Origin of the sequence: Shewanella sp. ULN5, assembly GCF_030731885.1 — a bacterium.
GTDB lineage: Bacteria > Pseudomonadota > Gammaproteobacteria > Enterobacterales > Shewanellaceae > Shewanella > Shewanella holmiensis.
This window is the reverse complement of the sequence record NZ_JAPJEE010000002.1, coordinates 1-57,671: the sequence shown is the minus strand read 5'-3', so window position 1 is coordinate 57,671 and position 57,671 is coordinate 1. Positions and strand designations below refer to the sequence as shown.

The window sequence follows — 57,671 nt, the reverse complement described above, 5'->3', positions numbered from 1 at the left end:
TCAAATCTTAGTTGAAAGCTACCTGTTTGCTTATGGAGCATATTTTGAAGGTTATCTGAGACGGTTGGGCTAATTATATCAGCGCGGATCTTCTATGATCCGCGCTGATATTATGATGGTTAAATATCGCTTTTGTTGAGTGTATCAGCAATGATTTCAAACTCTGGTAAGAATACCCATTGTCCGTCTGAAAACTCGCCCATGCTGCCATTCCCGATAAATGCGGATAACTGGCCGTTGTAGAGATTAAACGATAAGTTCGGTAATGCTGGGGTAATATATGAGTTTTCGCTCATTTCGTTTACAAAATCGACAACTTTAAGTGCTGCTTGGTCTGCCACATCAAGCGCTTTTTCAACCTCGAAAGACAAGAAAGATTGAGTTATTTGATTTGCTTCATATCTTGAGACAGCAGATGCAATTGAGTCTGCAACAAATGAGTCGTAGATAACCTGTTCAGCATCTTCAATGGCCTTGGCTACATCTTCAATTGCAGCAACAGATTTTTCTTTGTCAATGGTGCTTAGCAAACGGTTACTTTTGCTATAAATGGTGTTAACCATTTCAAGCTCGGTAAAAATACCACCATCACGCATTACAGATTCGATTTGCTTTGCGCCTGTGAGCAATGCGTTACCTGATGTATTTTCAACAGATAGGTTGAGTGTTACGCTAACTTGTTCTTCATCCCCACTAATTGTCACTTGAACAGTATCTACATTAGTGAATTTAGAAACGTCCCTTGCGTTAAACACCACTATTAAGTTATCGCCGCTAAAGCTATGACTAATTGATCCAAGGCTTGTTGCTGTTGTTCTAACCACTAAATTTTCGTCAGCGTCTGTGATTTTAAAAGATAGAGGGGCACTACTATCATTTTCATTAACGTTAACCATTGCTGTTACTGGCGAAATCGTCATAGGTTCATCAATTGGAGGCGGCTCAACTGGAGGCGGCTCAACCGGAGGTGGCTCAACTGGAGGTGGCTCAACTGGAGGTGGCTCAACTGGTGGTGGCTCAACTGGTGGTGGGTTTACTACAGGTGGCGGTTCTACCACTGGTTTGTCGCCTGAATCTCCCCCGCCACATCCATAAAGTAAACTCATTAGGGCAATCGCTAATCCCATTTTAATTTTGCTGGTAAACTTGTCCATCATTTATAAATACCTTGTTTTGGTAATTGTTATTTTTATTTGAAATCGATTGGTGCTTGGTGCCTAGTTGTGCTGTATGTTAGCTACACTTTTCTGGTAACTCTGTGCTAAGTGTAATTGGCATCTTGTTTGTGCAATCAATGGCATCACAGTATTCATAGCTATAGTCAAAGCTAGTTAAATCATCCTGTGTTATTTCGTGTATAACACTAGGTTGAGTTGAAGTCAGTACAGGCTCTGTTGTGTCTGTACCTTGTGAGCCTTTGGCGGTTTTATACAGCTTGTAGCTGGCATGCTTTAGTTCAATCGCCTGATTATTAAATGTAATTTCACGTAATGAGCAAACGTCTACTTCTGGCGCTAAATGCTTGATGAAAATGGATTGATCTTCTTCACTTTCATCAATAATAGCGTGCTTGATTGTGCTTAATTCGCCTGATTTAAACTCTCTCGCAGCCGCTAATAAACGACCTGCGTCAATGACACCGCTACCGCAGTATGTGTTTTTACAAAAAGTCTCGCCCCACAAATTCTCGTCGGCAAAGTTTGTGCCTGTTGAGTGAACTAAGTACCCTAAGTCTTGGGCGTTGATGCGTCCCACTTCTGAGATTACCGTAGCAATCGCACCTGCCACAAGTGGAGAGCTTAATGATGTGCCCGACACTAATACTGGTGTATTTTCCTCGATTCCATAGGCTGAAACACCACTGCCATGTGTAAAGGTGTCAATTCTGCCGTAACTAGAGAGGACACTTTTGTCGTGTGTTGTTTCTACACCACCAACAGATATCATTCGCCCTCTGCCACAAAGAACGGCGGAGTTGGGTTTTTTGTCGTCCTCGATGTTCGAGTTTCCGTTACCCGCACTTTGCACTAAGATGATATTTTTTTGCTCTAAAAATTGAAGCATATCTTCGATTTGTGCGGGGCATTGGTCTATAGTCGTTTCCCCGTAGTACATGTGGTAGCTTAAATTCACAACGTCAACGGGAGTTGAGATATCTTCGATCCCTCGGTCACTAAATGAAACGCCGCCTAACCAATAAACAGCGTTAATAAGATTGCCTGATGGGTAATTCCCTTCACAGTTTTTTGTTCTGACTGGGATAATTTCAACATTATCACTTGCTGTGCCTGCAATACCGATACCACTATTTGTTTTTGCGCCAGCAACAGAGGCCACTATGTCGCCATGATCATAGTCGTCATAACATGGGGTGTTAAATTGTATGAATGGATCATTATTGCCGTATGCAAAATTAGCCCCCTCATTACCCCAATTTACATCACTGTGCTTGCGAAAAACATCATCAGGAATGCCAAGTCGCACCTTACTACCGTTCCCCGACAAATTGTTTAGTAAACCAATAAAGTTACTTCCTGAGTAGTTATCAAGCCCATCGGCGAAGTATGCCTGTAATGGTTGAAAGTATTTGTATTGATTTGCAAGGTATTCAGGGTCATTAGGTGTTTCGTCACTGTATGCACCAAATTGGATGTAAGAGGTTGGCATTTCCTCTACTTTGACATCGGGCGTTTTAAATTCCACTCGCTCTTCTACGAATAAGAAGTTTTCATTTTTAAGTAATGAAATAGCTTGCTCTGCTGAGTCGGCCTCTACTGTGATATCTGTGTAATAACCAATTGGGGTAAATGTGTGATTGATAATTGTCACACCATTGTGTTGTAATTCATCAACCATGATGCTCTTGGCGAAGTCACGAGACATACTTGTGTCGATGTCATGTTTCACAACGAGGTTGTAGGTTTCTGCTGCGGCCATAGGAGAAATCAAAGAAGCCATAACTAGCATGTGTAATTTATTTAATTTGTTCATTATTTGCCTAATTTTTATTAGCGTTATTGTTAATATCTGCAAAGTGCGACTTTGAAACCTCCTCCCTCTTTAGTGTCATCTCCATGGGGTACATGAAGGTCCGGGTATTTTCAATGATGTGCTCAATAATACGAAGTACCTCCAACTTCGTGACAAAAAGCACAATTAATCCCAGTTCTAAACGTTTAATTATGGTCTGAGGCCCAGACATATAAAGTCATCACCAAACAACAGTAATAGAGCAAAATAATGCTTTTAGTCAATGAGTTAACGTATTTTGCGTGCGTAGATTATGACGAATATCACCATTGCTACATCATAGTTACATTACTTTGCGCTGTGGCTAATCTGCTTTACATGGTGGTTACATATTTTGCGCCTTGGTTACACCCTTTCGCATCAGGGCGACACATTCTTTTACATTTGGAATTGGCGCTGATTAGTCGCTCTATCTCAAACCATGGATTGGAACACACTTAAGATAATCGGGATAACCGCTTAAATCCATAAGTGACTAAATTAATTGAAATTATAAGTGGATTATGCGTTGGTACACTTTAGAATGAGCCCCTAAGTGGCTATTGAAGAATTAACTACCGATATAAAATTTTCAAATAATCATTTCTGTCCAGAAATGGCTTAGGAAATAACTGATTTTAAGTGATGGGTACCATGATTTATTTCGTATTTGCTTAGGATTGATTTAACTCAGACAGTCTCTTTTTAAAAAACTTGCCAAAAAATAAATTTAAAAATATACTTTTGAATCAATAGTTTATTGTAAAATAGTTGTTGATCGCATTTCATTTAGGTGTATTATTGTCCTTAAGAATTAAGCTGGCTAAATAAAAGCAGCAGAAAAGGGGATAATGCATCAAACCGTCAATCATTTTTTAGAAACTTACCTTTCATATAGAGAAATCACATCAGCGCCTTCTACATTTCGCTCTGAACGAAGCAAAGCGACTAAACTGTCCAAGCTCGTTGGTGAGCGCGCTATTAGCTCTGTCACTTACAGTGATATTTTGCAGCTCATTCAAAAGCTCCACACCCAATATGCCAATAAAACCATCAATGAGTTTTTAATCATTTTACGTGCAATCTTTAAGTACGCACAAAATGATGGGGTTATTCCGAATAACCCGATGGAAGAAATTAGCAATCTGAAGATACATCACGAAGAACCTGAGCCGTTTACGCTCAGTGAGCTTGTGGCGATGAATAAGGTTCCAGCTGGATGTGAAAGTGGTAAAAATTTGTTTCAGCTTGGGGTACTAACTGGACTGCGTATTAGTGAGTTATTGGCATTATCATGGGAGATGGTCGACTTTGATAGGTCGCAACTGCATGTCAAGATAGCGTTAGTTGATAATATTTATAAGACACCCAAAACAGAGGACTCACTCCGAGTAGTTGAGTTATGTCAGCCTGCTCTTGAGATATTACAACAGCAACATTCGATAACCGGTCACAAAAAAGCAGTGAGTATCTCCGTGATGCAATCTGACAATAAAACCCAAAAAACGCAGTCGTTATCGATGGTTTTTTATAACAGTAAAACTAATCGCCCTTTTTTACATGCCAAGCAATTCAACAAAACCTATTTTACGCCCTTGCTAAAATCAGCCGGTGTTAAGCATCGTGGTGTAGGACAATTACGGCATACCTTTGCAAGCCAATCTCTCACTGCGGGCATATCAAAAGAGTGGATAGCTCGCCAGATGGGGCAAAACTCGACGGCTATGATAGATATTCATTACGGTCGTTGGATGAGCCAAGACGCACCGAATAATATCGCCGCTGTCGCAGAGCAATTTTCAAGTGTTTTTGGGCGAGTGAGTACTGCCAAGCAAGTGGTTACACCCTCGCCAGTCAGTACTGATTTGTTGAGACCAATCCAAACTGTAATGCCTGGGGTTTCCTCAGAAAGCGAAAGTCAAATTGCATTTACGCCAGAACAAATCAAAACATTGCTACATCAGCATCCACAACTGTTGATGCAATGTATTACTAACCTTCTCGCTCAGTCGTCTAGCGGAGGTAGTGATGCGAAAAATTAGGGTGTTCTATTCGTTTTTGAATTACAGACTTAATGAAAATGGAAGAAAAAAGGGTAAATCATCGCTTATTCATTCACTGCGGCTTTCTTACCCAAGTATGTCGGGATTAAAGTATCTTGGAAAAATGAGTAAGTTGATGAGAACTCGCAATGAGTTGGCTGTTGAATGGGATGCAGCTTTATCAGGCGCAAACTTGATTGATACAGCCGAGGGCATTGTCCCCCTAGATTCATTTTCACAAGAGCAGCGTGTGCAAATATTGTTTGATGTGCTGGGAGGGGACACAAAAAAAGGAGACTTGTATGCTGAAATAAAATCAAAATCGCTTTATAAAATTAAAAAATGGATAGAGGCTGAAAATGCGTCCGGACAGTTTGCTGTCTTGATGAAAACTTATATTGAGTCTAAAAAAATTATCGACATCAATGAGGCTAAAGACAGTTTAAATTTGATTGATATACAAAGAAAAAATCAAAAAATTGAACAGATAATGAAATATATCAACGCTCATAACGCCTTAGTGAATAAGCCGAAAACGCTCAACTCGACCAATTTCGAAGAGATTTTATTTAAAATCCCCATCAAACATGGCGTCGGCACAGACATCATTAGTCATACTGAAATGATGAGTACAATGAAGGCATTTTTACACACATTTTACCCTGCATATCCGATTAAATTGATGGTATTACATGATGATGAGCGATTACCTGATGAAAATACGGGTGGGCATGTTCATGCATTTATCTCAGGCCAAAATAGCCTGACGGGGGAATATGACTTACGGTTGTCGCAAATAAAACGTGTGAATGAGTTTTTGATAAAACGCGGTGATGCAGGTGAGTGTTTAGATGAAACTGGTTGTTTAGATTACTTAGACGCGAGTGCTGTCACCAGTTATATGCAGCAAATGTTTTATGAATTTATTAACGAAAAATTGTTTAACAAAAAAAACTTGGTTGTCGAGTTTTCACCTGCGTCAGAGCGTAATTCTGAATTGCGAAAACAAATGAGTGAGGAGGCCCGATTACCCAAACATCAGCGTCCATATAATTTCCAAACACGCAAAATGGAAGTGCTACAGCAGCAGGTCGCCTTGCTGGATGAGGAATATCAGTCGATTACATACAACATCTCAAGTGGTGAACAAATGCTCGAAAAGTTACACCTTGAAAACAGTCAGTTACAGAAGAAAAAAGACGAGTTGCAACAAAAAACATCCCAATTGCAGATTGATTGCAGTGAATTGCTCGAAAAAAGAAATAATATAAAAGAGATTATTGAGCATGCACAGCAATTTATTCATGAACAGGCGAACGTGCGTGACCAACTAGATGTTGAAATCAATAATAAACATGATGTGATTAATCAACTTACTCAAGCGGTGGATGCTAAGCATCATCAAGTTTCAGCGTTGGAGGATGAAATCTCTGAAAAAAGTGAATTACTAGTGCGTTTAAAGGCGTTGACAAGTTCGACTCTGAAACCCATCGAGCAAATGATATCGAAAATTTTTATGCGCTTCAAAATGGCAAAAGAACCTAGTGGAAAAAGATTTCTAAACATGGTTATAGAGGCTTTTAATAACAATCTTTCGCCTGTCTTTCGAGAAATTTCGATAGATATTGCAAAACTGACACAGGATAGTGAACTTCAGTCTGCATTAAACAAAAAAAATCAAAAACTGTCTAAAAATGAACCCGAATCAGGTTTGTAAGATTTTAGGCGAAAATAATCTCCGGTTGTGTTCAAAAATCTGTGTTAATCAGAACAAACCTCACTTGACCAATATGGCCTTATGTTAGCTTTTAACCAAAGGAGTTAAGTATTAGAGGCTTAACCTAAATTAGCTGACCTATCATCTCCCTAATTTACTCCCAGAAACGACTACGCATCTCTCAAAAGAGCCCTGCAAATCTTTAGTTTATAACTCCGTAATATTTTCACAACTAGGACGCTCTTGCCTAGCGCTGGCATTTGCAATGGCGTTACGCATTCAGTAATTGATAAGACTTTTTCGTGAAGGAACAATAAAGTACATATCTTTGGGGTGATTTGTTCGTCCCTTTATTGTCTCTACACATTTTTAAGTGAGGTCTATGTTAAGGGGGGCGAATTTTATGGTGTCACCATAGTATAGTTGGTGATGTTTCTGGCAGTGATGCTGGCAAATATGGCAATGCTAATGTCACGGCTGGCAATCTTGATGTCAAATGCGGCAGTGCTAATGTCACAGCTGGCAATGTCAGTGTCAAATGCGGCAGTGCTAATGTCACAGCTGGCAATGTTAGTGTCAAATGTGGCAGTGCTAATGTCACAGATGGCAATGTTAGTGTCAATTGTGGCAATGCTAATGTCACGGCTGGCAATGTTGGTGTCAAATGTGGCAATGCTAATGTCACAGCTGGCAATGTTAGTGTCAATTGTGGCAATGCTAATGTCACGGCTGGCAATCTTGCTGTCAAATGTGGCAGTGCTAATGTCACAGCTGGCAATCTTGCTGTCAAATGTGGCAATGCTAATGTCACCGCTGGCAATGTTAGTGTCAAATGTGGCACTAATCGGCTCTAAATCCGTGGCTTATTGCATTTAAAACCGCACTCAGCGAGTGCGAAAAACGCTTATCACCGCAGACAATACTGCGAAACAAAAGCAGCCCACAATTATGTGGGACTAGTGCGTAACCCGGTACGTTTATCTCCCACTTTTTGTTCCAAAAAGATGGGAGATAAACTCGGGCAAGGGGAATACCCCTTTGAACCCAAATACCACATGCTGCGCATGTTAAAAAATCAAAAGCGTGAAAGATAAAATCAATAGGCACACGTGTAATAGTGTTTCATCGATACAACTAAAAGACGATTTAAAATCGTTTTTTAGTTGTATCGTATTATGAAACAAAATATTAATTACCAAATATTGATAATTTTAATTTTTTTGACAGTGAGCACAAGGTCTATTTTTCGCGCAAGCTCGGTTTGTTATTTGTTTGGCACAATTAATTGCTTTACTTGAATAAGATAGCAAATGTAGGATGGTATTAATCAATAACTGAAGCAGCCGACTTTAAATTTACCTGGTCGAACAAAAAGCTGTTAATGTTTTTCAGAAAATAATAACTGCTTAGTGTGAATTAACTGCACTGAGCATGAATGTAGTAAACGGTATCAAGGAAAGTGCCGCATCCATATCGCAGTTCCTTCCTTTGTAAAATTCAAGTCCCATGGGGTAATCTCGTGTGAAATTCTTGCAGGTAAAAACAAATCTAGTAATAAAAATATGTGTATTTAAATTAACTCTAAAAAAGGAAAATAGATATGTGGGGTAAGATCTTAGCAGGTGTAGCTGTTGGTGTTGGCGCGGTTGCTGCCGCACCATTTACAGGTGGTGGCTCCTTATTCGGCGGGGCAACTTTGCTCACCTCACTCACAGGTGCAGGAACTATCGCGGCCGCAGTTGGGGCTGGTACCGCAGGGGCGGTTGTTGGTGCAGCCTTGGATGACCGTGATGAAGAGCAGAAGAAAAAGGCAAAAGAGGAAGGAAGAGCTGAGGAGCGGGCTGAAAATGCTGTGCAGATAGAAAAGCTTTCTAACAAGCTTTCTCAAGCACTAGAGAAGCTCAAATCACATGATGAACATTTCAAAGCTATTATTGCAATGGAAGCAGTTGGGATTGCTTGCGCTGCATGTGATGGTGACTTCTCTGATAATGAAAGGAAAGAAATCGGAGAGTTTGTCAAAGGAATGATTGCTCAGAGCATTCCAAAGGATGTAAAAGAAAAAATCCAAAGTATTTATGACAATCCACCTACTGTTAAAGAAGCGTTCTTGTTGGCAAAAGACTCAGGTATGTCTCTAGATGTTTATGAGGATTTAATTAGGTTTGTCATGGAAATCGATGGCATAAAGCCAGAAGAAGAGGCGTTTGTTCACGCTTGGAATCAGCTTAAAGCAGTATAATACATGGAGTAATAAATAATGAGCGGCAGAATTGATCGTTTTAAAAAAAGGAAAGAATTAATAAAGAAAAATCAGTCTCTGCCGTTCGTTCGTGGCGTTACTGATCAAGAACTGGTCGACAAGCTTCTTCGTCAAGGTATTGATAGCGATCGTGTGACAACCCTTGGTTATTCAACTGATCTTAACGTTTCTGTGGAGGTAAATGCCGAAGGGGTCGAGACTTTGCTTTCCGAACTTAGGGCTTCATTCCACAAAGAACGATTGGAGCAGCTTATAGATGAAACGAAGCGCGGCGTCACATTATCGATCGCAGGTCCATTTGGGCTTGGAAAAATAATAAGTGCTTATGACAAAGAGGGCGGAAATGTAACAACAATAAACAACGCAAATAATGGCTTTTATGCTAAAAAAGAAGATCTTTATAGAAGAGAGGATTATACACATAGCAAGAATAGTGAAGGCAAGCAGTTTGCCAATGCAGGAAAAAACAGCTCTGGTGCTATCTACACTCGTTCTCAAATGGATGAGAACCATATGGTGCAAGATGCTTATACTGGGAAAATGACAAAAGCAGATACTACCAGCCCAGATCATATAGAGTCGTTATCTCAACACCATAAAAATGGCGGTTTCATGCAGAAGTCAGAACAAAAATCTGATTTTGCGACGGATGAAGATAACCTTGCGCTAACAGACCGATCAATCAATCAATCAATGAGGGATTTTGATAAAGAAGAGTGGATGTCAAAGAAGAGTAAATCTGGAGTTGAAAATAAAGATAGATTTGATATCGATGAACAAAAACTAAAGAATGAAATCCAGCAAGGTAAAGAAACTTCGGCAAGACATTTGCCATCTGATACAGATAAAGTAAAACACTATCTTAAAAATTCTACGACCACAGGCATAAGCGAAGGTGCGAAAATGGGTGCGCAACAAGCATTTGGCTATCTTTTGGTTGAGTTTTTTTCAAGTGCAATTGTTGAAATTAAAGATGTATACAATAATGGTCTTGAAGGCGAGAGTTTATATAAGGACATCAAGGTTCGCTTGATTCGAATTGGACAAAACATTGCTGATAAATGGAAAGGAGTTGTAGAGGGTTTCTCTGCGGGATTTATATCAGGTTTTATATCAAACCTAATTACAACTTTGATAAATATGTTTGTAACTACCGCTAAACGATTTGTTAGGATGATCAGAGAAGGTGTGTTTTCCTTGTTAAAAGCTTTGAAGCTCATCCTTTTTCCTCCAGCTGATATGAGTTTTACCGAGATAACGCATGAGGCCATGAAGCTAATTGCAGCAGGAGGAGTTGTTATTGCTGGCGTAGCACTCGAAGACGTTATTGAGAAACTTATTATGAGCGTGACATTTCTAGTGCCATTTGCACCTGTTGTAACAGCGGTTATTGTTGGTTCATTAACCGCGATCACAATGTCTTTGGTCACTTATTTAATAGATAAAATGGATATTCTCGACATTATTAAAGCTCAGGAAACCAAATTCATATTAGAACATCTTGATAAAGATATCGAGGATAAGTTAAATCGATGCGAGCGCATTTCCGAAGAAGTGGATGGGTTTCTTATTCAAAGCTCTTACTTATTGCCGCAAAGTTGCTAATCAGGTAGCCGGAGGTATCTAACCTCCGGCACTTCGAACAGGCGGTTCATGTAGAGTGCCACTACAAATAAGCTGTCTAATCAAGTCGATGTAGCTTTCACTAAAAACATAAATATCTTCGTTATAGCGCCATGAATAGAAGTAATTAAAATTGACATTTTTCCATTAAAAACCTATAGTCAATCTTAATCATCAATTGGCGTAGTAATTTGATTGTTTCACCCCTAACCAATTGAACTAAAACGACTATTTTTTATATTAAAAGAAGGCCTTGGGTTCAAATCCCTATCCCTCCGCCATATTAAATATGAAAAGGCCTTATCGAAAGATAAGGCCTTTTTGTTTGGTAAATGTTAAGGATTCAAACCTAGGGTTCCTGTTTATAACAAGCAGGCTATCCTTCCACTATATTTATCGAGAAAGCCTCATCAGAAATGATGGGGGCTTTTTTGTGTCAGTATCTATAGTGTTTGAGCCTAGGGAACCTGTTTATTAGGATACAATTCCTTCGCCATAGTAAATATGGAAAAGCCTTTTATTATCAACGATTTTTTTGTTTAACGTTAGGGTGGTTTTCCAGGGGAATTGACTCAGACAATGTTGGCAGATTGTCTGAGACTACGCTTAAGCTTATTAGTATCCGTATGACTAAGGATGTTTGTCATCAATGACATTAAATGTTCTGAATGATTTCCCTGAAAATAAATTATCGCTCATAAAATCCATTGCCCAACATTCATTGGCCTTTGCAGGTAACGCGAGAGGTTCTGGCTCTCGAGAGGGTAAGCGCTTTTTGCCTTTTCGTCGTAAGTTAAGCTTTAAACCACAATAAACGCGATACACAGGTTTATGATTCCATTTATGACCAAGTAAACGTAGCCGTTTAAATATCTTCCGAAACCCATAAGCTCTGTGCTTTTCAGCAATGTCTGATACTGCCTCAATAATATCCTCATCATCGATGCGTTTGCATTAATAATAAAATGTGCAACGACTGATAGTCATCGTATCACAAGCCAACACAACACCTAGGCCATATTCATGAATGGCATAGTGGGCTTATACCTTTCGCTCTGCTGGCTTTATAGCTTTTTTCAACAATGTCTTTTAACGCTATGTTTTACAAACTGACATCCGCAAACATCTTTTAAAAGGGGAGTAAAATAAGCCAAAAACACAGTTCATGCTTTATGGATGGTGTGTAACAGACACTATGTAACTGCAATTTAGCTAAGATGCTTCACTATTCTTGTCTATAAATCGTACTTCAAAATTAGCTCCCTATCAGATATTTACCTATTTTCTATCTAATTTTTATCTTTTTTTGACTAATGTTATCTTTTTGTTATCAGATCGTGTGATGTGCGTCTCAAATCATTTGTTCTACGATTAACTTATTTAATGATCCGACGATATAGTCTATGAGAATAAGATTTTTAAAAAATCAGAGAAAATACTCAAAAATGGTTCAAATTCAATGGGCAAGTTTCATTCTCTACATCTACAATTACTACTAGACCAAGCCTACCTTAAATTAAAATGAAACTAGAAGATTAATAGGGACATATGAAATCAAATACGCCTATAACCAAAAAAGAAAGGACATTTTCTCCTAACACAAAGCTAATTTCCGTCACCGATACTCAGGGGAATATTCTTGATTGTAACGATGCCTTTGTTAGTGTTAGTGGGTTTCAAAAGAGCGAATTAGTTGGTCAGCCACATAATATTGTTCGTCATCCAGAGATGCCCGCAGCAGCATTTGGCATAATGTGGTCACATCTAAAAGCGGGTAAACCTTGGATGGGCTTAGTAAAGAATCGTTGTAAAAATGGTGATTTCTACTGGGTTGATGCCTATGTCACACCGATGACAGACAAAGGTAAAGTGATTGGTTATGAATCTGTTCGCTCGTGTCCTAAACGCGAAGATGTCGCAAGAGCGGAAGTGTTATATGCCCAGATTAATAACGGCAAAAATACATCAAAATCTCTGCATATTGCATCCGAATATTTATTACTTCTTGTAACCCTTATAGCCTCCGGATTATTTTTTATGTCCGGTCAGCAAGGTGTTTCTGAAATTGTTCTTTTCATTGGGGTTATTATTTTTGCTGCGATGGTATATTTAAAAAGTAAATCAATAATAAATGCTTTGAATAATATGCTTAAAACGAGTTTTTCTCATGAGCTAGCAGCAAAAACCTATTCAAAGTCACATGGTGAGCTAGGCTTACTCGAAGTCGCTATTTTAAGTTCAAATGCACATTTAGGGACTATTCTTACTCGTATTGAAAATGCGGCAATGCATGTTAACAAAGGTGCTGAGCTGGGCTATAACTTGACCGTAAAAAATTGTGGTGAAATACAAAAACAGCAAGAAGAGACTTTTCAAGTTGCCACCGCAATGAATGAGATGACCACTGCGATTGCTGAAGTCTCACAACACGTGTCTGATACTGCTAACCATGCAGAAATAGCTCATAGTTTGTCGATTAAAGGAACTAAGGTTGCAGAAGTCACCCGCCAATCGATACAAAGGTTAAGAGATACTGTTTTAGATATTAGCGCCTCAGTGAGTGAGGTTTCAACCCAAACTACTTGTATTGCACAAGCAGCACAAATCATTGAACAAATAGCAGACCAAACAAATCTACTTGCTCTTAATGCGGCGATAGAGGCGGCTAGAGCAGGCGAACAAGGTAGAGGTTTTGCCGTTGTAGCAGATGAGGTTCGTACCTTAGCAAAGCGTACACAAGAATCAACACAAGATATTTATCAGATTGTGCGCGAATTGACCTCAAAAGCACAGAATGCGGTAGATACTGCCAACCTTGGGACAAAAGCTGCTGATGATGGGCTTGATAAGGTTGTTGAAAGTGCTCAAATGCTTGACGGAATATCTGAAGCGGTTGAGCAAATTGCTCAAATGTCAACACAGATGGCGACTGCTGTAGAGGAGCAAGCCCATGTGGCAGAGGATATTAATCGTCAAATTGTTAATATTTCTGATTTAGCAAATGATAGCGCTGCCAGTGCAAATCTCACATCTGACTCAATAACTCAACTTAAAAAGACAGCAGATGAGTTAGAAGAACTTGTTGTACGCTTTAAGCAATAAATACTTTAGCATTTATTTATCAGGTATAGGCATAATGTTTAAATATCAAAAAGTATTTAATGAAGTTTCATTTCGACACATTGTGGAGTCGCAAGAGACTGTTTTGGTTAAACATCTTCAAGAATTAAATATTGATTTAAACGCTGATATTTTGTTTTTAGGGGTAAGGAATGGAAAAACAGCTTCAACTATCATTACGATAAGAGAACAAAATAGGGTAAATAACTTAACCTATAGCTTAGAGGGCTCTCCCTGTGAACAAGTATTAAATGACGGAGTTTGTTGCTTCCCTAAAGACACGGCTAAGTTATTTCCTGATGATAAAACCCTGTTAGATTTGAAGGTTGAAGGCTATATTGGTTCATCGATAAAAAATGAAGCTGGCGATCCTATTGGGATTTTAGTTGCGTTATTCTTTAAGCCAAAATCTGAATTACCAATAAAATTAAAAATATTTGATATCTTTTCTAATTTTATATGCACTTACATTCAAAAATGCCATCTTGATTATCAAACTAACTCACATTTATCTTTATTTAAAGAAGTAGAAGTGATTTCAAAAACTGGTGCGTGGGAATATCATATTGAAACTAAACAAGTCTTTTGGACGGATGAGGTATATTCAATATGTCAATTTTCAAAAGATAGTAAATTAACGACAAAGCAAGTTAAATGTTTTTTCGCAGAACACGAACGTAAAAGAGTAAATGATGTTGTTAAAAGCGTATTAACAAATGGTAAATGTTTCGAAGACGATTTTGAGTTTATTGATGCCAAAGGCATAGAGAAATGGCTAAAAGTTACTTGTAAACCCTTAATGAATGATAAAGGTCGTATTACGAGCGTCTATGGTGCTTTTGAAGATATTACTAAAGAAAAAACACTATTATTACAAGAAAGTGAGCGTTCACAAAAACTAGATAATATTTTAAATAATATCAATGAAGCAGTTATTACGATTTGTCGCTCCGGGGTTATCCAGCACGTCAACCAAGCTGCTCTGAGTATATTTCAATATTCAGCTAACGAGCTTATAGGCCAAGATATATCAAAATTAATGCCTGAACCTTATGCCTTCCAACATCATCATTATATGCAGTCATATGAAAATACTGGTGTGCCAAAAATCATTGGTGTTGGTCGTCAATTAACCGCTAAACGTAAGAATGGCGATATCTTTCAGATCGAATTGGCCATAACTAAATCATTTTCACTTGGTGAAGTTCAATACATAGGCGTTATTCGAGATATATCTGAACGAATATTAGCTCAAGATACCATTTATAATATCGCTTATACGGACAAATTGACTCAGTTAAAGAACAATCAATGGTTTGAAAAAGAATGTAAAGATTTATTGCTTCTTGCCTCAATTAAAAGTCAGTGTATTTATGCTCTAATGTTAAATATAGATAAAATGTCACAGTTTAATTTGCAGTTTGGTTTTGAACAAGGTGATAGAGTCTTAAAGCAAATAGCTGTAAACCTTGGTATCGCAATTGGTAACGATTTCAATATTTATAGATACGGCGGTGATTCATTTGTCATTTTATATAATAAGGTTTTTACAAAAGATGATTTTCTTAAATTAAATCTAAATTTCATTAAGACTACTTTACTTGATCCCCAAAATTATATCTTAAATGTAGGTGATAATGATATTGTACTCACTGCGTCTTTAGGTGCGGCAACTTTTGAGCCGGATAGGCAATCCTATGAAAGCATCAACCATATTCTTGGTCATGCGCTGCGAAGTGCAAAAAAGCACGCTCCATTTGGTTTCCATCACATCTTAGAAGAAGGAGTTGAAGAGTTTGATCGTTTTGTTCAGCTGCATAAACTTTTAAAAAGCATTACTGAAAGTGAAGAGTTATCTTTGGCATTTCAACCTCAGTATACCAATACCGGTAAAATCAATTCATTTGAAACACTTATTAGATGGAATTCCTCCGTTTATGGATGGGTCAGCCCTGCTGAATTCATCCCATTAGCTGAAGAGACCGATGCCATCATAAAAATTGGAGATTGGGTATTAGAAAATGCCTGTATGGCTATTCAAGAATTAATGCACTTAGGATTAAAAACGAGTATCTCTGTTAATATCAGTGCTAAGCAAATAGTAGACCCCAATTTTTCTGATAAGTTAATAGACCTAGTCACTGCTTTGAGAATATCAGCAGATATGTTAATTCTTGAACTCACTGAAACGGCATTAATTGTTGACATTGCATTAGTGAAAAAAGTGATGAATAAACTAAGTCAATATGGTTTTCGTTTTTCTATAGATGATTTTGGCACAGGCTATTCAAGTCTTGCTTATTTAAAAGAACTGCCTATTTCTGAATTAAAAATAGACAAATATTTTATAAATGATATTGAAGACAGTGAAAAGCATTATGTTATTGTTGATACCATTATTCATATGGCACATGCATTAGGCGTTAATTGTGTTGCTGAAGGTGTCGAAACTAAAGAGCAATATGAATACTTGAAGAAAAATCACTGTAGCATTTATCAAGGGTACTATTTTTCAAAACCCGTTGATATTCAAACTTGGCGAGAGATGATAGCAATTGAAAGTAATAGCCATAAAAATAGACCTGATTTTAGCTGAACTAGTCAATATGATTTTAAAGCTTAAAAAAAGTTGATTTAGATCAACTTACCCACTGAATTAACTCAACTTATCCTGTATTGAGTCGATGTTTTATATCAGTGGGTCTATCTTAAATTGAGTACTCATAATTAGTTAGCATCAAAAATAACAAAGTATAAAGAGAAGATATTATGTCAACTTTGGAACCGTCATTAGCGCAAGGTAAGCTCGATAATACAACTAAAACAGGTGGTTTTTTTGACAGGTTCAAATCAGTGAGAGTTCAGCTCAAATTGAACATTTCCCTGATAATTGTGGCTTTTGCATTTTTAGGTTACGAAGGCATTACTGGCATGCAGGATTCAGGAGCGTCTATCGGGGATCTTTATAAGCAAGGAATGCAGCACAGTATTCGGGCAGGTAAAATACTTAACGAACTAGAAAAAGCGCGTAGTGGTTTACTGTTAGGGTTTCAACACAATCCAACTAATGAATTCTTCGAGATGCATAGTCATCCCTTGTCGGTACATATTGAAGCATCTCAGCAGTCAATCGCGTTACTGCATAACATTGTTGATAATGAGATTATAAGCTCAGATCTTGATGACTCTGAACGCCAGCAGATCAATGAATTAGTCAAGTTACTCGACAATGTGACTAACAAAGGATTTGAGCCTGCTATAGCGGCATTAAGTGAAGGCGATTATACAAACTCTAACCTCATCTTACTCACGCAAATTAATCCCTTGTTTAAAGATATCAGTGCGATAGCTCAGTCATTTTTGGATATACAAATTAATGAAGGCAAAATGAGCTTTGAAGCATCGCAAGCCAATACAGCCGTTTACATATGGTTAGTAGCGATTTTTTCTGGACTGAGCATGTTGATTATCGTATCGAGTTCAAGCTTCATTATTAAGCGCGTTAATCAGGCGGTTACTCAGCTAGAAAGCACTGCTGTTGAAATTGCATCGGGTAATTTGACTAAACGTATCAACCTAGGTGGAAATGATGAGTTTTCTCATATTGCTGAATATGTCAATCGTATCGCATCCGATTTTCAACGTGCAGTGATTAACACGCATCAGTCAACATCACGGCTTGCCAGTTCTGCGGAAGAAAATGCCGTTGTCGCGACGCAAACTCAACGTAATGTATTGGAACAACAGCAACAAACACAGTTAATTGCTACCGCTATTCATCAGTTTACAGCCACTGTTCGTGAAGTAGCTCAAAGTGCTGCTGGTGCGGCAACTGTATCTGAAGAAGCTAATTCTGCTGCACATGGAGCACAGGCGATTGTAAATGAGAGTATTTCTGTGATCGATGCTCTTGCGACTGATTTAGTTAGAGCCAGCGAATCAATGACCCTGCTCGCTCAACATTCAGATGAAATTGGCAGTGTGGTTGATGTTATTCAAGGGATATCAGAGCAAACAAATTTACTGGCACTTAATGCCGCTATTGAAGCCGCGCGAGCAGGTGAACAAGGCAGAGGTTTTGCAGTAGTAGCTGATGAGGTGCGTTCGCTTGCCAAACGTACACAAGACTCTACTGAAGAAATCATGAAAATGATCCAGCGATTACAGCAAGGTTCACAAGAATCGATGCAGCTAATGAAAAGTGGCACCGAGCAAGTGAAATTAAGTGTTGAGCAATCGATGTTAGTAAAAGATGCCCTGCAACGTATTTTGAGTAGTATAGAAGAAATCAATGGCTTGAATGCTCAAATTGCGACCGCTTCAGAACAGCAAAGTTCAGTGACAGAAGAGATCAATATTAATATCACTAACATCAGTGACATTTCAGACCAAACCGCAGAGGGAGCAAAACAAAGTAGCGCGGCTACCGAAGATTTAGCCCGATTAGCTGAGTCAATGGAGTCGGATATAGCGCACTATAAGGTATAAGCAATTGGGGGTAGAAATAGTGTTTATTGAACTCACCTTTCTCACTCCCTTGATGTATTTTTAAATTCGGATACACCTAGTGTTGATCTAACAAAAATATATTTTTAAATGTTCTGCAGTAACGAAGACTCTCTTCAACTATATTAGATTAACGTGATGTTTTGTTTGCTATTCAAAGGATAAAAAATGATATATCGAACTAAATTGATACTAAGCATTTTACTATTCGTGTTTTCTATTGCTGTATATGCAAATGACATCCAGCCAACTAAGGAACCCGTATTAATTGGTTTGGATGGCGAGTTTGGATACCTAGGCAGCACTTCGGCTGAAGCGATCAGTAGTGGCATCCAGATTGCCATCAATGAGATCAATCTTGCAGGAGGGGTGCTTGATGGACGACCATTAAAACTTGTGGAAAAAGCAAATCATTCCGTACCAGCTCGAAGCATCCATAATATAAAAAAGTTTGCAGAGTATACTGATCTAGTGGCCATTTTTTGTGGACGCTTCAGCCCGACAGTTTTAGAGGCATTGCCGACATTAAAAACAGCAAAAATTCCACTATTAAATCCTTGGGCAGCTGCAGATGCTATTGTTGATAATGGCTCCACGCCTAATTATGCCTTTAGACTTTCACTAAGTGATGGATGGGCCATGCCCACTATGATTCGTTACGCCGAATCTAAGGGGGCTAAACGATTGGGTATGCTTCTGCTCAATACCAGCTGGGGACGTGGAAATCTTCTCACGGCTGAACGCTATGTTGAAAATAACCCAACACTAAAAATTGTCCATAAACACTGGTTTAATTGGGATGATAAAAGTTTATTAGACAAATATGAAGCGTTATTACAAGCTGGTGCAGAAGCCGTATTGCTGGTTTCAAATGCTGATGAAGCTGCTATTTTAATTAAGGAGATGGTAAGTTTACCGCCAGAAAAACAACTGCCTATAGTTGCACATTGGGGCGTGACTGGTGGCGTATTGCCAGAAATGGCTGGTTCAGCATTGCATAAGGTCGATTTCTCTGTGGTGCAAACATACAGTTTTATCAATGCAGCAAGACCAAAATCAAAGACTGTAGTTGCCGCAGCGCAGGATATTTTTAATGTATCAGGTGCACGTGAATTGCCATCCCCGACAGGCATTGCTCATGCCTATGATTTAACCCATATTCTAGCGCTAGCAATTAACCTAGCAGGAAGCACTGAACGCCTAGCAATTCGAGACGCGCTTGAGCAAGTTATCAATTACGATGGGTTAATAAAGTTTTATAAACAGCCTTTCAGTCCTGAAAATCATGACGCCTTGAGTCCGGAGGATGTCTTTATGGCTAAGTATGATAATAAAGATAATGCTATTGTACGTATTTGGCCATTAATAAAATAGAATAAAATATGACGCTATTTCCAAATTTTTTGCGCCATTGGTTATTAATAAGTATCGCACATAAAATTCAGTTTTTTTCGCTGATATTTACCTCGATAGTTATTCTTATTATTGGTTCTGTTTCATACACTTTGTTGCATAAAAGTATTAGTGAAAATGTTCGCGAGCATATTGACCATGAAGCCAACTTAACTGGCAACAAACTACAGTTTTTATTTAAATCAGTTACGGAGAATATTAATAAATTATCACTTAACGCTTTGGTGATGAATAGTCTTGTAGACTCATCGGGAAGAGAGTCATATTTGTTACCCTTTTTGCGAAGTGAGCAAGACTTTTTTAATATCCCGGTTAATATCGTCTTGACTGACTTTCAGGGTGCGGTTATTGCTGCAAATAGCATCAAGAATAAAGCAGGCTATACAGTAAGGCCTGAGATTGAGCAAGCTATTAGCACTGGTTTACCTGTCTCTTCAATTTATAATGATCCAACAGGCACAATGTTGCTGTTAGTTAAACCCATTATATTCCCTCCAACTCGCCAAACAGAAGGTTTTTTAGTCGTTTGGCTTAAACTTGATGATATATTTGATCAGAGTGTACAGAACTTACAAGAGCATTTTCATGCAGAACTAACTACCTCAAACTATTCTTTAAAACATGGTTTTACAGGTGATACAGAATTAAGCTCAATTAATTACGAGATGTTTACCGATTTCTCTGGTGAGTTTCCTGCATTTAAATTCAGTCTTAAGGTTGGCCAAGATGAAGCAAAGGCTTTTTCTTATCTCAATAATCTCACCTATATTATTATAATAATTACACCTCTTTTACTCTTATTGGTGTTTTTTATCACAGGCAAAATCTCAAAAAAAATAGCTGGGCCAATTATTTTTTTAAACAAATTGACCGGAAATATTGCACGTGAGGGTAATTTTACTGGTGCGTTATCTGTTCCCAAAAGTGACTCTTTTGATGAGGTCGGACAGCTGACTAATGCATTTAACTTGATGCTCAATCAACTTAAATTCAGCTATGAGAGCCTTGAGAAAAAGGTTTTAAACCGCACATTTGATTTGCAACAAAGTGAATTACGTTTTCGGGCGATGGCAGATAACTCTCCGGCCATGATTTGGACTTCGAATGCTGAACTATCTGTAGATTTTTATAATCAACAGATAGTTGACTTTAGCGGACGTGGAATGAGTGAGCTCCAAACCTTAGGCTTTTTTGATTTAGTGCACCCTGAAGATGAAAAAATAGTTACAAGTGAGCGTGCTGCAGCTTTCGAACAGAAAAAGCCATTTAAACTAGAATACAGGCTAAAAAATTGCCAAGGTGAATATAGGTTTATCCTGGAGAATTGTGTAACCAAAACTTCCTCATCAGGTGATTTTGATGGCTATATAGGATTGTGTATCGATATTACAAGTCGGATTTTTATGGAGGAGCAACTGCGTTTAGCGGCCGCAGTTTTTGAGAAAAGTTCTCAGGGCATTATTATTTGTGATGTAAAGAATCGGATAGTCTCAGTCAATAAAGGTTTTACCAAATTAATGGGTTATGAACCAGGTGACCTTTTGTCTAAAAATCCAAACATTTTTAGTTCTGGTCAGCATCAGGAAAGTTTTTATTCATTAATGTGGGATAAGATAAAAAAAGAGGGAGCTTGGCAAGGAGAAGTCTGGAATAAACATAGAAATGGTAAAGTGTTACCCGAGTGGTTAACTATTAATGTGATCAAAGATGATAGCGACAATATTACTCATTATATCGGTATGTACTACGATATATCCGAGCGAAAAGAAAATGAGCAGCGCATTGAGTATTTGGCTTATCATGATAGTCTCACAGGTTTGCCCAATAGAACTCTCTTTAAAGACCGACTTGAGCAAGCAACATTTTCAGCTTTGCGTCATGAGCGCAGCTTTGCTCTGTTATATTTGGACCTCGATCATTTTAAAGTAATCAATGACACATTGGGGCATGATGTTGGTGACGACTTCCTTAAAATCGTGGCGTATCGACTAAAATCAGGCGTTAGAGAAAATGATACAGTCGCCCGTGTTGGAGGCGATGAGTTTATTTTAATTATTGAGGATGTTTCAGGCATAGATGCAATTGTAAATGTGATCCAAAAACTGATGGGGTTATTAACTGAGTCATATCAAATCAAAAACGATATAGTGTATAGCTCTCCTAGTATTGGCGTTGCCGTTTACCCCAATGATTCTGAAACTGCTGCAGAGCTTATCAAACAAGCTGACATTGCTATGTATCAGGCTAAAGCAAAAGGTAGAAACACATTTGTCTTTTATGCGCCTGAGATGAATAAAGAAATACTTCAACGTTCTGAAATTGAAAGTAAACTGAGACTCGCGCTTGAACGTGGTGATGAGTTGGATGTTTATTTGCAGCCTCAAATAGAAATGAGCTCTGGGAAAATTATTGGTGCCGAAGCCTTAGTAAGGTGGGAGCATCCTGATATTGGATTTATTTCCCCTGCTGATTTCATCCCTGTGGCAGAGGCCTGCGGCCTTATTTTGCCTGTTGGAAAGTTTGTATTAAATAAAGTGTTGAATGCTATTCATACCCGACAAGCAAACAAACTACACTGCGTACCTATTTCTGTAAACATATCAGCCGTTCAATTCAGCCATCATGATTTTCTAATCGATACGGCTGAAATGATTGATAACTATACATTTGACATGGAGTTATTACAGTTTGAAATAACCGAGAGTATCTTTATAAAAGAGCCGAATAATATCGCTGAAACAATGCATACCATTAATGCTATGGGAATTAAGTTTTCTTTAGATGATTTTGGTACTGGGTATTCCAGTTTAAGTTATTTAAGAAAATTCCCGATTAGTACTCTCAAAATCGATCAGTCATTCATCAGAGACTTAACTATAGATAAAGAAGATGCAGCATTAACGGTCGCGATTATCACTATGGCACATAGTTTAGGTCTTAAGGTTATTGCTGAAGGTTTGGAAACTATTGAGCAAGAGAGTTTTCTTCTCGAAAATAATTGTAAAATAGGACAAGGTTACCTGTACGCAAAACCTATGCCTATAAATGAGTTTTTTAGCAAAATCGACTCGGTATAGTCATCAGTTAGTATGTAAATTAAAAAAGCACACTACCCTACTTCGATATTGCCAGCATCCAACATTTAAAAGGTTAGTAAATCTGAGCGTTTTAATTTAATTAAATGTATCTACAAGCCACTTTGGGGCCCTCAGCTGGTTACATAATCACTTTGATAAGCGCAGAAGTGATAACTATGCTCATTTTTAACATCAAGCTGAATTGTAACAATCATTTTCTGTACTCTATGATTAAAATATTGTGAATTGGAGAAATCAATAATTGATGCAGACACTTAATGCTAGTATTTCCTTAAAACTTTCAATCCAAGTTATAACTCTCGCTGCTATCTTTTTTTTGCTGGGGATAGCAGGATTAGAGCTTGCTTTGCCGCCTGGTTACGCAACAGCAATATTTCCTGCAGCAGGTATCGCAGTTAGCGCAATTCTATATGGCGGAATTCGATTATTACCAGGAGTGTGGCTTGGTTCATTTTTTCTAAACCTTTGGGTAGCAGGAAGCAGTGAAGCCTTCGAGATACAGTCAGTTTTTATTGCGCTATTCATTGCAATCGGTGCAAGTATTCAGGCGTTAGTCGCCTTGTATCTGGTAAACATTTCACAAACCAACTGGAAAGCGCTGACAACGTTTCGCGAAATTGTACTATTTTTAACACTCGCGGCACCTTTAGCGAGCTTGGTCTCATCGACTTGGGCTAACATTACGTTATATTTATTTGGCATTATGTCTACGGATTATATTGCATCAAGCTGGTTAAATTGGTGGATTGGTGACACGACTGGCGTACTTGTGTTTGCCCCTATCGCGCTAATCCTGCTATATCGTGATCAGGTACTTGCGAAATATCGCTTGCGGACTGTAATAATTCCCACTTTACTTTCATTATTAATGGTTTTTCTTATTTTTTTCTATGTCGCTAGTAGTGAAAACCGTCAAATCAATAACCGAATGCAAAACACCGGCATTGGACTAGAACATCATATTAAAAGCAAACTAAGTGGTTTTACAGAAACCGTGATATCGCTTAGTAACTTGATGCAAATGTACCCAGATCTCACCTTTACTAAATTTGAAAGCTATACACGCGAGCTATTCGCCCTACATCCAGACTTGCATGGGATCGGTTGGAACAAATATTTTTCTGACCCTGAAAGAGCAAACTTTGAAACTCAGCTAGCTAAACAATTAGACATGCCAGCATTTGAAATTACGGAAAAGGACGTACAAGGCAATATCGTTCGCGCTGAAATCCGTGATCACTATGCACCTGTAACTTACATATCGCCCTTTGAACCCAATAAACAAGCATTAGGCTTCGATATTGCTTCAGAGCCTGTTCGGCTCAAAGCCATCATGCAGGTACTTCAAACGGGACAGCTAGCAATAACATCACCGATTAAACTCGTTCAAGATACAGAACCAAGTACTTCGATATTAGTTATCGCACCTGTAAATAATACACTGAGAGATGCCATATCTGGCTTTGCCGTGGCCTCGGTGCGCATAGAAAATATGATGCATTTTCTGTTTTCACAAGGTTTGATGGAAGATATAGAAATACGACTTGAAGACAAACATGCTCTGAATACTGACAAAACTTTATTTAGTTCACATGTAAAATCCAGCTCAACGAATCAAGAATACCAATGGCAAACCGATATTGATTTTGGTGGTCGTACATGGCAATTAACCCTTATTCCAACAGGCCATTATATTGAGTCTCATCTAACGCTTTTGGCATGGCAAATATTACTTATTGGATTACTTTTCAGCGGGTTATTGCAAATATTATTACTCACGATTACTGGGCAGCATTATCTTGCCAAGACAGCATTACAGCAAAGTGAATCGAGCATACGAGCCATTTTAGATAATGCCCCATTTTTAATTTGGCAGAAAGATACTAATGGCCATTATCTTAATATAAATAAGAAATTAGCCGTTCTCCTGGAGTTGACTGATGCAAGCCAGATACTGGGGAAAACTGATTTTGATATTTGGCCTAAAGAGTTAGCAGAGCATTATCAACTTGATGATGAAGAAGTGTTATCAACTCAAACAACAAAACATATTGAACAAGAGCCTGTAATAGAGGACGGTCAGACTCGTTATACTGAAACATTCAAAAGCCCGCTAATTGACTCGTTCGGTAAACTGGTAGGAACGATTGGATTTTCCCATGATATAAGTGAAAAGATAAAAGCACGAGAAGCATTAAAGGCAAACGAAGCGACCTTCAAAGCCATGATAGAAAGTATTCCAGTGGCGGTCTATGTGTCTTCTGATGTAGAGCAAGTCGCAACCTACATTAACCCTATCTTTACTAAGTTATTTGGCTATACCATCGATGAAGTGCCTTCGGCTGCAACATGGTGGCCTTTAGCTTATCCAGATAAAAGCTATCGTGATCAAATAAGTGAGGAATGGTTATTAAAAGTTGATCAGGCAATTAAAGCCCAATCAGATATTGAGCCAATGGAAGTTATCGTCACTTGCAAGGACGGTTCAAAGAAAAATATTTTATGGGGATTCACGACCCTTAATGATCAAAACTTTGCCTTCGGCTTGAATCTCACCGAACTTAGGCACGCTGAAAATATCGTTTTTGAAAGTGAGGTCAAATTCAAATCACTTATTCAAAATATGAGCGAGGGCTTAGCATTACATGAGCTGGTTTACGATGAGAATAACCAAGCTATAGACTATCGTATACTCGAGGTAAATCGCGCTTTTGAAGCTCAAACGGGAATAACATCAATCAACGCAAGCGGTAAATTAGCGACTGAGGTTTATGGCTTAAATCCTGCCCCTTTTCTGGAAAATTATGCTCAGGTAGTTAAAACAGGCAAGCCTTATAGTTTTGAGGTTTACTTTGAACCACTACAACGCCATTTTAATATTTCAGTTTTTTCACCAATGGCTAATCAATTTGCCACCGTGTTTACTGATATTACAGAACGTAAAAAAGTACAGCAACAGATTGTAGAAAGTGAATCTCGCTTTAGAGAGTTGTTTCAACAAACACCCATTGCTTATCAATCTTTAGATGCAGAGGGGCGCTTTATTGATGCTAATGAACAGCTTTGTGACATGCTGGGTTATTCTCGAGAAGAAATTCTAGGAATAACATTTGGTGAAATTTGGATGGATGAAATTCAGGATCAATTTCCTTGCCAATTTAAGTCATTTAAAAAAGCGGGCCATGTTAGCACTCAGTTAACACTAGAAAAGAGAGATGGCCAGCTTATTACCGTGATATTAAATGGTCGAATTCAAAGAGACACAAAGGGAAACTTTGTAAAAACCCATTGTGTGCTTATCGACATTACTGAGCGTGAAAAAATAGCGCAAGAAATGCGGATTGCAGCCATTGCATTTGAGTCTCAAGAAGGCATGTTTGTAACAGACGTCAATGGCATTATCCTCCGTGCCAACCAGTCATTTACAGCCATCACTGGCTACGACGTTATTGACGTTGTTGGTAAAAAACCTCGTATGTTTAGTTCCGGAAGACACGATGATAATTTTTATACAGCTATGTGGGAAAGCATTAACACAATGGGCGCATGGCAAGGTGAAGTATGGAATAAACGTAAAAATGGTCAAATTTATCCAGAGCACCTTACCATCACTGCCGTCTTGAATAATCAGCATCAGGTCACCCATTATGTTGCAACCTTGACTGATATTACCGCCAATAAAGCTGCCGAAAAAGAGATCCACTCATTGGCATTTTATGATCCATTAACAACATTACCTAACCGACGTTTATTCATGGATCGCTTATCACAAGCTTTGGCTTTGAGCGCAAGGACAGCACACAACGGGGCTTTGCTGTTCCTTGATATCGATCATTTTAAAACCCTCAATGACACGCTTGGCCATAAATTTGGTGATATTTTATTGCAACAGGTTGCGAAGCGTTTACAAGATGCAGTACGTGAACATGACACCGTTGCTCGCCTTGGCGGTGATGAGTTTGTTGTTTTACTTGAATCACTGGATAAAGACCTGGATAAAGCCACTGCAGATACAATAAAAGTGGCAAACAAAATTTTATCGAGCCTTAGTCAGACTTATCAGCTTGAAGAACATGAATACCATAGCAGTTGTAGTATCGGTGTCATAATGTTTAGCGATCATGATATTTCCCCCGAAGTATTAATCAAACATGCCGATATTGCCATGTATCAGGCTAAACATGATGGTCGCAATGCGATATGTATTTTCAACCCAAAAATGCAAGACCAGATCAATGCTCGCTCTACACTTGAAAATGACATACGTCGTGCCATTTCTGGTGAACAGTTCCAGCTTTACTACCAAGTTCAAGTAGATAAATCAAATCGGCCTTTGGGTGCTGAAGCTCTGATACGCTGGCATCACCCAGTGCGAGGTTTGGTATCGCCTATTGAATTTATTTCTCTTGCTGAAGAAACAGGGCTTATTATACCAATTGGTGAATGGGTACTTAACTCAGCTTGCGCTCAACTAAAGTTGTGGCAACAACAAGAACGCATGCGTAATTTTGTTTTGTCGGTTAATGTAAGCGCAAAACAGTTCCACCAACCCGACTTTGCCAAAAAAGTTGAGTCGCTCATTGAGCCGTTTGGTATTAATCCACAACGGTTAAAATTTGAACTTACTGAAAGTATGTTATTACAGAATCTTGAGGCAACGATTCAGACCATGCTCGCCCTGAAAAAGTTTGGTGTGCAATTCTCGCTTGATGACTTTGGAACAGGATACTCCTCATTGCAATATCTAAAACGCCTACCGCTTGATCAGCTAAAAATAGACCAATCGTTTGTTCGTGATGTTGTCGTCGACGAAAATGATCGCGCTATCGTGCGGACTATTATTGCTATGGCTGACAGTTTAGGTCTAGATATTATTGCTGAGGGAGTAGAAACTGAACAACAACGCGATATATTGCTAGCGGAAGGCTGTCGTCATTATCAGGGGTACTTGTTTAGTAAACCCATTCCTATTGATGAGTTTGAGGCTAATTCAGCCACAACAATTGTCAACTTATCGAGCTGAGGCGAATAAATTCAACTGGACACCTTAATCTAAATTGTCGGCACAACTCACTTTTTCCCATCGTTATGTGAGCGTTCGTGGAAAATACGATAATGTTTCGCTTGCAATAAATGACGCTAAGGTCGAATAGCTTATTAATCACACTATGGCAACTCAGAAAACTATGAACTACGACGAGATTAAATGACTACATAGTTGATTTTTACCTTTACGCTTTGCTAAGTACATTAGCTCATCAGATTTACACAGTAGGGTTTTGGTATCATTTCCACTCGAAGGGTAGATTGATGCAAGCCCTATGCTTAATGTAGGGAGTTCAGGGAGGTTTTTTAATAAGCGAATAGTGTGCTGAAACTCATAAAGTAATGATTCAGCTTCCTTAAGCGATGTGGTACCAAATAATAAAACAAACTCAGCACCTCCGTATCTAGCAGCAATGTCCCCTGGCGTTATATTTGCTATTGATTTTAGACACTCATCACCTTGTTGATGGCCATAAGTGTCATTTAACATTTTAAAATTATCAACGTCGATAATTGCCAGTGAAAGAGGTCGTTTAAGTCTTCTACAGCTAAACCATTCATGTTCTAAAAATTCATCAAAAAAACGTCGATTAGCGATGTTAGTTAAACCATCAAGACGCGATAATTTAGCCATTTCCTCTTCGATTAGTTTTCTTTCAGTGATGTTTTGATGTGTAATAACAAGATAATCATTTTGATCTATCTTTGATGCTCGCATAATAAACCAGCGTCTTTCACTCGGGCTATGACAGGAGTATTCTATTTGAAAGCAAGTTCGCTTATTGGTTATTCATAGCCTGAACCTTAAGCATTTAAATGTTCCAATATCGACTCCAAGCTGTTGTCTTGCCTAGATTTTGATTGTTGGGCTCGACAGCAGTTTGCAATGATAAATGTTATTGCCCAACCCAGATCAGCCTTCAATTGAATTATTGATTTTCTTGCCAACGATTTCATTATGGGCTCGAACCAACCTTGGGTAGATTTGGCTATTTTAAACATAGATAAACGCACTTTCTTCAACCTCTGGGCGACACGGCCGATATAACGCTTGATGAGTAAACTCAGCAGGCTAGCCCAAATCAACCCTTTGACCAGATGTGGCTGACGCGTAACAAATTTTTTTAGGTTGTTGTGACTTTTCCACTCTTTGAATAGCAGCTCAATCTGCCAGCGAATTCGGTACAGTTTCATAACATCTTTACAGCTAAACTCCTCACGCGGCAAATTAGTCAGCCACCACAGGTAACGCTTGTCTTTCTTTTGCCAAAACAACACCATGCGGCACTTATGTCGTTGCCACTGAACATCAAGTTCGAGTACCTGTGTTCGGACACCACGCCGCTGGTTTAAGTCTTTTAGCTTGAGTCCTGCTTGCGTTATATTTGAACACAAAATGGGGTTTTGACATTGGTGATGTCGGTGTGAACGTGAATTTAGGTGTAAGGTATGAACAAACTGATACCTCAAGCACGGTTAAACAAAGAGTTGAAGAGCAAGTGGTTTGGGCGAGTCCTACCGAGTGGATCATGAAATATGTTGATGGGGGAGATGATAATTATCTTACCCAAACTGGTGATTATGATGTTTGGCTACCTATGTTAGATATTGACGCCGAAGTGATTGAAGACGTAGTGGTTCGTTTTTCTGCAGGCAAAACCATTGCCCGCCCGTTATTGGGTGATATGGTTGCCGGCAGAAGCTTAAGTGGTAGCCCTAAAATTGGTGCTCGTCGAGGGGGAAGTGGCAATCCAGGGCTTCTACCTCTGGAATCATTTAACTTAGACTTGTCTTTGGAATACTACTATGCCGATGCAAGTTATGCAGCGATTGGGTTATTCCACAAGGATGTCGATAACTTTGTTTCACGCTCGACTTCGCAAACTACCATCGACGGACTGCACGATGTATACAATAGTCCACGTTATCTCGAGGCAATTTCACAGCTCGAGAGTGCAGGTACTTCCGTTAATGAAAATAGCATTTTCGCGCAAATGATTACTAATGGCCATGGTAATGCTGACGGTCAGATTGTACCGTTAGATTCAGATCCTTTAATTGTCTGGGATCTAACAAGCCCAATAAACAGTAATAAAAAATCAGTGCAGGGGATCGAGTTAGCGTTGCAACATGTGTTTGGTGAGTCGGGGTTTGGTCTTGGCGCTAATGGCACATTTGTCGATGGAGATGTTGAGTTTGATCCTTATAGCCTAGCACAACAACAACCTCTTGAAGGTTTAGGTAATTCTGCTAACTTCCAAGCTTTCTATGAGAAAGATGGATTATCGGTAAAGTTCACTTATGCTTGGCGTGATAGTTACCTTATTGGTGTAGGCCAATCTAAGGGGTCAGCAGATGCGCCACCACAGTATGCTAAGGATTTTGGTCAGCTTGATGCCAGTATCAACTATGATATTAACGAATATATAACGGTCTTCCTTGAGGGGATAAACCTTAATAATGAAGTTGAGCAAGGCTATGGTCGATTTGAAGAGCAATTCCTATTTGCTCGTCAGTACGGCAGCCGTTACGCATTAGGTGCTCGAGTGACTTTTTAACCCTACGATAAAGGGGCGATATATAGAAGTATACACAACTAAAACGCTGAGCACTCGCTCAGCGTTTTTCCAAGTGGCGTTTGTAGTAATCAAATATATTGTTGAAGGTATTATCGATGCTTAATAGGTACTCAATTGCAGCTATCTGTTTGATGGTTGTTGTCGTTACTTCTTATGTATTCCAGTTTTATTTTAATCTGGGGTATGAGCTCTCAGAACAGCCCTCTGATTGGGTTGATTTTGGTGGTTTCTTTAATGAGCTTGTTAGTCCACTGCTTAGCTTTGTCTCTTTGGTATTGCTGATTCAGTCCTTAAATCCACAAAATCAAGCTAATACAGAGCTTAGGGCTGAAGTACAGCTGAACCATAAAAACGAACAGCTGAGATCATTTGAGACTTATTTTTTGGGCTAATAGAAGCGCAGCGAGCTTCATTTTCAAATTTCAAATTGGAATTCAAGGAAGATGTTAAAACTTTGGAAGCAGTATGCGCAATACGTGCGCTTGAAGATCGGATTGCAGCTTTTCGTGAATGCAATGCACAAGATACTGAAATAGAAAAAATGATCTGTATGCAGTTTATGGATTACCCATCGGCTGACTATCTAAAAAACAACACTGAGTTCATGGCTGTATTAACAGATCTAGGCGGAGGAGCGGATCACTATTAAGTCTTTTGAAGTCTGTTTGTAACGGTTATAATTTAGTGGAGGCAAGGTAAACTTTTATAAAAAGTAAATTGAAACACAGCTTTTTCTAAAACGTTTATGTCCAAAAATGAGTTTGAAATAAATCAATGATCTCAAGTTGAAGTTTTCAAATAAACAAAAACGCCAATCATATGATTGGCGTTTTGATTTTAGCAAAGTACCTAAACCAAATGTTTAGATGTAGCTGCTAATCACTTAAGTCAGTTATTCACTTAAGCCATTAATGCGTTTAAGCAACGACAAGTACTTTACAGGTATTGGTTCCACCAACGGTTTCCATTGCATCGCCTTTGGTCATTAATACCATGTCACCACTGCTTAAGTAGCCAGCTGCAACCATAGTGTTTAATGCTTCACGCGCTAACTCATCTGCGCCATAGGCCGTTGAGTCAAAATACATAGGTTGCACACCACGGTATAATGCCATTTTCGCCAGTGTTTTTTGATGACGTGATAGAGCGAAAATCGGTAATGAAGAGCTAATACGAGACATAAGTTTCGCCGTTGCACCTGATTCTGTTAACGAAATAATGGCTTTAACACCTTCAAGGTGGTTTGCTGCATACATAGTAGACAGCGCAATGGTTTCTTCAATCGAAGTAAAGCTTTGCTCTAAACGATGCTTAGACACTTTCACGCTTGGGTGAGATTCAGCACCAACACAGACGTTTGCCATGGCTTTTACGGTTTCTTCAGGGAAGTCACCCGCAGCCGTTTCGGCTGATAACATAACCGCATCAGTACCATCTAACACTGCGTTAGCAACGTCCATCACTTCTGCACGAGTTGGCATTGGGCTTGAAATCATAGATTCCATCATTTGAGTCGCTGTGATAACAGCTTTGTTCAATTGACGTGAACGTTGAATTAAACGTTTCTGAACGGCAACTAATGCAGCATCACCAATCTCAACACCTAAGTCACCACGGGCAACCATAACAACATCAGATGCTCGAATAACATCATCCATAGCTTCATCAGTTGCAACCGCTTCAGCGCGTTCTACTTTTGCAACGATCAGTGCATTGCTACCCGCTTCAAGTGCTAATTTACGCGCTAAGTCTAAATCAGCACCAGTACGTGGGAATGATACCGCTAAATAGTCAACATCAATTAATGCAGCTGTTTTAATGTCAGCCATATCTTTTTCAGTTAATGCAGGCGCCGTTAAACCACCACCTTGCTTGTTGATACCTTTATTGTTTGATAAAGGACCCGCAACCGTAACGCTGGTGAAAACTTTGTTACCTTCAACGCTGTCTACGCGTAATTGCACACGACCGTCATCCAGCATCAAAATATCACCAATAACGACGTCTCTTGGTAATTCTTTGTAGTCGATACCGACTTGTTGTTGATCGCCTTCACCTTTGGCTAAATCAGCATCAAGAATGAATTTATCACCTAAAGAAAGCTTAATTTTCATGTTGTCTTTAAATGTAGACACACGAATTTTTGGCCCTTGTAAGTCGCCTAAGATAGCAACATGTTTGCCTAACTCTTTGGCAATAGCACGTACATCGTTAGCGCGTTTCAAATGGTCTTCTGGAGAACCATGAGAGAAGTTCATACGAACAACGTTGGCACCGGCTTTAATAATTTTACGTAAATTATCATCACGGTCAGTTGCTGGGCCTAGAGTGGTAACGATTTTAGTTCTGCGGAACATGACATACTCCGTTAAATTTAAAGGAAAGATTAAAATTGGCTATTAAAAGTACGCTTTGATTCTGGTACTAAAAATGATGGATATATAGTAGCAGAGATTTATGTCAAATGTAGTAAAGTTACAAACAAAATATCAGTATTTAATGTGTATATTTTGTGACAGAGAAAAGGTTTTTCATAAAAAAAGGCTAAAACACCTAAGTGATCAGCCTTTGATTTGAATTATTTATCTATGACAGAACAAATGTCATAAAGATAATTTTGTTGTAACTCACAGTCAAAATATGCGTAATTGTTGATTAAATAGTCAAATCTTTGTTAACACGTGATTCTTTTAGTACTTCTTTTACGCGTTTTAGATTATCTCTAAAGCGAGGGCCACGGCGCAGTGTGAAGCCAGTTGCCAGTACGTCAATGGTCACTAATTGTGCTAATCGAGATGCCATTGGTAAGTACAGATCAGTATCTTCTGGAACTTCCATGGTGACAGGCAAAGTACACTCAAGTGATAAAGGTGAATTACGCGCGGTTATACCAATAACCGCTGCACCATTTTCACGTGCAATACGTGCAATTTCAATTAGTGATTTAGTTCTACCGGTATGAGAAATCAACACCACAACGTCACCTTCATTTGAGTTAATACAACTCATGCGTTGCATGAGTACATCATCAAAACAGATAACAGGCACGTTAAAACGGAAGAATTTGTTTTGTGCATCATGGGCAACAGAAGAGGAGGCGCCTAGACCAAAAAATGAAATTGTTTTGGCCTGGGTTAAGATATCTACGGCTTTATTTACTGCTGCGATATCGAGGCTTTGACGTGCTGTATCAAGCGATGCCATTGAAGATTCGAAGATTTTCGTGGTGTAAGATTCAGGGCTATCATCTTCTTCTACATGGCGGCTAACATAAGGTGTGCCATTCGCAAGACTTTGTGCCAAATGTAACTTAAAATCAGGGAAGCCCTTTGTGTCTAAACGACGACAAAAGCGGTTTACTGTTGGTTCACTCACATCGGCCATTTTTGCTAATGTGGCAATGCTGGAGTGAATGGCTGTTTGCGGCGAGGCTAAAATAACTTCGGCTACTTTACGTTCAGACTTACTAAATTTTGCCAGGTTGTTTTGAACCTTTTCAAGTGTATTCATAATCATGCATCCGCAAATATTGGGTAATGTAATTTTATATCAGAAGTCAGTGCAATAGAGGGAATTAAGTTGTTTTTATACCTTCTGAAAGTCAACTGTAGTAAATTTTCAATTGTTCTTTCAATTGCGAAACTTCTGTTACTGTCTATGAGTGTTGAAAATCATAGCAGATAACGTACCAAAATGACTATATGCTAAACAAGAGATTAATTTCAAAATATTGATGCATATTTTAAATTCTGTTGTTATATTACAACAAAAGTGTGTTTTTATTCATCGTTTAAGACGATGTGAGCACAAGATAATAAAGGAGAGCTTTCAGCAATGGGCAAATCATCAGGTGCAAAGGCGTGTGATTTTGTGTTGTTCGGTACCAAAGGGGACCTAGCAAGACGTAAACTTTTACCTTCACTCTACCAATTAGATAAAGCCGAGTTATTGGATAAGGACACTAAAGTTATTGGTGTCGCAAAAGATGCCTTTACTCAAGAAGAGTTCATTGAACTAGTTAGCAAGGCATTAAACACATTTGTGAAGGATGAAATTTGTCCTACAACACTTGAGCGTTTTTTGGCCCGTTGTCATTATATCGGCACAGATTTTACTCAGCCTGAAGGTTACCAAGCTTTCCATGATTTATTAGAGCCGAAAAAGCGTGTAATGGTAAATTACTTCGCTACGCCTCCTTCTATCTTCGGCGCCATTTGTCGTTGTCTTAATGCACAAAAATTGATTCACCCAGATACTCGTGTGGTACTCGAAAAGCCAATTGGTACCGATTTAGAATCTTCCCATGTGATCAACGATCAAGTTGCTGAGTTCTTTAACGAGAATCAGGTATATCGTATTGACCATTATTTAGGTAAAGAAACGGTTCAAAACCTGATTGCACTTCGCTTTGCTAACTCGCTATTCGCTTCTAAATGGGATAACCGCACAATCGATCATGTACAGATCACGGTTGCCGAAGAAGTGGGTATTGAAGGACGTTGGGGCTACTTTGACGGCGCAGGTCAAATGCGTGACATGATCCAGAACCATTTATTACAGGTGCTGAGTTTAGTCGCGATGGACCCTCCTGTAACACTTGATGCTGATAATATTCGTGACGAAAAAGTGAAAGTGCTGAAATCACTTCGCCCAATCAATCAAGATAACGTTTATGAAAATACGGTTCGCGGCCAATATAGCGCAGGTTTCTTAAAAGGTTCGCCAGTTCCTGGTTACCTTGAAGAAGAGGGCGCTAACCTCAAATCACATACAGAAACCTTTGTGGCGCTGCGTGTTGATATTGATAACTGGCGTTGGGCGGGTGTGCCGTTTTATTTGCGTAGTGGCAAGCGTATGCCATTTAAAAGCAGTGAAATTGTGGTTTATTTTAAAAACCCACCGCACAATTTATATCGTTCAAGCTACCGTAACCTGCCACCAAACAAGTTAACTATTCGTCTACAGCCCCACGAAGGTGTTGAAATTCAGATGATGAATAAGGTGCCAGGCCTTGAGCAAAAACAACGTCTGCAAACCACTAAACTGGACTTAAGCTTCTCTGACACATTCAAAAATGAACGCATTGCCGATGCATATGAGCGTTTGTTACTTGAAGCTATGCTTGGTAATCAAGCGCTATTTGTGCGTCGCGACGAAGTTGAGCAAGCATGGAAATGGGTTGACGGGATCATTCAGGCTTGGGAACAAAGTGGTGAACGTCCAAAATCTTACCCAGCAGGAACATGGGGCCCAGTCGCGTCAGTGGCATTAATTACTAAAGACGGTCGCTCTTGGGATGAATAAGGAAACCAACATGATTAAAGAATCTGTATTTAAATCATTTGATTCGCCAGCCAGTCTTGAATCGACATTAGCCGATAAAATTGCCCATCAATTACAACATGCTATTGATAGTCGAGGTAAAGCTAGCCTAGTAGTTTCAGGCGGCTCAACACCATTGAAATTATTTCAACTACTTAGCCATAAAACATTGGAGTGGAGTGAAGTTTACATCACACTAGCTGATGAACGCTGGGTTGAGTCTGATGAAAAAGATTCAAATGAAAGGTTGGTTAGAGAGCATCTTCTTCAGAATCGCGCTGCTAATGCAAAATTCCGTGGTTTAAAAAATATGTTTGCAACCCCTGAAGCGGGCGCTGCAATGGCAGGTGAATCACTTGCAAATTTCCCTCGTCCTTTTGATGTGGTGGTATTGGGCATGGGAACTGATGGACATACCTGTTCATGGTTTCCTTGTAGCAAAGAATTAGATCATGCGTTAACTACGCAAGCTATGTGTGCGGCTGTCAATCCAAAAACTGCACCACATGCCAGAATCACATTATCAAAAGATGCCATTTTAAATAGCCGTCAAATTTATTTACACCTTGTCGGTGAAGCTAAATTATCAGTTTATCATCAAGCTTTAGAAAATGATGACGTAACAAAAATGCCTATTAGAGCAGTATTAGCGCAGCGTAAAACGCCCGTTGATGTGTTCTACAGCGCATAAAGGAGTCTTAACATGCACTCAGTAGTTCAGGCAGTAACAGATCGTATTATCGAACGCAGTAAACATTCTCGTAAAGGGTATTTGGCTGCTTTAAATGATGCTAAAGCTAAAGGCGTTCATCGTAGCGCGTTAAGTTGTGGCAACTTAGCCCATGGTTTTGCCGCATGTAAACCTGCAGAGAAAGATTCTTTGCGTCAGTTTACTAAAGCGAACATTGGTATTGTCACTTCATTTAACGACATGCTTTCTGCTCACCAGCCTTATGAAGATTACCCGAAGCTATTAAAACAGGCCTGTGAAGATGTCGGCAGTGTTGCTCAAGTTGCCGCTGGTGTGCCAGCAATGTGTGACGGTGTGACCCAAGGGCAACCAGGTATGGAGCTAAGTTTACTTAGTCGTGAAGTCATTGCTATGGCGACTGCTGTTGGCTTATCTCACAATATGTTTGACGGTGCTTTACTACTGGGTATTTGTGACAAAATCGTTCCAGGTTTATTGATTGGTGCGTTAAGTTTTGGTCATCTACCTATGTTATTTGTGCCAGCAGGCCCGATGAAGTCGGGTATTCCAAACAAAGAAAAAGCCCGTGTTCGTCAAAAGTTTGCTCAAGGCTTAATTGGCCGAGATGAGTTATTAGCGGCTGAGTCAGCGTCTTATCACAGTGCGGGTACCTGTACTTTCTACGGCACAGCAAACTCTAACCAGCTCATGCTAGAAGTGATGGGTTTACAGTTACCGGGTTCTTCATTTGTTAACCCAGATGATCCATTACGTGAAGCATTGAACAAAATGGCCGCCAAGCAGGTGTGTCGTCTTACTCAGCTAGGTACCCAGTACACACCCATTGGTGAAGTTGTCTGTGAAAAGTCAGTAGTTAACGGCATCGTTGCTTTGTTAGCAACAGGTGGTTCAACCAATTTGACTATGCACATTGTGGCAGCCGCTCGCGCAGCTGGCATTATTGTCAACTGGGATGATTTTTCTGATTTATCCGATGCGACACCACTATTAGCGCGCGTTTATCCAAACGGTCATGCTGATATCAACCACTTCCATGCTGCAGGCGGTATGGCTTTGTTAATCAAAGAACTGCTTGATGGTGGCTTATTGCATGAAGATGTGAATACGGTTGCTGGCTTTGGTTTACGTAAATATACCCAAGAGCCTAAATTAATTGATGGCGAGTTACGTTGGGTTGACGGTATTTCTGAATCATTAGACAAAGAAGTATTAACTCATTTGGCTACGCCGTTCCAAAAAAATGGTGGTTTGAAATTACTGAAAGGTAATTTAGGCCGTGCAGTGATTAAAGTGTCAGCTGTCCCTGAGAAAAACCGCATTGTAGAAGCACCAGCTATTGTGATTAACGATCAAAATGAAATTGATGCGTTATTCAAAGAAGGCGCGCTTGATCGCGATTGCGTGGTTGTGGTCAAAGGTCAGGGCCCTAAAGCCAATGGCATGCCAGAACTACACAAATTAACGCCTTTCTTGGGCAGCTTACAAGACAAAGGTTTCAGCGTGGCGTTGGTTACTGATGGCCGTATGTCTGGCGCATCAGGAAAAGTACCTGCCGCCATTCATTTAACACCTGAAGCGCTAGATGGTGGAATGATTGCCAAAGTTCAAAACGGTGACCTAATCCGCGTTAATGCTGCAACCGGTGAATTAACCTTATTGGTTGATGAATCAGTATTAAATGCACGTGAAGCCAGCTTGGTTGATTTACATCATTCAAGTTATGGCATGGGGCGTGAATTATTTGGTGCGTTACGCAGCAACTTAAGTAGCCCTGAAACCGGTGCAAGAAGCACCAGTGCGCTTGACGAAATTTACTAATTAAAGGAAGAGTAACGAATGTCTGACAATAACTGGTCACTTCAACCACAAGATGTATTTAAGCGTAGCCCGATTGTCCCTGTTATGGTGATCAACAAGATTGAACATGCTGTACCGTTAGCCAAAGCATTAGTTGCTGGTGGCATCAGTGTTTTAGAAGTGACTTTACGCACGCCATGTGCACTTGAAGCGATTGCTAAAATTGCCAAAGAAGTGCCAGAAGCGTTAATCGGCGCAGGAACGATTTTAAATGAAGCTCAACTTCAGCAAGCTGTTGATGCTGGGTCTCAATTTATTATTACTCCAGGTGCGACCGTTGATTTGCTGAAAGCGGCAATAAAAGGCAATGTACCGTTAATTCCGGGTGTTGCGAGCATTTCTGAAGTCATGGTAGGGATGGAATTGGGTTACACCCATTTTAAATTCTTCCCAGCTGAAGCATCTGGTGGTGTTAATGCCCTTAAATCATTTTCTGGCCCATTAGCCAACATTCGTTTTTGTCCTACAGGCGGTATCAGCCCTGCTACATACAAAGACTATCTTGCCCTAGACAATGTTGATTGTATTGGTGGTAGCTGGATAGCACCAAGTGATGCTGTGGATGCAGAAGATTGGGCGCGTATTACCCAGCTTTGTAAAGAAGCATTAAACGGTCTGTAACCTGTTTAACACGATAAAAGCCAGCGATACTTGCTGGCTTTTTTGTTGCTGTTGCTAGCGTTTGTTGCTCATTTGTACTGCGTTATCGACTGCTTATGTAGAATAACTACACTACAACGTCTCTGCCTTGGACAAATAACCAATAATTCGCTGTAAAAACACCCTAAAAGATCAACAGGCCGTAGTCAATTTATCGGATTTATTTGTTTGTTTTAAATTTAGCAATATTATCTACAACAACATTTCACCAGCAATGCTCAACAGCCTCTTGTTTTTTGAAGTAAAGGTAAGATTTTGCTGACTTTATCAAAGCATTCTTGATATTCCGCTTCTGCATTCGAATCAGCCACTACTCCGCCACCTGCCCAACAGTAAATACGGTTACTTTCAGTGATCAACGTTCTGATAGTAATGCTTGTGTCCATGGTGCCATCTTGGCTGAGATAGCCAATACTGCCGCAATAGATACTGCGTCTTGAAGGCTCTAATTCTTCGATAATCTGCATAGCGCGTATTTTAGGTGCTCCGGTAATTGAGCCCCCTGGAAAACACGCTTTAAGCAAATCGCTTGCATCATATTGTGGTGCTAATTTGGCCGTCACGGTGCTGACCAAATGATGCACTGCTGGGAAGCTTTCAATGCTAAAAAGGTGCGGTACTTTAACACTGCCTGGCGAAGCAACTTTACCGATATCATTTCGCAGTAAATCAACAATCATCACATTTTCCGCGCGATCTTTTTCAGAAGCTTGTAATTTATCCGCTTGTAATAAGTCTAAAGCGGCATCGTGTAATCTGGGGAGTGTACCTTTAATCGGTTTAGTCTCAATGTTATCGCCAGCCAGTTGAATAAAGCGCTCAGGGGAAATAGACAATACCGTATGGTGTGGTAATCGAATAAAAGCAGAAAAGGGCGCTTTATTCGCTTGAGTTAATTGTTTATATGCTTGCCATTCATCGCCTTGATAAGTAGCCTCAAATCTCTGGGTTAAGTTAATTTGATAACAGTCACCACTGCGTAAATAGGCCTGAACGCGTTGAAAATGATTGAGATAGGTTTGCTTAAGTGTTTGATTGTGCCATGCAGAGGTTAAACAAAATGCAGGCTTTTTACTGACAATTTTAGCCGCTGGATCCTGTTGAATAATACTGAACAATGTGTTGCTATGGTCAACATTATCATAACTGATGGAACACCAATGTTGTTGCTGATAATCATACACTAGGCACTGGTCATAAAAGCCAATATTCAACTCATTAAAGTCGATATCTTTAATTGCACTGTTTGGCAGCTGTTCAATCGAGCGGCCTAAATCATAGCTAAATGCACCAAGAGCTCCGCCACTGAACGGATACTGGCAAGCCTGTTTAATGGGATATAACTGCTGTTGGCAGTATTTTAAGGCTGCAAATGGGTCAAGTGTTTCGGATTGAAGATGCTGGGCAATATTATCGAAAATAGGCTGCAGTGTGCTGTTGGCCATGTCTTTGGGCTCAAATATCACTTTGCCATCTTGGCTAATTAACGTCGCAATGGGGTTAAACGCGATGATATCAAACCGCGCATCTTGATGTTGAGCATTAGCAGAATCTAACAACATTGCCCAAGGTAAATGACTGACGGCTTCGAATAAACTTTGGGTGGTTCCTGCCCACATTAAAGGTGTTATCGTTAATGTTTTATCCCCACGCTGTTTCATCAATTTACCTTATCTAAAAAGTGCTGTAGCCCAAAAAGGATGGAAAGAGTATCATATTGGCCATAAAAGGATTAATACCTAAATAATGTTGATTAAATCAACTGAACATAAAAACGATAAACAAGTTAGGCCGCATGGCTGCTGGAGCGCCCCTATATGTCTACAAACACTGAATCGTCAACGACACCTGTTATGATTAAACAGGCTGATTTCATTGAAAGTATTGCTGATTCTTTACAATACATCTCTTATTACCACCCAAAAGATTTTGTCGATGCTATGTATGCGGCATATCAACGTGAGCAAAGCGTTGCTGCCAAAGATGCTATTGCGCAAATCTTAATTAACTCGCGCATGTCAGCTGAAGGTAAGCGTCCACTGTGCCAAGATACTGGTATCGTGACGACGTTTGTTAAAATCGGTATGAATGTCAGTTGGGATAAAACCGACATGACAGTGCAAGAAATGGTTGATGAAGGTGTTCGCCGTGCGTACACCAACCCAGATAACCCATTGCGTGCATCGATTGTTGCCGATCCTGCAGGTACGCGTAAGAATACCCGTGATAACACGCCATCAGTTGTGCATATTGATATGGTTGCTGGTAACCACGTTGAGGTGATGATCGCAGCCAAAGGTGGCGGATCAGAAAATAAATCTAAAATGGCAATGTTAAATCCATCTGATGATATTGCAGCATGGGTAGAAAAAACCTTACCGACTATGGGTGCGGGTTGGTGTCCTCCAGGCATGTTAGGCATAGGCATTGGCGGCACAGCAGAAAAAGCTGCTGTAATGGCAAAAGAGTCATTAATGGACCCGGTTGATATTCATGAGTTAATCGCTAAAGGCGCTGAAACAACTGAAGAAAAACTGCGTTTAGATATATTTGAACGTGCTAACAACCTAGGTATCGGCGCGCAAGGTTTAGGCGGTTTAACCACAGTTTTAGATATTAAAATTAAATCAGCACCAACACATGCAGCGTCTAAACCTGTGGTGATGATCCCCAATTGTGCAGCCACGCGCCACGTGCATTTTCACCTAGACGGCACTGGCCCAGCTGATTTAGTGCCGCCATCACTTGAAGATTGGCCAGAAATCACCCGTGAAGCGGGTGAGAATACCCACCGTGTTAATTTAGATACAGTGACTCAAGCTGAAATTGAAACCTGGAAAAGCGGCGATACCTTACTGCTTAATGGAAAAATGCTAACAGGTCGTGATGCTGCGCATAAACGTATTCAAACATTGTTAGATTCTGGTGAAGGTTTACCAGCGGGTGTCGATTTTACCGGTAAGTTTATTTACTACGTCGGCCCGGTTGATCCAGTCGGTGACGAAGTTGTTGGCCCTGCAGGCCCAACAACCGCAACTCGCATGGACAAGTTCACCGACATGATGCTTGATAAAACAGGCTTGATGGGCATGATTGGTAAATCTGAACGTGGTCCACAAACCGTTGAGTCGATTAAAAAACACAAAGCCGTATATTTAATGGCCGTTGGCGGCGCAGCATATCTTGTTTCAAAAGCAATTAAGAAATCTCGTGTGGTTGCATTTGAAGACTTAGGTATGGAAGCGATTTACGAGTTTGAAGTGCAAGATATGCCAGTAACCGTTGCGGTTGACTCAAATGGCGTGAATGCCCATGAAACCGGCCCAGCGATATGGAAAGTGAATATTGCTAACAGTAAAGCTTAATTTAAGCTTGTCACTGTAAAGTAATGTGACTTAAACGCTCAAGGATCTTTATTCGTTAAGGGTTGCTTGAGCGTTTTGCTTTCGTTAATCTGCCAACAAATAAACATAACACACCATAACAAGAGATAATCAATAACATGAAAACTTCTTCAGTGCTTTTAGCATTGGTTGCTGCAGGAATGGCAACGTCAGTGTATTCAGCTGAACCTTTTACTGTTCAGCACTTGGTTAATATGAATAAAATCCATTCATATGCAGTTTCCAACGACGGTAACACCTTAGTTTATGGTGTTAAAGTGATTAATGATAAAGGTGAGGCTAGTTCTGATCTTTACGCACTTGATTTATCCAATAAGTCAGCCAAGCCAAAACAATTAACATCAGCAGCTGGCACTGAGCATGATGTTAATTTTGCTGCTGATAACAAAAGTATTTACTTTCTAGCCGATCGCAGTGGCAGTAGTCAGCTGTTTCAATTATCACTCAATGGTGGTGAAGCTCAGCAAGTAACAGACTTACCGCTTGATGTGAATGGCTATAAATTATCTCAAGATGGCACGCAAGTTGTGATGACAATGCGCGTGTTTCCTGAGTGTAAAGATTTAGCCTGTTCAAAAGAGAAATTTGCCCTAGAAAAAGATCGTAAAACAACCGGACGTGAATATAAGCAATTAATGGTACGTCATTGGGATACGTGGGAAGACCATGCCCGTAATCATTTATTTGTTGCCAATATTAACGGCAAAAAAATTACCGACGCGGTTAATGTGACTCAAGGCCGTGATACTGAAACACCGCCAAAGCCATTTTCAGGTATGGAAGAAGTGACATTCTCTCCTGATGGTAAGTATGTGGTTTATAGCGCTAAAGCGCCAAGTCGTGATCAGTCTTGGACCACCAATTATGATTTATGGCAAGTACCGGTTAGCGGCGGTGAAACGGTTAATTTAACCGAAGCTAATAAAGCGTGGGATGCACAGCCTACCTATTCAGCAGATGGTCGTTACATGGCTTATCTAGCAATGAGCAAACCAGGATTTGAAGCTGATCGTTACCGTTTAATGTTACTTGATACCGTAACGGGTCAAGAAAAAGAAGTCGCGCCTTTGTGGGATAGAAGCCCAAGCTCAATAAACTTTAGTAAAGATGGCCGTACCCTATATGTCACCGCTCAAGATGTTGGTCAAGTATCCATATTTGAAGTTAATCCGCAGTTTGGCGATGTTCGCCCAATTTACAACGATGGCAGCAATAGCATTGTTGCGGTGACAAATAATCAAATTATTTTCAAAAATGCCTCTTTGGTTGAACCCGGTGATTTGTACACAATAAGCTTAGAGGGCGAAAACCTACGCCGTTTAACGGAAGTGAACAAAGAAAAAGTGGCTGACATTCAATTTGGTGAATTTGAACAGTTCAAGTTTAAAGGCTGGAACGACGAAACGGTTCACGGTTATTGGATTAAACCTGCAAATTATAAAGAAGGTGAAAAATATCCTATTGCCTATTTAGTCCATGGCGGTCCACAAGGATCATTTGGCAACTCATTTAGTGGTCGTTGGAATGCTCAATTATGGGCTGGCGCTGGTTATGGTGTTGTAATGGTCGATTTCCATGGCTCAACAGGTTATGGACAAGCATTCACAGACTCAATCAGTCAAGATTGGGGTGGTAAGCCATTAGAAGATTTGAAAAAAGGCATGGCTGCAGTGACAGAGCAACAACCTTGGTTAGATGCTAATAATGCCTGTGCGCTGGGTGGTTCATATGGCGGTTACATGATGAACTGGATCCAGGGACATTGGAGTGATGGTTTCAAGTGTCTAATTAACCATGCTGGTTTATTTGATATGCGCTCTATGTATTATGTAACAGAAGAGTTGTGGTTCCCTGAATATGAATTCGGTGGCACATATCAAGATAACAAAGAGCTTTATGAAAAGTTTAATCCAGTCAACTATGTTGAAAACTGGAAAACGCCTATGTTAGTCATACATGGCGAGAAAGACTTCCGTGTACCTTATGGTCAAGGTCTAGCAGCATTTAGTTTTATGCAGCGCAAAGGGATCCCGTCAGAACTGTTAATGTTCCCAGACGAAAACCATTGGATTTTGAATCAAGATAACTTACAACAGTGGTATAAAAATGTATTTGGCTGGATGGATCGCTGGACAGCTAAATAACCACATAAAGTGATTTGTACTAAAATGTGATGTCAGCAATGGCATCACATTTTTTTTAGCGGATTTACGCTGATTCTTTCAAGGGAAAATTGTGGGGCAGGTTCATATCAACAGGTTCAATGACGCGGGCTTGATTCGGCTTGGTTATCCACAAATAATAGGTCATTCTTCTTCGCGAACTACTGAATTTACGGCTATTATTCTTTAGGCTAACTTTATTACGCAGTGCCATAAAAATCCTTGTTAACATTTTTATTAAACAGAAATTTTTTGTTACATGTCATTGTACAGTAATTAAGAGGCCAATTACATAAATTGGTCATATGTTTTGGTCTACTTACACCTTAAATAAGACTGTGATTGAAATATCAGCAAAAATAGCAATTATATATTGCAGGATTGATAGATGTTTATCATTAGGTGTAGCTTAATTACATTTTGTTTTTGCTAAGCAATACTTAACACAGTAACGTGATATCAAAATTTCTAATGTGAAATAGACCATTTTATAGAAAATATCACTTCTATAAAGGGAACACTTACATTAAAGTAACGCTCCTTTTTGTTCGCGATAAACAAATTTCTTTAGAGGATCCCTCATTGGATTACATGCTCTACATTAAGTTCTTTTTAGGACTATTGGCCATTATTAACCCAGTTGGGCTATTGCCGGTTTTTGTGAGTTTAACTAGTCATCAAACCGACTTAGAAAGAAAACACACTAACAAAGTAGCTAACTTTGCCGTTGTGGTTATTCTGTTTGTCACCATCATTGCTGGCCAACATATTTTAAATATGTTCAGTATTTCATTGTCGGCATTCCGTATTGCAGGTGGTAGCTTGATATGCATCATTGCAATGTCGATGTTGCAAGGTAAGATCAGTGAAGTAAAACGTAACCAAGAAGAAGACCGTGAATCTTCTGGGATGGAGTCGGTTGCTGTTGTCCCTTTAGCTTTGCCATTAATGGCAGGACCTGGGGCAATTAGTTCGGTGATCGTCTTTGCGGCAGAGCATAATACATTTATCGATTTCATTGGTATGTTCAGTACCGTGCTGGTATTTGGTTTGTTGAGTTGGGCATTATTCAATATGGCTCCAGCCATTTTTAAGCTATTAGGTAAAACCGGTATTAACGTGATTACTCGTTTGATGGGGTTATTAATGTTGTCTCTAGGGATTGAGGTGATTGCTGCAGGTATAAAAGGGCTATTTCCTCAGTTGATGGGTTAATTACTTAATTTTGCACAGCATTTGTGCAAACACTAACGCGTTAGGTATTTTAGCTTGACCCACCCGTGCCATTTGCGTAAAGTAGCGCCCGCAGAGCTGATTGGCTCTATAAAACAATCTTAAGGTGACGTGTCCGAGTGGCTGAAGGAGCACGCCTGGAAAGTGTGTAAAGGGCAACCTTTCGAGAGTTCGAATCTCTCCGTCACCGCCAAATTCTAAAAGAAAGACGTCTTCGGACGTCTTTTTTGTTTATAATGACTTCCAATTATTGCCATTCACCTTGTTTGAGCGCCTCTATGACATTTTTATCTCTCGGGTTAAACCCCATTATTGTCGATAACCTGACTACTTTAGGTTATGAGACTCCGACCGCTATTCAACAAAAAGCGATCCCTGAAATTCTTAAAGGTAAAAATGTTATTGCAGCGGCACAAACGGGTACAGGTAAAACCGCCAGTTTTGTATTGCCTATTTTAGATAAATTGGCAAAAGCTGAAACGGTTCGCAAGAAAAGAATGCGCGCGCTCATTTTAGCGCCGACACGAGAGCTAGTTTCTCAAGTTCATCAAAATGTTCAACGCTATGCGCAAGGGTTGGCTTTGCGATCTATGGCAATGTACGGTGGTGTTGACCTTAATGAACAAAAAGCGGCCTTAATTGATGGTGTCGACATCGTCGTAGCTACGCCGGGTAGATTATTAGATTTATATACTCAACGTGCCTTGCATTTTGATGAGCTTGAAGTGCTGGTATTAGATGAAGCTGATCGCATGTTAGACATGGGCTTTATTGAAGATATCAATAAAATATTAGAAAAGTTACCGGAAGACAGACAAAACTTATTGTTTTCAGCCACCTTATCTAATCAGGTGAGGGTGTTAGCTAAAACGGCGGTACGTAACGCCGTAGAAATTACCCTTAATAAAGAAGTGGCGACTAAACCCAAAATCGAACAATGGCTAACCACGGTAGATAAAGATAAAAAGTCGGCGTTACTAAGTCACCTTATTCAACAAAATCAGTGGCAACAAGCATTAATTTTTATTGAAACCAAAGCGGGCGCGGCAAAGCTTGTTAGCCAGTTAGCCAAACGTGACATTGTGGCTGAATGTATTCACGGTGGCCGAAGCCAGGTGATCCGTGAACAGCTTTTAGCTGATTTTAAGCAAGGCCATATTCAATACCTTATTGCTACAGGAGTTGCTGCAAGGGGGATTGATATCGACGATTTACCCGTTGTTGTTAACTATGACTTGCCGTTTCCTGCTGATGATTATATTCATCGAATCGGCCGAACTGGGCGTGCGGGTGCAAGCGGATTAGCAATATCATTAGTGTCAAAAGATGATTTTAAAAACCTGTGTATGATTGAAAGTCGTTTAGGTGAACTGATTGAACGCAAAGTGATAGCAGGTTTTGAACCGAAAAAGCCTATTCCGATCTCTGTGTTAAATTTTGTACCTAAAGCCAGACATAAATCGAATGACGATAAAAATAACCAAGCCACATTGTCTTTAAATAAAGGTAAAAGCGCGGTGAGGGGAAATAACCATAAAGGTGGCACTGAACAACACACCACACAACGTGCTTCAAAACCTGCAACGCACTTTAAACATGATACTGATAAACCTTTACCGCTGGATCCTTGGGGAACAGCTAAAAAGTAGTGAGTATTGTCATTCCCCTTATTGAATGGACTGTGTAAGGGGAATAATGGCTTTAGTACATGCTGTTATTGATATCAAGCATTATTAATTTTGTGCGTTAAATCATATGCATCTTCTGTGACCAAGCGTTCAAGCACTTCAACTCTATTACGTAATGCCTGTAATTCATCGTTGATCGATTTCGACTGATTACGGTATTCATTTGCAGCAGATAATTGCTTTGCTCTTAACTTCATAATACTGATCACAAAACTCCCTATTATGGCTAAAATAGGGATTAGCAGTGCCAACGTTGCCACGTTCATATTCATTCCTTATATCTAACAACACGCAGTAATGGTGTTGATACTATGTATGGTTAAGCATTGGATTGCCAGTGACATTTGTCATTTCCTATACAAGTAACACTCTGTTTAACTATCAAAGTTTAACTATCAAAATCGCCACTAAGCTGCTGTCATCTTGGCTTTTAGGATTAACGTTGTATTTTTAAATAGTCGTAAAGCCGTTAACAATCTTAGGCTATGTTGATCTTTGCTGGTTGTGTTTTGTTCGAGATAAAAACGAATTAAGCGTGGCGAGTGGCGTGCTGCATGGCAACCTAAGCGCGCTTTGTTTGCAGAAAGTTCACTCAACAAAGCTTAACTCAACAAAACTTAATTCATTTTTAGATGAACCTTCTTATTAGGGCCTGTTGATCTTTCAAGGTTGTTTTTGCAGCGAATTGTTAGTCATTTGTACAAGGCAGAGACTTTGTGGTGTAGTTATTCTACATAAGAAGTCGATAACGCAGTACAAATGACCAACAAACGCTGCCCGAAGGGGTCGGCTAAAAACGTTTTACTCTTTGTTGAATGGTTTTTGCTTAGATGATTAGGCATCAATCCATTCGCCTCAATTAAAACGTTTTTAACTCGAACAAAATTCAACCAGCAAAGATCAACAGGCCCTAGTAATCACAACCTGTTAAGGCCAACAGTCTCAGCATTTGCGGAAATTCACTAGCCGCATCATGGTTAAATTGAATCTTAATTAAATCGAGTTTTTAATTAAGATTCAATTGTGTGACAAGACATTTCAAAGGTTGAAATACTTCTGCAAAAACTTAAAAAAGATGGTTAACTATTGGCAAACATTTATACCCGCATTACCAACGTTGTTTCATATACGTTGGTGGCTTGATTACATTAACTAAAACAATAAAGGTTTGTTATGAAAAAGGCGTTAATTTCACTTTCTGTTGCATTGGCTCTTACAGGCTTAACCGCCTGTAATGAACAGGCAAATACAGCTTCTACCCCAGCAAATGTTCAACAAACGGCAGCTGTGTCATTTGCCGACTTTTCACAGGCATTTATTGATGATTTATGGCAGCTATCACCAACATGGGCAATGTATAACGGTAAACATGTTAATGATGGTTACCTTGAAGTACCAAACCAAGCTAGCAGAGATAAAACATTAGCTTTTGTGGCTAAACATAAAGCACAACTTGCCACATTTGATCAAAAATCACTGACAGCCAATGAGTTAATTGATTACAAGTTACTTGAAAATTTAGTCAATAACTTTGAGTGGGATATCAATACCTTTAAATCATGGCAGTGGGACCCATCCAGTTACAATGTTGCTGGTGGATTTGCCCAAATCATTAATGAAGATTTTGCGCCTTTTGATGAACGTTTAGTCTCTGTCATTGCGCGTTTAGAGCATGTACCAGCTTATTATCAAGCAGCTCGAGACAATATTAATAATCCAACGTTACCGCACACCCAATTGGCCATTCAGCAAAATCAGGGGGCATTTTCAGTCCTTAGCGAAGACCTAGCGGCTAAAGTGTCTGTTTCCGGTTTAACGGATGAACAAAAGCAATTGTTCAACAGCCGTTTTACGGCGGCGAAGACGGCTATTAACCAGCATATTGAATGGTTAAAGGCGCTCGAAAGCACGCTGCAAACTGAGGGTGCCCGAGATTTTAGAATTGGTGAAGCACTTTACGAGCAAAAATTTGCCTTAGATATTCAAGCTGGCATGACAGCGAAACAGCTTTTTGAAAAAGCCGTTGCAGATAAAAACCGTGTACAGGCAGAAATGGCTAAAATCACCCATGATATTTGGTCAAAGCATATTGCAACACCAAAACCTGAAGATGATAAATTGGCCATTCGTCAACTGATTGATGTGTTATCTTCTAATCATGTTAAGCGTGAGAACTTTGTTGACGATGTGCGTCAGCAAATTCCTGAATTGGTGAAGTTCGTCAATGATAAGAAACTCATTACCCTTGATCCAAATAAACCGTTAGTGGTTCGCGAAACGCCTGAATACATGCGTGGTTTTGCTGGTGCATCAATCAGTGCCCCAGGCCCATATGAAAAGGGCAGTAACACTTATTATAACGTTACGCCTTTAGATGGCATGAGTGATGAATCTGCCGAAAGCTACTTGCGTGAATACAATCACTGGATCTTACAAGTACTGAATATTCATGAAGCTATTCCGGGGCATTACACACAGTTAGTGTATTCAAATGAATCTCCAAGCCTAGTAAAAAGCTTATTTGGAAATGGTGCTATGGTTGAAGGTTGGGCAGTATACACAGAACGTATGATGCTTGAAGAAGGATACGGTAACTTTGAACCTGAAATGTGGTTAATGTACTACAAGTGGAATTTACGTGTTATTGCGAACACCATTCTAGATTACAGTATTCAAGTTAAGGGTATGGGAGAAGAAGAAGCGATTGCTTTGATGGAAAATGAAGCATTCCAACAACGTGCTGAAGCCGAAGGAAAATGGCGTCGTGCGACTTTAAGCCAAGTACAATTAACGAGTTATTACTCTGGCTATCGTGAAATTTACGATTTCAGGGAAGAACTCAAAAATGAACAAGGTGAAGCGTTCGATCTGAAACAGTTCCATGAAACGTTTTTAAGTTATGGTAGTGCACCGGTTAAATATATCCGTCAATTAATGAAGTAATCTTTGATGAGATTATTGCAAGCCCAAAAAGCCTGAATATTCAGGCTTTTTCATTATAACAGCCCCCATTTTTGGATAATCATCGACATTGCCGATGCTTAATCATCAAAGTCAGACCGTATACTTTTTATCCTCGTGCAATGACATGGTATCAAGCCATTGCCTCAATAAAGTGTTTGCAACTGCAATAACCCGCAACAGGCTTTCGCAATCGACTTAAAAAGCTAACATTATGGGACAATTTTTTTAATCAAAAGTAGAATAATTCACTATCACATGTTAATCTTAATGCAAATCGTTATCATTTGTGGTGTATTGTGAAAAGAATACTATTAATCGAACAAAAAGTTGAAGCAGGTTTTGATTTTGGTAGAAAACTGAATGAATTAGGCTATCAAATTTGCACTGTTAATGATGCCTTTCAAGCATTAGTCCATTTAGAATCGCATTCATTTGATCTAATTTTAGTGGATTTGGCGATTCCAAAAATGGATTCTTTTTGGCTGCTTGTTGCCCGTAAATGCCACACTCCAGTCATCACTTTAGCCAATACCAATGATGTGCTTGAGAAATTGAATGCTTTCGAACTCGGTGCCGATGATTACTTATCAAAGCCCTTTAATATTCGTGAGCTACAACTGCGTATGAATGTGATTACACGTCGCGGCCAGCTCGTTGAAAATGCCATCAAGCAGACCATGATTGAATTTGATGATACAGAATACTCATTAACCTGTAGCGGCCATAAAATTACCTTAACTAATACCGAATATCGTCTGTTTAAATACCTTTATGAGCGCCAGGGTGAAGTGGTAACCAAAGAGGAATTACAACAACGAGTGTTACATAAAAAGCTTGGAAAATTTGACCGTAATCTCGATATGCATATTAGTAATACCCGTAGAAAACTAGCGGATCGCAATTTGTCGCGAGATTTAATCAATACCGTAAGAGGGCAAGGTTACAGCTTTAACTTTTAACAGTTCACACAAATAGTCGTATTTGGTAAGCTATGCCGATAAAAATAGCCAACACAACCGCAATAATTGCAATTCAGTGTGGGCATAAGCGGTACAACTTACTAAAGGATTATCTATGCGGATCAGTGCAAATTTTGATGGCGGAAATATTGAAGTCATTAATATCGACAAACACGATGATATTCAACTTGCGATCAAACCTGATTTTGGTGGTGAGTTTTATCAGTGGTTTAATTTTCGTTTAGAAGGTGCCGTAGGCCAAACTTACACCATGCATATTAATAATGCTGGCACCGCATCTTATCCCAAAGGTTGGCAAGATTACCAAGCAGTAGCCAGTTATGATCGCCAGCAATGGTTTCGCGTGCCTACATCTTATCAAGACGGTAAATTAACCATTGAAGTTGAGCTAGACTGCGAAGCCATTCAAATTGCCTATTTTGCACCTTACAGCTATGAACGTCATTTAGACTTAATCAGCGAAGTGCAATTACACCCATCGGTCAGTCTAGAGCATCTTGGTTTAACACTAGATGGCCGTGATATGACCTTATTGAAAATCGGTGATGGTGACGAAGACAAGAAAAACATCTGGATCACAGCAAGACAGCACCCAGGTGAGACGATGGCTGAATGGTTGGTTGAAGGTTTATTAAGCCAACTGCTAGATGGTGATAATCCAACGTCTAAGTCTTTACTGGATAAAGCCAATTTTTATGTTGTTCCTAATATGAATCCAGATGGCAGTGTGCGTGGACATCTTCGCACCAATGCCGTTGGCACAAACTTAAACCGCGAGTGGCAGACGCCGAGTTTAGAAAAAAGCCCTGAAGTGTATTATGTTGTTAACAAGATGAAAGAAACGGGCGTAGATTTATTTTATGACGTACATGGCGATGAAGGCTTACCATACGTATTCCTTGCAGGCTGTGAAGGTGTGCCAAATTACACAGATAAAATGGCCCAACTACAAAGTAAATTCGTATCATCATTACAGTTAGCCAGTGCAGATTTTCAAACACAATATGGTTATGACAAAGATGAACCCGGTAAAGCTAATCTAACCGTTGGCTCTAATTGGGTTGCCAATACCTTCAAATGCCTATCTAACACACTTGAGATGCCGTTTAAAGATAATGCCAATTTGTCAGATCCATTTGTAGGTTGGTCTCCTGAGCGTAGTATCTATCTTGGTGAAGCGTCATTACTGGCAATGTTAGCGGTTGTTGACGATTTATAATAAGTAAGAAGGGTTTTCATTAATGGCATTAATTGAATGTCCTAAGTGTCAAAAGCGGATTTCCAGTCAAGCTAAACAGTGCAGCCATTGCAAAGTAAGTTTGGCCGGAAATACCGAAACATTATCTAAAATCAGTCATATTCAACACTCGAATAAACTGATGAACCACAGCTTGTTTTGCTTAACACTGTTTATTGGTGGAGCCGTCGCTTGGTTTTGGGGCGGAGAGCAAGCCCAAGGTATACAGGCCATTGCAGCTGTGTCGTGTTTTGTTATTGGTTTTGTAGGTTATTTAATTACGCGGGTAAGACTCGTGCTACATAAGCGGAAATCTGTATGAATGATATCAACAAAGTCATTGATGAAATGCCAGAGGAAGTTTACCAAAGATTGGTGTCAGCCACCGAGCTTGGTAAATGGGAAGACGGTACTGTGTTGTCTGAAGCCCAACGCGAAAATACGTTACAAGTGATCATGCTTTATCAAGCCCGCAAACTTAAACAAACTGATCATTTTACGATTGGTGCGGGTGGTAGCATCAATGAGTTGTCTAAAACTGAACTCAAGAAGCAATTTAAGGGTGAAGCGATTGCTGAGTTTAAAGAGGCTGATATTTAGGCCGTTTGGCTACATCAACTCAACCTTGGCTTACAAATGAATAAACCAGTTTTAAATAGCTAATATTTATTCGCTTATAGTCAAACTGAACTTTATGTGCTGATAACAAGGCAAATTTACCCGTTTATTACTGTTTATTGCAAGTGAATTCTATGTAGATTTTTTTATAAGTTGATGTTTTATAAGTTTTTAATTTTGTGTGCTAAAGTTAAGTTGCGTACCCATTTAAAAAAGCGAGCCATTGGCTCGCTTTTTTTATCAGTAAACTGTTTCTAATCAAGATATTAATCTCTTCAACGCTAGTTAAAGCAGAATAAATGACCATCAGGCTCTGTGTAAAGCCGACAAAAGTATTCCAAGCCTCAATCGTTGCTATTACCTGTATCTTGCGTAAATCATCTTGTTTCAAGGTTTAGTATTGATTGCTTATTAATAGGGTATTGAACATCTTATATACTTAACCTGTTCATTAAGTTATCTTTAATTACACAAAATTTTATTGATTATCGCGATGTGCTGTTATTCAGCGAACAGGTTATTTATGCAAATTAAGTTTGATGCATCTGTTGTATATTTTAAGGGTTTATTTGAGCCGTTTGTTGGCCGAATGGTGTATTTTTGCATACTCATGATGTCTTGTTTTACCCCAGCGTTAGTCAGCAGTGCTGAGCTGACATTGTATGATGTATCTGAGCCCTTTGTGGTTAACGTTGGTGAGGATGGCAGTTACCCAAATGGATTTATTACTTCCATTATTCAAGATAGTAATAGGGATATTTGGTTTGGCACTTATGAAGGATTAGTGCGTTATGATTCGCACGACTTTACAAGTTACAAGCATGATCCCCAAGATAATAAAACCATTTCAGGTAATCTCATTACCCATATTACGCCAGACAATGATGGCGGTATTTGGATTTCCAGTTATTCAACTGGCTTAACCTACTTCAATATCAATAAACAAATTTTAACTCAGTACACCGAACAGACAGAAACTCAACCAGGTTTAGCATCAAACATCGTTATGGCGACATTGCTTGATGGCGACACGTTATGGGTTGGAACCGCCAAAGGACTAAATCTGATTGATCTTAAGGATAATTCAATCAAATTTTTTGATTATCATCTTGATAAAGATGCGAAAAAAGGTGGTGTGACGTCATTAGCCAAAGATGCCGAGGGTAAAATTTGGCTTGGAACAACAAAAGGTTTGTATTTTGTTGATCAAGCTAACTCGATAATTGTGCCTGTATTAACACCCAGCATAAAGGGCAAAAGCGTTTACCGCTTACTTTATTCAGATCAAAATAAGCTTTGGTTAGGCACTCAAAAACATGGTATTGCATATTTAGATACCCATACCCAGCAAGTTACTTGGTTAAAGTCTTCAAAATCACAAGACATGGATACTGCCTGGGTAATGGGCTTTACTGTAGTGAATGACACTGAAATGTGGGTTGCCACTTTTGGTGGTGGTATCGTGGTGGTCGACCAGCAAAAAAATGAAATCAAAGGCCATTTAACCCATCATAAAAAAGGTAAAAAAGGCTTAGTGTCCAATGATGTCAGCACAGTGTTTATGAGTGAAGATAAGCAGGTGTGGATTGGACATTGGGGTAAATATGTCCAAAAGACAAATCTGCAAGTTACATTTGTGAGAACATTTGATATCGCATCCTTTGGCCTTTTTGATGAAACGGTCAATGCAATAACCGAGTTAAACAATGGGACTTTATTATTAGGTAATGACCAACTTATAGCTGTCACGATAGAGAATAACGCGCTAGCGGCAAACTCAATCCCAAGCGTTGAGCATGCGTTAAATCAAGACATCATAACCACCTTATCGCAAGACAGTCACGGCAATATTTGGGTCGGAACTCGGCAATCTGGTTTGCTACAGTTTGATGAGCAGTTTGCGCTAATTAATCACTTTAACGACAAAAATGATTTTCCTCATCAAGTCATCCGTTTCTTAATACCATCATCTGATGGTGGTATGTGGATAGGCTCGAATGGCTTGAGTAAATGGGACCCCAAGCAAGGCTTTATCCATTTTAATATCCCTGCCAATAATCGTCTGCAAAGTGAAAGTATGCTTGAAGCAACAGATGGAACATTATGGTTGGCATCATTTGGGCAACTTTATCGCGTATTGCCTCAATCAAATAAGCTCGAATTAGTCATTAAAAATGTCAGCGATATTCATCCCTTAGCGGGAAACCTAATTAGCAGTTTGGTTGAAGATAAACAGCAAAATTTATACTTTTTGTCGAATAATCGCCTGTTCTCATTACTGACTAGCAACAGTAACGCAATAAAGGTTGAACTTGCTCCTTTGTATGCAGACTTCAGTATTGATGGTGTTCGAAATTTAGTGATTGATGCAGCACAAAACATCTGGACAGACAAAGAGTTTATTGATTTAGCTGCAAAGTCCAAAACTAAATTTTATCGTCGTGATGGGATTGATATTGGCACGGGATGGAATGGCGGAAAATTAGTCAGTCACAATGCTAATATTTTCTTTGTCGGAAGTCGGGGATTAATGGTAATCGAGCCTAAGTTAGCTGTAACGGCTCCAATTAGCAGCAAAGTTTACATCACTAATTTAGCTTTAGATGGAAACTCTCAACGACTATCCAATGCCGAAGTGATGATTAAACCAGAAACTTCCGAAATCACTTTTGAGCTTAATGCGAAAAACTTTAATGATTCCTCTGTCATGCAATATCAATATCGACTTAATGGTATGAGTGATGAGTGGATCCCGATTTCATTTAAACAACGATACATCACCTTTAGAGATTTACCCCCAAGGGAATATCTGTTTAGTGCAAGAGCTAAAAATATAGACAATGGTGCTATCAGTCTTGAAACTTCCTATGCCTTTAAAGTACTTCCGCACTGGTTTGAAACGGTTTGGTTCAGAGGCTGCGCTGTATTAGCCTGTTTGGGGTTGATCTTTTTTGGGCACGCGTTAAGAGTTAATTTAGTTAAAAAGCAAAATGCAGAACTTGAATTACTTGTTCAAGAGAGAACAAAGGAATTGGAACAAAAAAATGCGCACATTGAAGAGCTAGCCAATCACGATCCGCTAACTTCACTGCCTAATTTAAGGCTTGCTACCGATAGATTGTCGGAAGCCTTAAAGCGTTCTAAGCGTGACAATAACATGACCGCAGTGATCTATTTTGATTTAGACGGCTTTAAGTTAATTAACGATACTTATGGGCATAATACCGGCGATTTTATTCTGCAATCCGTTGCCGATCGTGTAACCAAACTTATTAGAGAAACCGATACCTTATGTCGAATAGGTGGCGATGAGTTTTTACTTATTTTAAGTGGTATTGAGCGTCGTGAGTTAATTGAACAATTATGTGAACGCATACTCAACGAATTTACCCAAAGTGTAGATTGGGAAGGGCATCAATTAATGATCAGAATGAGCATTGGCGTAGCAGTTTACCCAATTCACGGTGAAAACGGTAAAGCGTTAATTCACCGTGCGGATACCGTCATGTACCAAGTTAAAAAAACCGGTAAATTTAATTATAAAATCGATGATTTTTAAACGAGTAACATGGCAGGCAAGCTATTCCTGTTACATAGCCTGTATCGCGGTAATTTATCCCTTTAGTTATCCTTTTATTAAGGATACTGTTTTTATATACAGTGGTAATGGTTTTTCGCAGGTATCTTGATTACATTGACAATTAATCAGTCTAAAGTCGCACAATAAAGAATCGTGTCTTGTTATAAGTATCAGATATTTAATGATTAAAATTTTTAAGCCATTGCAATATCCACTTTTAACGCGCAATCTCGCTTTTATTTGACAGTCGAGTTAAATAAAACTGCTTTACATCAATAAGATAGTAAATGTAGGATGTTATAAATCAATAACTTGTATGGCCGACTTTATCGGGCGTGCCGTTCAATAAGCTGTTATATTTTTCACAAGGATAGGAGTCAATTATGACTATAGCGCACAAAAATGTTATTTCATTTCTACTAGGTAGTTCTTTTGCTTATATATTTGTTTGGTTAATTGGTGTTGTTGCAGCGTTACCAGTACCTGAGTTTCTTCGTCCGTATAATGAGTTTGTGGTATCGTATTATTCAAATATATTAATAGTAATGTTTGCGGCTTTTTTATCTTTTATTATGATGCTTGTGGTACGCAAAGCATTCAGATTATTTACTAAGCAAAATTTATTTTACTTTGCTTTGCCAATAGTTTTATTTTTAGTTTATCTATTAGTGTTTTTAAGCTTTGCTGCCGCCCCTTTACTATTTGCCGCAATTCCAACACTTTTAGTTGCGTTGTTACTTTCCAGTAGCGCACAAAAAATATAACGAATAAGGATAGGCCGCGCGCAGCCGCGTCCTTATCCCAAGTGTTGAACAAGCCCGAGTGATACCTTTATAGT

The 57,671-nt window shown here is 39.3% G+C and carries 37 protein-coding genes, 1 tRNA gene and 2 pseudogenes; 30 read left to right on the top strand and 10 right to left on the bottom strand.

Annotated features, from left to right (window positions below; genetic code table 11):
* Positions 1–119: 119 nt before the first annotated feature.
* Together ORI98_RS02320 and ORI98_RS02315 are read right to left on the bottom strand one after the other, a co-directional pair.
* Entirely contained in the window at positions 120–1,157 is a 1,038-nt protein-coding gene (locus tag ORI98_RS02320; RefSeq protein ID WP_306134097.1) for a hypothetical protein, read from the bottom strand.
* 76 nt (positions 1,158–1,233) lie between these two features.
* Positions 1,234–2,991, bottom strand: coding sequence for a S8/S53 family peptidase (locus tag ORI98_RS02315; protein ID WP_306134096.1), 1,758 nt, complete (start codon positions 2,989–2,991; stop codon positions 1,234–1,236).
* 869 nt (positions 2,992–3,860) lie between these two features.
* Here ORI98_RS02315 and ORI98_RS02310 point away from each other — a divergent pair.
* The 5 genes from ORI98_RS02310 (at position 3,861) to ORI98_RS02290 (ending at position 10,636) form a co-directional block, all read left to right on the top strand.
* Positions 3,861–5,051, top strand: a complete 1,191-nt coding sequence (locus tag ORI98_RS02310) for a site-specific integrase (protein ID WP_306134095.1) — start codon at positions 3,861–3,863, stop codon at positions 5,049–5,051.
* On the top strand, positions 5,038–6,768 hold the full coding sequence (locus ORI98_RS02305; protein ID WP_306134093.1) for a hypothetical protein: 1,731 nt from the start codon (positions 5,038–5,040) through the stop codon (positions 6,766–6,768). Before ORI98_RS02310 ends, ORI98_RS02305 begins: the two co-directional genes overlap by 14 nt.
* 468 nt (positions 6,769–7,236) lie before the next feature.
* The gene (locus tag ORI98_RS02300) at positions 7,237–7,644 is read left to right on the top strand and encodes a hypothetical protein (RefSeq protein WP_306134092.1); all 408 of its coding nucleotides are present in this window, start codon (positions 7,237–7,239) and stop codon (positions 7,642–7,644) included.
* A gap of 724 nt (positions 7,645–8,368) precedes the next feature.
* A complete protein-coding gene (locus ORI98_RS02295) occupies positions 8,369–9,010 on the top strand; it encodes a hypothetical protein (RefSeq protein ID WP_306134090.1) in 642 nt (213 codons plus the stop codon).
* Positions 9,011–9,028: 18 nt separating this feature from the next.
* Entirely contained in the window at positions 9,029–10,636 is a 1,608-nt protein-coding gene (locus ORI98_RS02290) for a hypothetical protein (RefSeq protein ID WP_306134089.1), read from the top strand.
* Positions 10,637–11,296: 660 nt separating this feature from the next.
* Here the strand turns inward: ORI98_RS02290 and ORI98_RS18125 are convergent.
* Positions 11,297–11,551 (bottom strand): annotated as a pseudogene (locus tag ORI98_RS18125) (IS3 family transposase); the annotation flags it as partial.
* A 651-nt stretch (positions 11,552–12,202) separates the two neighbouring features.
* On the opposite strand from ORI98_RS18125, the gene ORI98_RS02280 reads away from it, so the two are divergent.
* The 6 genes from ORI98_RS02280 to ORI98_RS02255 all read left to right on the top strand — a co-directional run bounded on the left by ORI98_RS02280 (position 12,203) and on the right by ORI98_RS02255 (position 27,814).
* A complete protein-coding gene (locus ORI98_RS02280; RefSeq protein WP_306134087.1) occupies positions 12,203–13,756 on the top strand; it encodes a PAS domain-containing methyl-accepting chemotaxis protein in 1,554 nt (517 codons plus the stop codon).
* Between the two features lie 34 nt (positions 13,757–13,790).
* A complete protein-coding gene (locus ORI98_RS02275; RefSeq protein ID WP_306134086.1) occupies positions 13,791–16,370 on the top strand; it encodes a bifunctional diguanylate cyclase/phosphodiesterase in 2,580 nt (859 codons plus the stop codon).
* Positions 16,371–16,543: 173 nt separating this feature from the next.
* Positions 16,544–18,262, top strand: coding sequence for a methyl-accepting chemotaxis protein (locus tag ORI98_RS02270; protein WP_306134085.1), 1,719 nt, complete (start codon positions 16,544–16,546; stop codon positions 18,260–18,262).
* 186 nt (positions 18,263–18,448) lie between these two features.
* Positions 18,449–19,654 carry an ABC transporter substrate-binding protein gene (locus tag ORI98_RS02265; RefSeq protein ID WP_306134084.1) on the top strand — a complete coding sequence of 402 codons (1,206 nt, stop codon included), beginning with the start codon at positions 18,449–18,451 and terminating at the stop codon, positions 19,652–19,654.
* An 8-nt stretch (positions 19,655–19,662) separates the two neighbouring features.
* Positions 19,663–22,770 (top strand): EAL domain-containing protein, encoded by a 3,108-nt coding sequence (locus tag ORI98_RS02260; RefSeq protein WP_306134083.1) that lies wholly within the window; start codon positions 19,663–19,665, stop codon positions 22,768–22,770.
* Positions 22,771–23,035: 265 nt separating this feature from the next.
* Entirely contained in the window at positions 23,036–27,814 is a 4,779-nt protein-coding gene (locus tag ORI98_RS02255) for an EAL domain-containing protein (RefSeq protein WP_306134081.1), read from the top strand.
* Positions 27,815–27,982: 168 nt separating this feature from the next.
* Here ORI98_RS02255 and ORI98_RS02250 read toward each other — a convergent pair whose 3' ends face one another.
* Positions 27,983–28,555: a GGDEF domain-containing protein gene (locus ORI98_RS02250; RefSeq protein WP_306134080.1), complete on the bottom strand. Its 573-nt coding sequence runs from the start codon at positions 28,553–28,555 to the stop codon at positions 27,983–27,985.
* A gap of 86 nt (positions 28,556–28,641) precedes the next feature.
* On the bottom strand, positions 28,642–29,232 hold the full coding sequence (locus tag ORI98_RS02245; protein ID WP_261299242.1) for a transposase: 591 nt from the start codon (positions 29,230–29,232) through the stop codon (positions 28,642–28,644).
* Between ORI98_RS02245 and ORI98_RS02240 the strand changes: the two are divergent.
* The 3 genes and pseudogenes from ORI98_RS02240 to ORI98_RS02230 form a co-directional block, all read left to right on the top strand.
* Positions 29,214–30,395, top strand: a pseudogene (locus tag ORI98_RS02240) (TonB-dependent receptor domain-containing protein); the annotation flags it as partial. The gene ORI98_RS02245 and the pseudogene ORI98_RS02240 sit on opposite strands and share 19 nt — an antisense overlap.
* A 116-nt stretch (positions 30,396–30,511) precedes the next feature.
* Positions 30,512–30,808, top strand: a complete 297-nt coding sequence (locus ORI98_RS02235) for a hypothetical protein (RefSeq protein ID WP_306134079.1) — start codon at positions 30,512–30,514, stop codon at positions 30,806–30,808.
* Between the two features lie 62 nt (positions 30,809–30,870).
* Positions 30,871–31,065 (top strand): hypothetical protein, encoded by a 195-nt coding sequence (locus tag ORI98_RS02230; RefSeq protein ID WP_306134078.1) that lies wholly within the window; start codon positions 30,871–30,873, stop codon positions 31,063–31,065.
* Positions 31,066–31,333: 268 nt separating this feature from the next.
* Here ORI98_RS02230 and pyk read toward each other — a convergent pair whose 3' ends face one another.
* Positions 31,334–32,773, bottom strand: coding sequence for a pyruvate kinase (pyk, locus tag ORI98_RS02225; RefSeq protein ID WP_306134077.1), 1,440 nt, complete (start codon positions 32,771–32,773; stop codon positions 31,334–31,336).
* 298 nt (positions 32,774–33,071) lie between these two features.
* Positions 33,072–33,926: a MurR/RpiR family transcriptional regulator gene (locus ORI98_RS02220; RefSeq protein WP_261299246.1), complete on the bottom strand. Its 855-nt coding sequence runs from the start codon at positions 33,924–33,926 to the stop codon at positions 33,072–33,074.
* 324 nt (positions 33,927–34,250) lie between these two features.
* On the opposite strand from ORI98_RS02220, the gene zwf reads away from it, so the two are divergent.
* Genes zwf through ORI98_RS02200 form a run of 4 tightly spaced genes read left to right on the top strand, consistent with a single transcriptional unit; the run spans position 34,251 to position 38,928 of the window.
* Positions 34,251–35,720: a glucose-6-phosphate dehydrogenase gene (gene zwf / locus ORI98_RS02215; RefSeq protein WP_261299247.1), complete on the top strand. Its 1,470-nt coding sequence runs from the start codon at positions 34,251–34,253 to the stop codon at positions 35,718–35,720.
* A 10-nt stretch (positions 35,721–35,730) separates the two neighbouring features.
* Entirely contained in the window at positions 35,731–36,429 is a 699-nt protein-coding gene (gene pgl, locus ORI98_RS02210; protein ID WP_306134076.1) for a 6-phosphogluconolactonase, read from the top strand.
* A gap of 12 nt (positions 36,430–36,441) precedes the next feature.
* On the top strand, positions 36,442–38,268 hold the full coding sequence (edd, locus tag ORI98_RS02205) for a phosphogluconate dehydratase (protein ID WP_306134075.1): 1,827 nt from the start codon (positions 36,442–36,444) through the stop codon (positions 38,266–38,268).
* A gap of 18 nt (positions 38,269–38,286) precedes the next feature.
* Complete coding sequence (locus tag ORI98_RS02200; RefSeq protein WP_306134074.1) at positions 38,287–38,928, top strand: bifunctional 4-hydroxy-2-oxoglutarate aldolase/2-dehydro-3-deoxy-phosphogluconate aldolase; 642 nt, start codon at positions 38,287–38,289, stop codon at positions 38,926–38,928.
* A 257-nt stretch (positions 38,929–39,185) separates the two neighbouring features.
* Here ORI98_RS02200 and pabB read toward each other — a convergent pair whose 3' ends face one another.
* Complete coding sequence (gene pabB / locus ORI98_RS02195; RefSeq protein ID WP_306134072.1) at positions 39,186–40,628, bottom strand: aminodeoxychorismate synthase component I; 1,443 nt, start codon at positions 40,626–40,628, stop codon at positions 39,186–39,188.
* A 156-nt stretch (positions 40,629–40,784) separates the two neighbouring features.
* Here pabB and ORI98_RS02190 point away from each other — a divergent pair, with 156 nt between their 5' ends.
* Together ORI98_RS02190 and ORI98_RS02185 are read left to right on the top strand one after the other, a co-directional pair.
* Positions 40,785–42,332 carry a fumarate hydratase gene (locus ORI98_RS02190; RefSeq protein ID WP_261299252.1) on the top strand — a complete coding sequence of 516 codons (1,548 nt, stop codon included), beginning with the start codon at positions 40,785–40,787 and terminating at the stop codon, positions 42,330–42,332.
* 137 nt (positions 42,333–42,469) lie between these two features.
* Entirely contained in the window at positions 42,470–44,515 is a 2,046-nt protein-coding gene (locus tag ORI98_RS02185) for a S9 family peptidase (RefSeq protein ID WP_306134071.1), read from the top strand.
* A 64-nt stretch (positions 44,516–44,579) separates the two neighbouring features.
* Here ORI98_RS02185 and ORI98_RS02180 read toward each other — a convergent pair whose 3' ends face one another.
* Positions 44,580–44,747 carry a hypothetical protein gene (locus ORI98_RS02180; RefSeq protein ID WP_261299254.1) on the bottom strand — a complete coding sequence of 56 codons (168 nt, stop codon included), beginning with the start codon at positions 44,745–44,747 and terminating at the stop codon, positions 44,580–44,582.
* 377 nt (positions 44,748–45,124) lie between these two features.
* Here ORI98_RS02180 and ORI98_RS02175 point away from each other — a divergent pair, with 377 nt between their 5' ends.
* The 3 genes from ORI98_RS02175 to ORI98_RS02165 all read left to right on the top strand — a co-directional run bounded on the left by ORI98_RS02175 (position 45,125) and on the right by ORI98_RS02165 (position 47,415).
* On the top strand, positions 45,125–45,748 hold the full coding sequence (locus ORI98_RS02175) for a YchE family NAAT transporter (RefSeq protein WP_371931110.1): 624 nt from the start codon (positions 45,125–45,127) through the stop codon (positions 45,746–45,748).
* Between the two features lie 123 nt (positions 45,749–45,871).
* Positions 45,872–45,959, top strand: a tRNA-Ser gene (locus ORI98_RS02170).
* 85 nt (positions 45,960–46,044) lie between these two features.
* A complete protein-coding gene (locus tag ORI98_RS02165) occupies positions 46,045–47,415 on the top strand; it encodes a DEAD/DEAH box helicase (RefSeq protein ID WP_306134070.1) in 1,371 nt (456 codons plus the stop codon).
* A 74-nt stretch (positions 47,416–47,489) separates the two neighbouring features.
* Here ORI98_RS02165 and ORI98_RS02160 read toward each other — a convergent pair whose 3' ends face one another.
* Positions 47,490–47,720 carry a hypothetical protein gene (locus tag ORI98_RS02160; RefSeq protein ID WP_261299257.1) on the bottom strand — a complete coding sequence of 77 codons (231 nt, stop codon included), beginning with the start codon at positions 47,718–47,720 and terminating at the stop codon, positions 47,490–47,492.
* 907 nt (positions 47,721–48,627) lie between these two features.
* Here ORI98_RS02160 and ORI98_RS02155 point away from each other — a divergent pair.
* From ORI98_RS02155 to ORI98_RS02125, 7 genes are all read left to right on the top strand, one after another.
* The gene (locus ORI98_RS02155; protein ID WP_306134069.1) at positions 48,628–50,397 is read left to right on the top strand and encodes a DUF885 domain-containing protein; all 1,770 of its coding nucleotides are present in this window, start codon (positions 48,628–48,630) and stop codon (positions 50,395–50,397) included.
* 317 nt (positions 50,398–50,714) lie between these two features.
* Positions 50,715–51,377 carry a response regulator transcription factor gene (locus tag ORI98_RS02150; RefSeq protein ID WP_306134068.1) on the top strand — a complete coding sequence of 221 codons (663 nt, stop codon included), beginning with the start codon at positions 50,715–50,717 and terminating at the stop codon, positions 51,375–51,377.
* A gap of 115 nt (positions 51,378–51,492) precedes the next feature.
* Positions 51,493–52,617 carry a M14-type cytosolic carboxypeptidase gene (locus tag ORI98_RS02145; RefSeq protein WP_306134067.1) on the top strand — a complete coding sequence of 375 codons (1,125 nt, stop codon included), beginning with the start codon at positions 51,493–51,495 and terminating at the stop codon, positions 52,615–52,617.
* Positions 52,618–52,639: 22 nt separating this feature from the next.
* Positions 52,640–52,957 (top strand): zinc ribbon domain-containing protein, encoded by a 318-nt coding sequence (locus tag ORI98_RS02140; protein ID WP_261299261.1) that lies wholly within the window; start codon positions 52,640–52,642, stop codon positions 52,955–52,957.
* Positions 52,954–53,235: a YeaC family protein gene (locus ORI98_RS02135; protein ID WP_261299262.1), complete on the top strand. Its 282-nt coding sequence runs from the start codon at positions 52,954–52,956 to the stop codon at positions 53,233–53,235. The genes ORI98_RS02140 and ORI98_RS02135 overlap by 4 nt, the downstream gene beginning before the upstream one ends.
* Before the next feature lie 541 nt (positions 53,236–53,776).
* Positions 53,777–56,812: a ligand-binding sensor domain-containing diguanylate cyclase gene (locus ORI98_RS02130; RefSeq protein WP_306134066.1), complete on the top strand. Its 3,036-nt coding sequence runs from the start codon at positions 53,777–53,779 to the stop codon at positions 56,810–56,812.
* Between the two features lie 404 nt (positions 56,813–57,216).
* The gene (locus ORI98_RS02125) at positions 57,217–57,597 is read left to right on the top strand and encodes a hypothetical protein (RefSeq protein ID WP_306134065.1); all 381 of its coding nucleotides are present in this window, start codon (positions 57,217–57,219) and stop codon (positions 57,595–57,597) included.
* Positions 57,598–57,671 lie beyond the last annotated feature (74 nt).

Coding starts and splice junctions, on each gene's coding strand:
- ORI98_RS02260 (WP_306134083.1), top strand. CDS start 19,663: ATGACGCTATTTCCAAATTTTTTGCGCCATTGGTTATTAATAAGTATC.
- ORI98_RS02190 (WP_261299252.1), top strand. CDS start 40,785: ATGTCTACAAACACTGAATCGTCAACGACACCTGTTATGATTAAACAG.
- ORI98_RS02310 (WP_306134095.1), top strand. CDS start 3,861: ATGCATCAAACCGTCAATCATTTTTTAGAAACTTACCTTTCATATAGA.
- ORI98_RS02220 (WP_261299246.1), bottom strand. CDS start 33,926: ATGAATACACTTGAAAAGGTTCAAAACAACCTGGCAAAATTTAGTAAG.
- ORI98_RS02130 (WP_306134066.1), top strand. CDS start 53,777: ATGCAAATTAAGTTTGATGCATCTGTTGTATATTTTAAGGGTTTATTT.
- ORI98_RS02165 (WP_306134070.1), top strand. CDS start 46,045: ATGACATTTTTATCTCTCGGGTTAAACCCCATTATTGTCGATAACCTG.
- zwf (WP_261299247.1), top strand. CDS start 34,251: ATGGGCAAATCATCAGGTGCAAAGGCGTGTGATTTTGTGTTGTTCGGT.
- ORI98_RS02175 (WP_371931110.1), top strand. CDS start 45,125: ATGCTCTACATTAAGTTCTTTTTAGGACTATTGGCCATTATTAACCCA.
- ORI98_RS02290 (WP_306134089.1), top strand. CDS start 9,029: ATGAGCGGCAGAATTGATCGTTTTAAAAAAAGGAAAGAATTAATAAAG.
- ORI98_RS02295 (WP_306134090.1), top strand. CDS start 8,369: ATGTGGGGTAAGATCTTAGCAGGTGTAGCTGTTGGTGTTGGCGCGGTT.
- ORI98_RS02255 (WP_306134081.1), top strand. CDS start 23,036: ATGCAGACACTTAATGCTAGTATTTCCTTAAAACTTTCAATCCAAGTT.
- ORI98_RS02320 (WP_306134097.1), bottom strand. CDS start 1,157: ATGATGGACAAGTTTACCAGCAAAATTAAAATGGGATTAGCGATTGCC.
- ORI98_RS02270 (WP_306134085.1), top strand. CDS start 16,544: ATGTCAACTTTGGAACCGTCATTAGCGCAAGGTAAGCTCGATAATACA.
- ORI98_RS02185 (WP_306134071.1), top strand. CDS start 42,470: ATGAAAACTTCTTCAGTGCTTTTAGCATTGGTTGCTGCAGGAATGGCA.
- ORI98_RS02145 (WP_306134067.1), top strand. CDS start 51,493: ATGCGGATCAGTGCAAATTTTGATGGCGGAAATATTGAAGTCATTAAT.
- ORI98_RS02275 (WP_306134086.1), top strand. CDS start 13,791: ATGTTTAAATATCAAAAAGTATTTAATGAAGTTTCATTTCGACACATT.
- ORI98_RS02180 (WP_261299254.1), bottom strand. CDS start 44,747: ATGGCACTGCGTAATAAAGTTAGCCTAAAGAATAATAGCCGTAAATTC.
- ORI98_RS02160 (WP_261299257.1), bottom strand. CDS start 47,720: ATGAACGTGGCAACGTTGGCACTGCTAATCCCTATTTTAGCCATAATA.
- ORI98_RS02235 (WP_306134079.1), top strand. CDS start 30,512: ATGCTTAATAGGTACTCAATTGCAGCTATCTGTTTGATGGTTGTTGTC.
- ORI98_RS02135 (WP_261299262.1), top strand. CDS start 52,954: ATGAATGATATCAACAAAGTCATTGATGAAATGCCAGAGGAAGTTTAC.
- ORI98_RS02315 (WP_306134096.1), bottom strand. CDS start 2,991: ATGAACAAATTAAATAAATTACACATGCTAGTTATGGCTTCTTTGATT.
- ORI98_RS02125 (WP_306134065.1), top strand. CDS start 57,217: ATGACTATAGCGCACAAAAATGTTATTTCATTTCTACTAGGTAGTTCT.
- ORI98_RS02155 (WP_306134069.1), top strand. CDS start 48,628: ATGAAAAAGGCGTTAATTTCACTTTCTGTTGCATTGGCTCTTACAGGC.
- ORI98_RS02140 (WP_261299261.1), top strand. CDS start 52,640: ATGGCATTAATTGAATGTCCTAAGTGTCAAAAGCGGATTTCCAGTCAA.
- ORI98_RS02200 (WP_306134074.1), top strand. CDS start 38,287: ATGTCTGACAATAACTGGTCACTTCAACCACAAGATGTATTTAAGCGT.
- ORI98_RS02305 (WP_306134093.1), top strand. CDS start 5,038: ATGCGAAAAATTAGGGTGTTCTATTCGTTTTTGAATTACAGACTTAAT.
- ORI98_RS02265 (WP_306134084.1), top strand. CDS start 18,449: ATGATATATCGAACTAAATTGATACTAAGCATTTTACTATTCGTGTTT.
- ORI98_RS02300 (WP_306134092.1), top strand. CDS start 7,237: ATGTCACGGCTGGCAATCTTGATGTCAAATGCGGCAGTGCTAATGTCA.
- ORI98_RS02280 (WP_306134087.1), top strand. CDS start 12,203: ATGAAATCAAATACGCCTATAACCAAAAAAGAAAGGACATTTTCTCCT.
- pyk (WP_306134077.1), bottom strand. CDS start 32,773: ATGTTCCGCAGAACTAAAATCGTTACCACTCTAGGCCCAGCAACTGAC.
- ORI98_RS02250 (WP_306134080.1), bottom strand. CDS start 28,555: ATGCGAGCATCAAAGATAGATCAAAATGATTATCTTGTTATTACACAT.
- edd (WP_306134075.1), top strand. CDS start 36,442: ATGCACTCAGTAGTTCAGGCAGTAACAGATCGTATTATCGAACGCAGT.
- pabB (WP_306134072.1), bottom strand. CDS start 40,628: ATGAAACAGCGTGGGGATAAAACATTAACGATAACACCTTTAATGTGG.
- pgl (WP_306134076.1), top strand. CDS start 35,731: ATGATTAAAGAATCTGTATTTAAATCATTTGATTCGCCAGCCAGTCTT.